This window comes from Pseudomonas lini (genome assembly GCF_964063345.1).
Classification (GTDB): Bacteria; Pseudomonadota; Gammaproteobacteria; order Pseudomonadales; family Pseudomonadaceae; genus Aquipseudomonas; species Aquipseudomonas lini_B.
The window spans coordinates 1,545,587-1,601,919 of sequence record NZ_OZ061318.1 but is presented as its reverse complement, the minus strand read 5'-3'; the positions used below and the strand labels follow the sequence as shown (position 1 = coordinate 1,601,919).

Annotated in this window: 58 protein-coding genes (2 of these 58 running past the window's edge); 48 read left to right on the top strand and 10 right to left on the bottom strand. The window is 59.6% G+C overall.

From position 1 onward, the window contains the following. Positions 1–402, top strand: the end of a protein-coding gene (locus tag AB3226_RS07265; protein WP_367372573.1) for an OprD family porin. The gene continues 840 nt to the left of window position 1, outside the view; only the last 402 of its 1,242 coding nucleotides appear in the window; its start codon lies off the left edge, out of view; it ends in the stop codon at positions 400–402. Between the two features lie 67 nt (positions 403–469). Here AB3226_RS07265 and AB3226_RS07260 read toward each other — a convergent pair whose 3' ends face one another. The 3 genes from AB3226_RS07260 to AB3226_RS07250 all read right to left on the bottom strand — a co-directional run bounded on the left by AB3226_RS07260 (position 470) and on the right by AB3226_RS07250 (position 2,599). Beyond that, a complete protein-coding gene (locus tag AB3226_RS07260; protein WP_052964877.1) occupies positions 470–1,108 on the bottom strand; it encodes a LysE family translocator in 639 nt (212 codons plus the stop codon). A gap of 1 nt (position 1,109) precedes the next feature. Then, entirely contained in the window at positions 1,110–1,880 is a 771-nt protein-coding gene (locus AB3226_RS07255) for a 2OG-Fe(II) oxygenase (protein WP_367372572.1), read from the bottom strand. Between the two features lie 92 nt (positions 1,881–1,972). Next, on the bottom strand, positions 1,973–2,599 hold the full coding sequence (locus tag AB3226_RS07250; RefSeq protein ID WP_367372571.1) for an alanyl-tRNA editing protein: 627 nt from the start codon (positions 2,597–2,599) through the stop codon (positions 1,973–1,975). Between the two features lie 90 nt (positions 2,600–2,689). Between AB3226_RS07250 and AB3226_RS07245 the strand changes: the two genes are divergently transcribed. Next, positions 2,690–3,688, top strand: coding sequence for a LysR substrate-binding domain-containing protein (locus AB3226_RS07245; protein WP_367372570.1), 999 nt, complete (start codon positions 2,690–2,692; stop codon positions 3,686–3,688). Between the two features lie 189 nt (positions 3,689–3,877). Here AB3226_RS07245 and AB3226_RS07240 read toward each other — a convergent pair whose 3' ends face one another. Both AB3226_RS07240 and AB3226_RS07235 read right to left on the bottom strand, forming a co-directional pair. Next, positions 3,878–4,285 (bottom strand): PA2817 family protein, encoded by a 408-nt coding sequence (locus tag AB3226_RS07240; protein WP_008012462.1) that lies wholly within the window; start codon positions 4,283–4,285, stop codon positions 3,878–3,880. 100 nt (positions 4,286–4,385) lie between these two features. Continuing rightward, entirely contained in the window at positions 4,386–6,833 is a 2,448-nt protein-coding gene (locus tag AB3226_RS07235; RefSeq protein ID WP_367372569.1) for an acyl-CoA dehydrogenase, read from the bottom strand. A gap of 248 nt (positions 6,834–7,081) precedes the next feature. Here AB3226_RS07235 and AB3226_RS07230 point away from each other — a divergent pair, with 248 nt between their 5' ends. From AB3226_RS07230 to AB3226_RS07215, 4 genes are all read left to right on the top strand, one after another. After that, positions 7,082–7,741 carry a transglutaminase family protein gene (locus AB3226_RS07230; protein WP_367372568.1) on the top strand — a complete coding sequence of 220 codons (660 nt, stop codon included), beginning with the start codon at positions 7,082–7,084 and terminating at the stop codon, positions 7,739–7,741. A 43-nt stretch (positions 7,742–7,784) separates the two neighbouring features. Then, positions 7,785–8,408 carry a glutathione S-transferase family protein gene (locus AB3226_RS07225; protein WP_367372567.1) on the top strand — a complete coding sequence of 208 codons (624 nt, stop codon included), beginning with the start codon at positions 7,785–7,787 and terminating at the stop codon, positions 8,406–8,408. 133 nt (positions 8,409–8,541) lie between these two features. Continuing rightward, the gene (locus AB3226_RS07220; protein ID WP_367372566.1) at positions 8,542–9,474 is read left to right on the top strand and encodes an ABC transporter ATP-binding protein; all 933 of its coding nucleotides are present in this window, start codon (positions 8,542–8,544) and stop codon (positions 9,472–9,474) included. Then, positions 9,471–10,250, top strand: a complete 780-nt coding sequence (locus tag AB3226_RS07215; protein ID WP_367372565.1) for an ABC transporter permease — start codon at positions 9,471–9,473, stop codon at positions 10,248–10,250. Before AB3226_RS07220 ends, AB3226_RS07215 begins: the two co-directional genes overlap by 4 nt. Before the next feature lie 170 nt (positions 10,251–10,420). Here AB3226_RS07215 and AB3226_RS07210 read toward each other — a convergent pair whose 3' ends face one another. Continuing rightward, entirely contained in the window at positions 10,421–10,936 is a 516-nt protein-coding gene (locus AB3226_RS07210; RefSeq protein WP_367372564.1) for a DUF2062 domain-containing protein, read from the bottom strand. Positions 10,937–11,072: 136 nt separating this feature from the next. On the opposite strand from AB3226_RS07210, the gene AB3226_RS07205 reads away from it, so the two are divergent. The 12 genes from AB3226_RS07205 (at position 11,073) to AB3226_RS07150 (ending at position 22,524) form a co-directional block, all read left to right on the top strand. Beyond that, positions 11,073–13,307 carry a DNA internalization-related competence protein ComEC/Rec2 gene (locus tag AB3226_RS07205; RefSeq protein WP_367372563.1) on the top strand — a complete coding sequence of 745 codons (2,235 nt, stop codon included), beginning with the start codon at positions 11,073–11,075 and terminating at the stop codon, positions 13,305–13,307. Positions 13,308–13,403: 96 nt separating this feature from the next. Continuing rightward, the gene (locus AB3226_RS07200) at positions 13,404–14,039 is read left to right on the top strand and encodes a MotA/TolQ/ExbB proton channel family protein (RefSeq protein WP_367372562.1); all 636 of its coding nucleotides are present in this window, start codon (positions 13,404–13,406) and stop codon (positions 14,037–14,039) included. Continuing rightward, entirely contained in the window at positions 14,036–14,464 is a 429-nt protein-coding gene (locus AB3226_RS07195) for an ExbD/TolR family protein (protein WP_367372561.1), read from the top strand. Before AB3226_RS07200 ends, AB3226_RS07195 begins: the two co-directional genes overlap by 4 nt. After that, positions 14,464–15,474 (top strand): tetraacyldisaccharide 4'-kinase, encoded by a 1,011-nt coding sequence (gene lpxK / locus AB3226_RS07190; RefSeq protein ID WP_367372560.1) that lies wholly within the window; start codon positions 14,464–14,466, stop codon positions 15,472–15,474. Before AB3226_RS07195 ends, lpxK begins: the two co-directional genes overlap by 1 nt. A 25-nt stretch (positions 15,475–15,499) precedes the next feature. Further along, entirely contained in the window at positions 15,500–15,685 is a 186-nt protein-coding gene (locus AB3226_RS07185) for a Trm112 family protein (protein WP_003174668.1), read from the top strand. Beyond that, entirely contained in the window at positions 15,682–16,446 is a 765-nt protein-coding gene (gene kdsB, locus AB3226_RS07180; protein ID WP_367372559.1) for a 3-deoxy-manno-octulosonate cytidylyltransferase, read from the top strand. The genes AB3226_RS07185 and kdsB overlap by 4 nt, the downstream gene beginning before the upstream one ends. Further along, positions 16,446–16,910 (top strand): low molecular weight protein-tyrosine-phosphatase, encoded by a 465-nt coding sequence (locus AB3226_RS07175; RefSeq protein ID WP_048395806.1) that lies wholly within the window; start codon positions 16,446–16,448, stop codon positions 16,908–16,910. Before kdsB ends, AB3226_RS07175 begins: the two co-directional genes overlap by 1 nt. Next, a complete protein-coding gene (gene murB / locus AB3226_RS07170) occupies positions 16,907–17,926 on the top strand; it encodes a UDP-N-acetylmuramate dehydrogenase (protein ID WP_367372558.1) in 1,020 nt (339 codons plus the stop codon). Before AB3226_RS07175 ends, murB begins: the two co-directional genes overlap by 4 nt. Before the next feature lie 236 nt (positions 17,927–18,162). Beyond that, the gene (locus AB3226_RS07165) at positions 18,163–18,633 is read left to right on the top strand and encodes a (2Fe-2S)-binding protein (protein WP_367372557.1); all 471 of its coding nucleotides are present in this window, start codon (positions 18,163–18,165) and stop codon (positions 18,631–18,633) included. After that, entirely contained in the window at positions 18,630–20,951 is a 2,322-nt protein-coding gene (locus tag AB3226_RS07160) for a molybdopterin cofactor-binding domain-containing protein (protein WP_367372556.1), read from the top strand. The genes AB3226_RS07165 and AB3226_RS07160 overlap by 4 nt, the downstream gene beginning before the upstream one ends. Then, a complete protein-coding gene (locus tag AB3226_RS07155) occupies positions 20,951–21,934 on the top strand; it encodes an XdhC family protein (protein ID WP_367372555.1) in 984 nt (327 codons plus the stop codon). Before AB3226_RS07160 ends, AB3226_RS07155 begins: the two co-directional genes overlap by 1 nt. Next, positions 21,931–22,524 (top strand): NTP transferase domain-containing protein, encoded by a 594-nt coding sequence (locus tag AB3226_RS07150; protein WP_367372554.1) that lies wholly within the window; start codon positions 21,931–21,933, stop codon positions 22,522–22,524. The genes AB3226_RS07155 and AB3226_RS07150 overlap by 4 nt, the downstream gene beginning before the upstream one ends. 190 nt (positions 22,525–22,714) lie before the next feature. On the opposite strand, the gene rne is transcribed toward AB3226_RS07150, so the two are convergent. Next, entirely contained in the window at positions 22,715–25,912 is a 3,198-nt protein-coding gene (gene rne / locus AB3226_RS07145; protein WP_367372553.1) for a ribonuclease E, read from the bottom strand. A gap of 701 nt (positions 25,913–26,613) precedes the next feature. On the opposite strand from rne, the gene rluC reads away from it, so the two are divergent. From rluC to sppA, 3 genes are read left to right on the top strand one after another with little or no spacing between them, the layout of a single operon-like run. After that, the gene (gene rluC / locus AB3226_RS07140) at positions 26,614–27,576 is read left to right on the top strand and encodes a 23S rRNA pseudouridine(955/2504/2580) synthase RluC (RefSeq protein WP_367372552.1); all 963 of its coding nucleotides are present in this window, start codon (positions 26,614–26,616) and stop codon (positions 27,574–27,576) included. After that, entirely contained in the window at positions 27,563–28,225 is a 663-nt protein-coding gene (locus tag AB3226_RS07135; RefSeq protein WP_367372551.1) for an HAD-IA family hydrolase, read from the top strand. The genes rluC and AB3226_RS07135 overlap by 14 nt, the downstream gene beginning before the upstream one ends. 26 nt (positions 28,226–28,251) lie before the next feature. Beyond that, positions 28,252–29,241, top strand: coding sequence for a signal peptide peptidase SppA (sppA, locus tag AB3226_RS07130; protein ID WP_367372550.1), 990 nt, complete (start codon positions 28,252–28,254; stop codon positions 29,239–29,241). Positions 29,242–29,289: 48 nt separating this feature from the next. On the opposite strand, the gene AB3226_RS07125 is transcribed toward sppA, so the two are convergent. After that, positions 29,290–29,868, bottom strand: coding sequence for a nucleoside triphosphate pyrophosphatase (locus tag AB3226_RS07125; RefSeq protein WP_367372549.1), 579 nt, complete (start codon positions 29,866–29,868; stop codon positions 29,290–29,292). A gap of 105 nt (positions 29,869–29,973) precedes the next feature. On the opposite strand from AB3226_RS07125, the gene AB3226_RS07120 reads away from it, so the two are divergent. From AB3226_RS07120 to AB3226_RS07040, 17 genes are all read left to right on the top strand, one after another. Then, positions 29,974–30,501, top strand: a complete 528-nt coding sequence (locus tag AB3226_RS07120; protein WP_004371317.1) for a YceD family protein — start codon at positions 29,974–29,976, stop codon at positions 30,499–30,501. Positions 30,502–30,514: 13 nt separating this feature from the next. Beyond that, positions 30,515–30,697 (top strand): 50S ribosomal protein L32, encoded by a 183-nt coding sequence (gene rpmF, locus AB3226_RS07115; protein WP_003179396.1) that lies wholly within the window; start codon positions 30,515–30,517, stop codon positions 30,695–30,697. A gap of 3 nt (positions 30,698–30,700) precedes the next feature. Further along, the gene (gene plsX, locus AB3226_RS07110) at positions 30,701–31,711 is read left to right on the top strand and encodes a phosphate acyltransferase PlsX (RefSeq protein ID WP_367372548.1); all 1,011 of its coding nucleotides are present in this window, start codon (positions 30,701–30,703) and stop codon (positions 31,709–31,711) included. Positions 31,712–31,835: 124 nt separating this feature from the next. Then, complete coding sequence (fabD, locus tag AB3226_RS07105) at positions 31,836–32,774, top strand: ACP S-malonyltransferase (RefSeq protein WP_367372547.1); 939 nt, start codon at positions 31,836–31,838, stop codon at positions 32,772–32,774. Positions 32,775–32,790: 16 nt separating this feature from the next. After that, positions 32,791–33,534, top strand: coding sequence for a 3-oxoacyl-ACP reductase FabG (fabG, locus tag AB3226_RS07100; protein ID WP_008014356.1), 744 nt, complete (start codon positions 32,791–32,793; stop codon positions 33,532–33,534). Between the two features lie 191 nt (positions 33,535–33,725). Then, positions 33,726–33,962 carry an acyl carrier protein gene (gene acpP, locus AB3226_RS07095; protein WP_003442511.1) on the top strand — a complete coding sequence of 79 codons (237 nt, stop codon included), beginning with the start codon at positions 33,726–33,728 and terminating at the stop codon, positions 33,960–33,962. Positions 33,963–34,070: 108 nt separating this feature from the next. Next, positions 34,071–35,315: a beta-ketoacyl-ACP synthase II gene (gene fabF, locus AB3226_RS07090; protein ID WP_052964851.1), complete on the top strand. Its 1,245-nt coding sequence runs from the start codon at positions 34,071–34,073 to the stop codon at positions 35,313–35,315. After that, a complete protein-coding gene (gene pabC, locus AB3226_RS07085) occupies positions 35,315–36,130 on the top strand; it encodes an aminodeoxychorismate lyase (protein WP_367372546.1) in 816 nt (271 codons plus the stop codon). Before fabF ends, pabC begins: the two co-directional genes overlap by 1 nt. 3 nt (positions 36,131–36,133) lie before the next feature. Then, positions 36,134–37,354 (top strand): endolytic transglycosylase MltG, encoded by a 1,221-nt coding sequence (mltG, locus tag AB3226_RS07080; protein ID WP_367372545.1) that lies wholly within the window; start codon positions 36,134–36,136, stop codon positions 37,352–37,354. A gap of 19 nt (positions 37,355–37,373) precedes the next feature. Continuing rightward, entirely contained in the window at positions 37,374–38,006 is a 633-nt protein-coding gene (gene tmk, locus AB3226_RS07075; RefSeq protein ID WP_367372544.1) for a dTMP kinase, read from the top strand. After that, positions 37,999–38,985, top strand: a complete 987-nt coding sequence (locus AB3226_RS07070; RefSeq protein WP_367372543.1) for a DNA polymerase III subunit delta' — start codon at positions 37,999–38,001, stop codon at positions 38,983–38,985. The genes tmk and AB3226_RS07070 overlap by 8 nt, the downstream gene beginning before the upstream one ends. A 32-nt stretch (positions 38,986–39,017) precedes the next feature. Further along, positions 39,018–39,374, top strand: coding sequence for a PilZ domain-containing protein (locus AB3226_RS07065; RefSeq protein WP_305502880.1), 357 nt, complete (start codon positions 39,018–39,020; stop codon positions 39,372–39,374). A gap of 14 nt (positions 39,375–39,388) precedes the next feature. Further along, the gene (locus AB3226_RS07060; RefSeq protein ID WP_367372542.1) at positions 39,389–40,180 is read left to right on the top strand and encodes a TatD family hydrolase; all 792 of its coding nucleotides are present in this window, start codon (positions 39,389–39,391) and stop codon (positions 40,178–40,180) included. 383 nt (positions 40,181–40,563) lie between these two features. After that, entirely contained in the window at positions 40,564–41,202 is a 639-nt protein-coding gene (locus AB3226_RS07055) for a TetR/AcrR family transcriptional regulator (protein WP_186611511.1), read from the top strand. 139 nt (positions 41,203–41,341) lie between these two features. Beyond that, complete coding sequence (locus AB3226_RS07050; RefSeq protein ID WP_123357798.1) at positions 41,342–42,310, top strand: GTP 3',8-cyclase MoaA; 969 nt, start codon at positions 41,342–41,344, stop codon at positions 42,308–42,310. Positions 42,311–42,529: 219 nt separating this feature from the next. Next, positions 42,530–43,135 carry a DUF4823 domain-containing protein gene (locus AB3226_RS07045; RefSeq protein ID WP_305425736.1) on the top strand — a complete coding sequence of 202 codons (606 nt, stop codon included), beginning with the start codon at positions 42,530–42,532 and terminating at the stop codon, positions 43,133–43,135. Between the two features lie 16 nt (positions 43,136–43,151). After that, positions 43,152–43,712 carry a DUF1285 domain-containing protein gene (locus tag AB3226_RS07040; RefSeq protein ID WP_367372541.1) on the top strand — a complete coding sequence of 187 codons (561 nt, stop codon included), beginning with the start codon at positions 43,152–43,154 and terminating at the stop codon, positions 43,710–43,712. 59 nt (positions 43,713–43,771) lie between these two features. Here AB3226_RS07040 and AB3226_RS07035 read toward each other — a convergent pair whose 3' ends face one another. Further along, positions 43,772–44,644, bottom strand: coding sequence for an esterase/lipase family protein (locus tag AB3226_RS07035; RefSeq protein WP_367375768.1), 873 nt, complete (start codon positions 44,642–44,644; stop codon positions 43,772–43,774). 249 nt (positions 44,645–44,893) lie between these two features. Here AB3226_RS07035 and AB3226_RS07030 point away from each other — a divergent pair, with 249 nt between their 5' ends. The 10 genes from AB3226_RS07030 (at position 44,894) to AB3226_RS06985 (ending at position 56,212) form a co-directional block, all read left to right on the top strand. Then, complete coding sequence (locus AB3226_RS07030) at positions 44,894–45,610, top strand: FadR/GntR family transcriptional regulator (RefSeq protein WP_367372540.1); 717 nt, start codon at positions 44,894–44,896, stop codon at positions 45,608–45,610. 221 nt (positions 45,611–45,831) lie between these two features. Further along, entirely contained in the window at positions 45,832–46,707 is an 876-nt protein-coding gene (locus tag AB3226_RS07025) for an SMP-30/gluconolactonase/LRE family protein (RefSeq protein ID WP_367372539.1), read from the top strand. 263 nt (positions 46,708–46,970) lie between these two features. Then, a complete protein-coding gene (locus tag AB3226_RS07020) occupies positions 46,971–47,789 on the top strand; it encodes an SDR family oxidoreductase (RefSeq protein ID WP_367372538.1) in 819 nt (272 codons plus the stop codon). A 130-nt stretch (positions 47,790–47,919) separates the two neighbouring features. Then, positions 47,920–48,924: a substrate-binding domain-containing protein gene (locus AB3226_RS07015; protein ID WP_367372537.1), complete on the top strand. Its 1,005-nt coding sequence runs from the start codon at positions 47,920–47,922 to the stop codon at positions 48,922–48,924. A 66-nt stretch (positions 48,925–48,990) separates the two neighbouring features. Next, complete coding sequence (araG, locus tag AB3226_RS07010) at positions 48,991–50,535, top strand: L-arabinose ABC transporter ATP-binding protein AraG (protein ID WP_367372536.1); 1,545 nt, start codon at positions 48,991–48,993, stop codon at positions 50,533–50,535. Between the two features lie 9 nt (positions 50,536–50,544). Then, a complete protein-coding gene (gene araH / locus AB3226_RS07005) occupies positions 50,545–51,513 on the top strand; it encodes an L-arabinose ABC transporter permease AraH (protein WP_095055320.1) in 969 nt (322 codons plus the stop codon). 221 nt (positions 51,514–51,734) lie between these two features. Further along, on the top strand, positions 51,735–52,448 hold the full coding sequence (locus AB3226_RS07000) for a GntR family transcriptional regulator (protein WP_367372535.1): 714 nt from the start codon (positions 51,735–51,737) through the stop codon (positions 52,446–52,448). Further along, the gene (locus tag AB3226_RS06995) at positions 52,445–53,443 is read left to right on the top strand and encodes an ADP-ribosylglycohydrolase family protein (RefSeq protein ID WP_367372534.1); all 999 of its coding nucleotides are present in this window, start codon (positions 52,445–52,447) and stop codon (positions 53,441–53,443) included. Before AB3226_RS07000 ends, AB3226_RS06995 begins: the two co-directional genes overlap by 4 nt. 220 nt (positions 53,444–53,663) lie before the next feature. Continuing rightward, positions 53,664–55,130 carry a cytosine permease gene (locus AB3226_RS06990; protein ID WP_367372533.1) on the top strand — a complete coding sequence of 489 codons (1,467 nt, stop codon included), beginning with the start codon at positions 53,664–53,666 and terminating at the stop codon, positions 55,128–55,130. A 182-nt stretch (positions 55,131–55,312) separates the two neighbouring features. Next, a complete protein-coding gene (locus AB3226_RS06985; protein WP_367375767.1) occupies positions 55,313–56,212 on the top strand; it encodes a PfkB family carbohydrate kinase in 900 nt (299 codons plus the stop codon). Positions 56,213–56,328: 116 nt separating this feature from the next. Here AB3226_RS06985 and AB3226_RS06980 read toward each other — a convergent pair whose 3' ends face one another. After that, positions 56,329–56,333, bottom strand: the 3' end of a protein-coding gene (locus AB3226_RS06980) for a Rho termination factor N-terminal domain-containing protein (RefSeq protein ID WP_367372532.1). The gene runs 376 nt beyond the window's last position; 5 of the gene's 381 nt are visible here — the last part of the coding sequence; its start codon lies off the right edge, out of view; its stop codon occupies positions 56,329–56,331.

Here is a 56,333-nt window from a genome sequence, read left to right as displayed (position 1 = left end):
GGCGGCCACGCGCTGGGCTTCGGCTACCAGCGCATGAGCGGCGACGATCCGTTTCCGTACATCGGACGCAGTGATCCGTACTTGGTCAACTTCGTGCAGATCAATGACTTCGCCAACGTTGACGAACACTCCTGGCAAACGCGCTATGACTATAACTTCGCCACATTGGGTGTGCCGGGGTTGAGCTTTATGACCCGCTACATCTCGGGGGATAACGTACAGCGCAGTGCTGCGGGTGAAGGCAAGGAATGGGAGCGCGACACCGATATCGCTTACGTGGTGCAGGACGGTACGTTGAAAGGCCTGGGCTTTAAATGGCGCAACGCGTCGGTACGTTCGAACTTTGGCAATGATCTGGACGAGAATCGCTTGATCGTCAGCTATACCCTGGCGCTTTGGTAAGTGTCTCGGTTATCGAACAGAAAATGATATCGACGGCCCGCCAGTCAAGCTGAGCGGGCCGTTTGTTTTACATCGACAGAATCAACCGGCCAGCGAACAGAATCAGGATCACCCCCATGGTTCGTTCGAACCAGTGCCCCATGCGCATGAACAGCAATCGCACCCGGGCGCTGGAAAAAAACAGCGCCACGATCACAAACCACAAGGCATTCACGAAACACATCCACAGCCCGTACAGCGCCTGAATCTGCAGCGGCGTCGTGGCGCTGATGATGGTCGTGAAGATCGCCAGGAAAAACAGCGTGGCCTTGGGGTTGGTGGCGTTGGTCAGAAACCCCGTGCTGAAGGCCTTGAACAAGGTCTGTCGTTCAGCTGACGCTTCTGCACCCTTGTCGCCTTCAATTGCCGATTTTGGTTTGCTGCGTATCAAGCTCACGCCGAGGTACAAAATGTAGGCGCCCCCCACAACCTTGGCCACCGTCAACAACCAGGGCGTGGTGTGCATCAGCGCGCCGACGCCGAGCAAGGTGTAAAGCACATGCACGGAAATGCCCGCGCCGATGCCCAGCGCCGTGCAAATCCCCACTAAGCGGCCGAAACGTACGCTTTGGCGGATGGTCACGGCGAAGTCCGGTCCGGGAGCAACCACGGCCAGAAAGTGGATCGTTGCCAGCGCCAGAAACTCGCCCAGGTAATTCGAAAACATCTCAGCTCCAGAAAGTCAGGGGTGAAGCATTGCCGCGATAGCCGACAAAGAAGGAAAGGCTCAATCGCGGGTCGTCCACACCCGGTGTCACCGAGTGCATGCAGCGCGAATTGAACATGATGAAATCACCTGGCTCAGGACGAATTTCCAGGGTCGGAGGGCCGAGCAAGGCCGGGTCGATGCCGTAACTGTCGCCACGCATTTCGTCGAACTGGTCCGGGGAAATGTCGTGATCCCACATCTGCAACGCGCCGCCCTCGGTCGGCATGTTCAAGTAAACATTGCAGGCGAACTGCGCTTCCAGGCTTTTGGCCTGGAAGCTGTCGGGGGCATCCTTGGCGAAAATGTCGTGATGGGCGAGGAAGCACACCCCGGGTTTAACGACCCGGGACAACCCCACATACATCTTGCGGCCGTAGAGATTTTCCAGATGCGCCCCCGCCGGCCAGGACTCGTCGAGCATGCAGCGCAACGTATCGACAGGAGAGGAGTAGGGCGCACAACGGCTGCGCAATTCGGCGATATTGCTGGTGGCGCGCTCGAAGTAATCCTCGATCAGCAGCGGCTGGTTTTCCGCTTCATAAAACGCCATGCCAATGCGACCGATGCTCGGCGCGTTGATGTAGCCTTCGAAGCCGGGGGCGAGGATCTTGTCGCCAATCTGGATCGCCAGCGGCCCAGACAACAAGCCTTTGACGCGAATGGCGAGGACTTCTTCGTTGGCCAGTTTTTGTATGCACGTCTCATCGAGACGCTCGACGTCAAGCATCATGTTTTTAGGTCCATCTATCGATAGTCAACAGAACCCGCGAATGCAGGTTCCCCCGGCGTCAGGCTATGACGGGGCCGACATCGCCCAAATGCTCAATCCACGCTGTAGTGGACTGACAGCGTTCCCTTTTTTTGTGAAAGGGAAGCGATCGTGACCGTGCCCAAATCCTTCAGGCTCCGTACATGGGTGCCGCCGCAGCCGTAGGCGGGCAGTTCACCGAAACCGATTTCCCGGGCGCCTTCGCGCAACGACGTCAGGCGCGGCAGGTCATGGGCGATCCATTGCTTGATGCCGTGTTGAATCGTCTGGGCATCGACCTCCTGCGCGCTTTCAGCCGGCTTGAACTGGACACGTCCTTCATCCGGCCAGTGATGAGCCTTGATCGGCATCCAGCCCATCGCCTGGACGAAGTGACCAATCAGGTGACCCGCCGAATGCATGCGCGTGTTGAACTGGCGTCGTTGCTCGTCGACCCGAATCTGGATCATGCCGAGTTTTACCGGGTGGTCGACGAAGTGGATGATCCGGTCCGGGTCCTGAACCACGCGCAGCACCTGGCTTTCGCCGATCCAGCCGGTATCCCAGGGTTGCCCGCCGCCTTGGGGATGAAACAATGTGGCGCGCAGTACCACAGCGAATTCGTTCTCCTGGGGTGTGCATTCCAGGACTTCCACGTTGGCCTTGAGCTCATCATTATGGAAGAAGAGGCGAAGCGTCATATTCCATGCTCTTATTAAAGTTTCTATTTTTATTATATGAACCGTGGAATTGCGTGATAATCCGTTCAATCATCAAAGGACTGTTGCGCTGTGAGCATAAATCTTCCCCTGCCGCTGCTCGGTGAAATGGCGATTTTCGTCAAGGTTGTCGAGACTGGCAGTTTCTCCGAAGCGGCGCGTCAATTGGGCTCTTCACCCTCGGCGGTGAGTCGCAGCATTTCGCGGCTGGAGAAGGCGCTCGCCACGCGGCTGCTGCAACGAACCACGCGTAAGCTGCGCCTGAGCGACGGTGGTGAAGAGGTGTTCAAGCGTTGCCAGGAGATGGTCAGCGCAGCGAAGTCAGTGATGGAAATCAGCGGTCAGTTCACCCATGAAGTGGAAGGGCTGGTGCGCGTCAGCGTGCCCAAAGCTGTCGGGCGATTCGTGATTCATCCGCACATGCCGGAATTTCTGCGACGCTATCCCAAAGTGAATGTGGAGTTGTTGCTCGAGGACCGTCAGGTGGATCTGATCGACGACAACGTCGATCTGGCGATCCGTATTACCGACCGACCGCCTGCAGGGCTGGTGGGGCGGCAGTTGCTGACCATCGATCATTTGCTCTGCGCAACGCCGCAGTACCTGGCCGAACACGGCACCCCGACTCATCCCCATGATTTGCTTAACCACAGCTGCATCTATCTGGGCGAAACTCCGAGCGATGCACGCTGGAAATTCAAGAAAGGCAGCAAAGCCGTGACCGTCGGCGTACGCGGACGTTATGCCGCCAATCACACGGGCGTGCGACTGGGCGCGGTATTGCAACACATCGGAATCGGCAGCTTGCCGTACTTCACCGCCCGTTATGCGCTGGAACAAGGGCTGATCGTGCAGGTACTGCCGGACTGGACTTTTCTGGCCTCCTACCACGGAGGCGCCTGGCTGCTGCATTCGCCAACCCGCTATCTACCGCCCAAGTTACGGGTGCTTATCGACTATCTGGTGGAATGTCTGGAGAAGGAGCCAACCTTGAGCAGGCCGGGCAAGCCAGGTGCATTGGGCAAGGTCGCGGCGGAGTATGAATTACCCGAGAGTGATGGGTTGCTCTGACGGGCCTCTTCGCGGGCAAGCCTCGCTCCTACAGGTTTATGTCGTTCGCGCCATAACGTATGACACCAACCTGTAGGAGCGAGGCTTGCCCGCGAAGACTAACTTCGAACCACCACATCACTCGGCAATGCCACAAAAAAAGGCCCGCATGTTCAACCATGCGGGCCTTTTGCATTACTGACTGTGGGATCAGTGCTTGCTGTCCTGGTTCGACATCGCCAGCAGCTGTTTTTCCTGATTCCAGTCGAACGGTTCGTCGTTCTGTTCGGCTTCGAAGCGGCGCTCTTCCAGCGCCTGGTACAAGTCGATTTCTTCGTCGGACAGGTAGTGCAGGCAGTCGCCGGCGAAGTACCACAGCAGATCCCGTGGAATCAGGTGGGCGATTTGCGGATAACGGGAAATGACCTGCGTCAGGATGTCCTGGCCCAGGTACTGGCTTTCGATCGGCTCGATCGGCAGTGACGCCAGCAGTTCGTCGAAGCGCTCCAGGAACAAGGCATGGCTTTCTTCGGGAACCTGTTCGGCCTCACCTACGGCGACCAGGATGCTGCGCAGGTGGTCGAGCAAGACGAGATGATCGGCAACGACATTGGACACGAGATAAGTCCTCAAGAGCAAAACGGGCGCGGGAGTATAAAGCTCCTGCGCCCCTTTTCACATATTAAAGAGCCCCATGCAAGACACACGGTCCGCCGGATCAGCGGACCTTGCCTTTGGCCAATACCAGCTCCTTTGGGTCGAAATCATCGACATCGATCACCTTGCGTCGCGCCACTTCCGCTTCACGCAAGCTTTGGGCCTCAACCGGTTGCAAGACGCCAGCCTCCAGGGCGGCATCGATGGCAGTTTCTCCGACAGTGGGTTTGACCTGGCGACTTTTCAGCGCCGTATTGAGTTTTTTCTGTAGCGGCTTGGCGGTGTTCAGCAAATCGCAAGCGTGCTGCAGGGCGCCGACCGAATCCTCTGGCGATTGCGGGCGATAGCAGCCCCCCAGTAACTCTTCAAGCGTTGGATCGCCCTTGGGACGGCCGATGACGGCTGCGACGTTGGACGCCAGTCTGTCCGACGGGCCCCTGTGGCGACGACCGAACGGGAACACCATCACCCGCAGCAGGCATCCGAGTACCTTGTTCGGGAAGTTGGTCAGCAGTTCGTCCAGCGCACGTTCGGACTGGCCGAGGCTCTCTTCCATGGCCCAGGCGAACAGCGGGTGCATATGCTCGGGCGAATCGAGATCGTGATAACGCTTGAGTGCGCCGGAGGCCAGATACAGGTAGCTGAGTACATCGCCCAGACGTGCGGACAGCCGTTCGCGACGTTTCAAATCACCGCCCAGCAGCATCATGCTCAGGTCTGCAAGCAGGGCAAATGCCGCGGCCTGACGGTTGAGGGCGCGGAAATAGCCTTGGCTGAGCTTGTCCCCGGGCATGTGTTCGAAATGCCCGAACCCGAGGTTCAGCACCAGGGTGCTGGCGGCGTTGCACACGGCAAAACCAATGTGGTCGAGCAGCAGTGCATCGAACTCGACCAGTGCCTGTTGTTTGTCTTCGCGATGGGCGAGGGCCATTTCCTTGAGCACGAACGGATGGCAGCGAATAGCGCCCTGGCCGAAGATCATCAAGTTGCGTGTCAGGATGTTCGCACCTTCGACCGTGACGGAAATGGGTGCACCTTGCCAGCTACGCGCCAGGTAGTTGTTCGGGCCCATGATGATGGCCCTGCCGCCGTGAACATCCATGGCGTGGCTGATGCATTCGCGGCCGCGTTCGGAGAGGTGGTATTTGATAATCGCCGAGGGTACCGACGGCTTTTCGCCGAGGTCGACCGCGTTCGCGGTGAGCATCCGTGCGCTGTCCATCAGCCAGGTGCTGCCGGCGATCCGCGCCAGTGCTTCCTGAATCCCTTCGAAGGCGGACAGCGGTGCGTTGAATTGTTCGCGAACCTGCGCGTATTGGCCCGTCACGAGGCTGGTGAACTTACCCGCAGCGGTACCGATGGCAGGCAGCGAAATGGAACGCCCGACTGACAGGCAATTCATCAGCATCATCCAGCCTTCACCGAGCATCTCCTGACCGCCGATGATGAATTCCAGTGGTACGAACACATCCTTGCCGGAGTTCGGGCCGTTCATGAATGAGGCGCCCAGCGGCAGGTGACGGCGACCGATTTCTACACCGGGGGTCTGGGTTGGAATCAAGGCGAGGCTGATCCCCAGGTCGACTTTGTCGCCTAGCAGATGGTCCGGGTCATAAGCCTTGAAGGCCAGGCCGATCAAGGTCGCCACCGGGCCGAGGGTGATGTAGCGTTTTTCCCAGTTAAGGCGCAGGCCGAGGGTTTCCTTGCCTTCCCATTCACCTTTGCAGATCACTCCGGTGTCGGTCATCCCGCCGACGTTGGAGCCCGCCATCGGACCCGTCAGGGCAAAGCAGGGAATATCGTCGCCGCGTGCCAGCCGTGGCAGGTAATGATTGCGTTGTTCGTCGGTGCCGTAATGCAGCAGCAGTTCCGCCGGGCCGAGGGAATTGGGCACCATGACGGTCGAGGCCAGGTCGCCGCTGCGGGTGGCCAGTTTCATCGCCACTTGGGAGTGGGCATAGGCCGAGAAGCCTTTACCGCCGTACTCTTTGGGGATGATCAGGGCAAAAAAGCCATGTTGTTTAATGTGATCCCAAGCCTTGGGCGGCAGATCCATCAACTGGCTGATCTGCCAATCGCTGACCATGGCACAGAGCTCTTCGGTCGGGCCATCGATGAAGGCTTGCTCCTCTTCGCTCAGCTGCGCTTTTGGATAGGCCAGCAGCTTGTTCCAGTCCGGGCGGCCGCTGAACAGCTCGCCGTCCCACCAGACCGTGCCGGCTTCAATGGCTTCACGTTCGGTTTGTGACATCGGTGGCAGGTTTTTTTGAAACCAGCCGAATATTGGCGCAGTGAAGAGTTTTCGGCGCAGATCCGGCAGCAACAGGAAAGCGGTCACGACCGCGAGCATCACCCAGAAAATCAGCAGGAGCCAGACGGGGGCATGGCTGAAGATGCCCATCGCCAGAAGATAGGCGGCAATGATGCCCAAGGCGGGCAGAGCCGCAGTGCGGCGATGTGCCAGGTAGGCAATCCCGACCACCAGAACCAGTATCCACAACAGCAACATATTCAATTCTCCATGAAGCCAGGGGCAAAACCACTTTCAGAGCTTAGACGGCATCCATAAAAGTGGGGGGTAGAGCATGAGTCTGAGTGTGTAGGAAGCAACGGCTGAAATTCGTCAGCTATTTCGAAGGTGGGGCGGTTGAACGCTTAGGTAAATAGGGCAGCAAGCGCTGACATTTGGCCGAAACGTCGTTATCTCTGTGCTGAAGCTGTCGCTAGACTCGTGTCTTCCCCCAGGAGATTGTTCCCATGCACGCATGTCTGAGCCCCGGCCGCTTCATCGATAGTGACCACCCCTCGGTGGTGGAGTTCGCCGAAAAACATCGTGGCGCCGGGCGCGATCCACTGGAACAGGCAATCAATCTCTATTACGCGGTGCGCGAGGCCGTGCGCTACAACCCTTACACCTTCAGTCGCGATCCAGAGACCTTGCGCGGCAGCTATGCGCTGGCGGCGGGGGAGAGTTATTGCGTGCCCAAGGCCACGCTGCTGGCAGGTGCAGCCCGGCATTGCGGGATCCCGGCGCGTATCGGTCTGGCGGATGTGCGTAATCACCTGTCGACGCCGCGTCTACTCGAGTTGCTCAAAAGCGATGTATTTGCCATGCACGGTTATACCGAGTTGTATCTGAACGATCGTTGGGTCAAAGCCACCCCAGCGTTCAATCAACAACTCTGCGAACTGTTCAATGTCGCGCCGCTGGAGTTCGATGGGATCAACGACAGCGTGTTCCACCCCTTCAATCGTGACGGTGAGCAGTTGATGGAGTACTTGATCGATCACGGCCAGTTCACCGATGTGCCTGAAGCGTTCTTTTTCGAACACCTGGAAAAGTGCTATCCGCACCTGTTCAGCGAGCAACTGCCGGTGCTGCTGGGTGACATGCAGAGCGATTTGAGTCGCGCCTGATCCGGCGTATGCTGCCTGCGCATTCATCCAAAAAGGGGCGGTCATGCTGAAGATCTGGGGTCGGAAAAATTCGTCGAATGTCAGGAAGCCGTTATGGGCCGCCGAAGAACTGGGCCTGACCTATGAAGCCATCGACGCCGGCGGGGCCTTTGGCGTGGTCGACACGCCTGAGTACCGCGCGATGAATCCCAACGGCCGTGTGCCGGTGATTGAAGACGACGGTTTTGTGCTGTGGGAATCCAACACCATCGTCCGTTATCTGATGGCCCGGCATGCCAGTGGTACTGCCTGGTACCCGACAGACCTGCAGGCCCGCGCCTCTGCCGAAAAGTGGATGGACTGGACCACCTCAAGTTTTGCCACCCCGTTCCGCACGGTGTTCTGGGGCGTATTGCGCACCCCGGAAGACCAGCAGGACTGGCCGGCCATCAAGGCTGCGATCAAGGAATGCGACGGTCTGCTGTCGATGGCCGATCAAGCGTTGGCGGCCAAACCGTACCTGTCCGGCGATGAAATCGGCATGGGCGACATTCCCCTGGGCAGTTTCATTTATGCCTGGTTCGAGATGCCGATCGAGCGTGCGCCGCAGCCTCATCTGCAGGCCTGGTACGAGCGCCTGAAACAGCGTCCGGCATATCGCAAAGCCGTCATGACCGCGTTGACTTAATACTCACTATCGACACGCTTGACTGTACTTGTGCGGCAGCGACAAGCACCATTGCGCTCGTGCGCCGCGGTTGCATTGCTCGCCGCCCGCCCTTATTTATTCCTTTCTTCCCTTCTTGGTGCGTAAATCCGATATGAGTTCCGCTCTGTCCATCCGGCAGCTAACCAAAACCTACGGCAACGGTTTCCAGGCCTTGAGTGGTATCGATCTGGACGTCGCCGAAGGTGACTTTTTCGCCTTGCTCGGCCCCAACGGCGCCGGCAAATCCACGACCATCGGCATTCTCTCGACCCTGGTAAACAAGACCAGCGGCACCGTGAACATCTTCGGTCACGACCTGGACAAGAATCCTGCGCAACTCAAGCGCTCCATCGGCGTGGTGCCTCAGGAATTCAACTTCAACCAGTTCGAAAAAACCTTCGACATTGTCGTGACCCAGGCCGGTTACTACGGCATTCCGCCGAAAATCGCCAAGGAACGTGCCGAGCAGTACCTGACCCAATTGGGCCTGTGGGACAAGCGCGATGTGCCGTCGCGCTCCCTGTCCGGCGGCATGAAGCGCCGACTGATGATCGCCCGTGCGCTGGTTCACGAACCGCGCCTGCTGATCCTCGACGAACCGACGGCGGGGGTAGACATCGAATTGCGTCGCTCGATGTGGACCTTCCTCACCGAACTGAACAAAAAAGGCATCACCATCATCCTCACCACCCACTATCTGGAAGAGGCTGAGCAGTTGTGCCGCAACATCGGCATCATCGACCACGGCACCATTGTCGAGAACACCAGCATGAAACAGTTGCTCAGCCAACTGCATGTCGAAACCTTCCTGCTGGATATGAAGAACACGTTGCAAGTAGCCCCACAGTTGCTCGGCTACCCAACCAAACTGATCGACAGCCATACCCTGGAAGTTCAGGTCGACAAGGCCATGGGCATTACCGCGCTGTTCACCCAATTGGCGCAGCAGAACATCGAAGTGTTGAGCCTGCGTAACAAAACCAATCGCCTCGAGGAGTTGTTCGTGTCCCTGGTGGAGAAGAATCTGTCGAAGGTGGCGGTATGAGTTCCGAGCTGCAACCTAACCTCGTTGCCCTCAATACCATCGTCTACCGTGAGGTCAAGCGCTTCACCCGGATCTGGCCGCAGACGCTGCTGCCGCCGGCCATCACCATGGTTCTGTACTTCGTGATCTTCGGCAATCTGATTGGCCGGCAGATCGGTGACATGGGTGGTTTCACCTACATGGAGTACATCGTGCCGGGGCTGATCATGATGTCGGTGATCACCAACTCCTACGGCAACGTGGTGTCGAGCTTTTTTGGCAGCAAGTTCCAGCGTTCCATCGAAGAATTGATGGTGTCGCCGGTGTCACCGCATACGATTCTGATCGGCTATACCCTGGGTGGCGTGCTGCGCGGGTTGATGGTCGGGATCATCGTGACCCTGCTGTCGCTGTTTTTCACTCATTTACAGGTGCATCACTTGGGCGTGACCGTTCTGGTGGTGGTGCTGACGGCGACGATCTTCTCGCTGCTGGGTTTCATCAACGCGGTATTTGCGCGCAACTTCGATGATATTTCGATCATCCCGACATTCGTGCTGACGCCGTTGACGTACCTGGGCGGGGTGTTCTACTCGATCAGTTTGTTGCCACCATTCTGGCAGACCGTGTCGCTGGCCAACCCGGTGTTGCACATGGTCAACGCTTTCCGTTACGGCATCCTCGGTGTGTCGGATATCAAGATCAGCGTGGCGATCGCCTTCATGCTCATTGCGACCGTTGTGCTGTATATCGGTTGTGCGCGGTTGCTGGTGAGTGGTCGCGGGATGCGTACCTAAGGAAGACCGAGTCGCCTGCTTCGCGAGCAAGCCCGCTCCCACAGTGAATTTGAGTTGGCCACATTATTTGTGAACGACACAGATCCCTGTGGGAGCGGGCTTGCCCGCGATGACGTCAGCCCAGACACCGCAAAAAAAACGGCCTCCGCATTGGAGGCCGTTTTGCTTACTCACATTCGACTTTGCTTACGCCGCTTCCACTGCCGCCCAACCCACCAGCGCCAGTACATCATGGTCAGGCAATAAGCGAGGGCGCCCAGCACCAGCCCCGTCACCACCGAACCAAGCAAAAACGGCTGCCACAGCGTCGAGAGTTCGCCGCTGATCCATTCCCAGGTCAACTCATCCGGCAGGCTGCGGGCGGGAACATCCATCAACCAGGCACCGGTCTGGTAAGTGCAGAAGAACACCGCCGGCATGGTGATCGGGTTGGTCAGCCAGACCAGGCTGACGGCAATCGGCATGTTGCCGCGCACCACAATCGCAAGGATGGCCGCCAACAGCATCTGCAACGGGATGGGCAGGAACGCCGCGAACAAACCGACCGCCATGGCCCGTGCGACGGAGTGGCGATTGAGGTGCCAGAGGTTCGGGTCATGCAGCAGGGTGCCGAGAAAGCGTAAGGATTTGTGTTCCCTGATGCTGGTCGGATCTGGCATGTAACGTTTGAATAAGCGCCGGGGCATAAGGCTTCTCGGTCGGTTCAGGCGGCAAGTATGTCTGGATTCTACGAACCGCCCATTCAGACTTTGTGACAATTGATAACGACAGACGTGCGGCGGACCGGCTAAGCCTAGGGAGGGGACTCTCAAGGACGGGCTTATGCGCACAGGGATGATGGCGCTGGCGTTGGGTCTGCTGGCCCTGCGCTTTTTACCGGTATTACCGCCGGCGGGGTGGTGGCTGTTGCTGCCGACAGTGGGATTGATGTTGCTGCCGTTTCGCACCTTTCCCCTGGCATTTTTGTTGTTCGGTTTGAGTTGGGCGGGCGCCAATGCACAGTGGGCGCTGAATGATCGCCTGGCGCTGAATCTTGATGGCGAGACTCGCTGGGTCGAAGGTCGTGTGACCGGGTTACCGCAACAGGCCGAGAATGTGGTGCGTTTTGAACTGACGGACAGTCAGTCGCGTCGCACCAGACTGCCTCGGCACCTGCGCCTGGCCTGGTATGGCGGGCCGCCCGTCAACGGCGGCGAGCGTTGGCGACTGGCCGTGAAATTGAAGCGTCCCGTCGGGTTGCTCAATCCGCATGCGTTCGATTACGACGCCTGGTTACTGGCCCGGCACATCGGCGCCACCGGCACCGTCAAAGATGGCCAGCGACTGATGGAAGCGCAGTGGGCCTGGCGTGACAGCATCCGTCAGCGTTTGCAGGCCGTGGATGCCCAAGGGCGAACGGGGGCGCTGACGGCGTTGGTGCTGGGGGATGGCGCCGGGTTGAGTCGTGAGGACTGGCAGGTGCTGCAAGACACCGGCACCGTGCATCTATTGGTGATTTCCGGGCAGCACATCGGTTTGCTGGCGGGAGTGGTGTATCTGTTGATTGCCGGGTTGGCGCGTTACGGCTTATGGCCCAAGCGTTTGCCGTGGCTGCCATGGGCGTGCGGACTGGCGTTCGCGGCGGCGCTCGGTTATGGGCTGCTGGCCGGCTTCGAAGTGCCGGTGCGGCGGGCCTGCCTGATGATCGGTCTGGTGCTGTTGTGGCGACTACGGTTTCGTCACCTCGGCGCATGGTGGCCGCTGTTGCTGGCGCTTGACGGTGTTTTGCTGCTGGACCCGTTGGCGAGCCTGCAACCGGGTTTCTGGTTGTCCTTTGCGGCGGTAGCGGTGCTGATTTTCACTTTTGGCGGACGATTGGGGGCGTGGCGCTGGTGGCAAACCTGGACTCGCGCCCAATGGCTGATCGCGATCGGTCTGTGCCCGCTGCTGTTGGTGCTGGGGTTGCCGATCAGTCTCAGCGGGCCGCTGGCCAATTTGCTGGCGGTGCCCTGGATCAGTCTGGTGGTCCTGCCGCCGGCCTTGCTCGGGACACTGTTGTTGCCCGTTCCTTATGTGGGCGAAGGATTGCTATGGTTGGCCGGCGGTCTGATCGACCTTCTGTTCAAGGGGTTGGCGTTGATAGCCGGGCAATTGCCTGCGTGGGTGCCGGTGGCGGTCCCGTTGTGGGTATGGGCGCTCGGCATGTTGGGAGCCTTTCTGCTGTTATTGCCGCAAGGCGTGCCGTTGCGCCCGTTGGGTTGGCCGATGTTGCTGTTACTGGTTTTTCCGCCCCGGCACACATTGCCTGAAGGCATGGCCGAGGTCTGGCAGTTGGATGTCGGTCAGGGTTTGGCAATCCTGGTGCGTACCCGCCATCACACCTTGCTGTATGACGCCGGGCCACGGTTCGGCGATATCGACCTGGGTGAGCGGGTGGTGCTGCCGTCATTGCGCAAACTGGGGGTGAACGGCCTCGATCTGATGCTGATCAGCCATGCCGATGCCGATCACGCCGGCGGTGCGCGTGCAATTGCCAATGGAATACCGGTGAAGCAAGTACTGAGTGGCGATCACTTGGGCTTGCCAGACGAATTGCACGCCGAGGGCTGCGAGAGCGGTCAGCAATGGACTTGGGACGGGGTGAAGTTTCAACTCTGGCAGTGGCCGTCTGCCAGCGACAGCAATCAGAAATCCTGCGTGTTGCAGATCGAGGCCAACGGCGAGCGATTGCTGCTGACCGGTGACATCGATGCCGCAGCCGAACGGGCGCTGCTCGACGGTCCATTGGCGGTGCCGACGGATTGGTTGCAGGCCCCGCACCATGGCAGTCGCAGTTCGTCTTCGATGGCATTGCTCAGCGCCTTGCAACCTAAAGCGGTGTTGATCTCCCGTGGTAACGGCAATTCTTTCGGTCATCCCCATCCCACAATCGTGGCGCGGTATCAAAAGCGCGGTGTGGTGATCTATGACAGCGCCGAACAAGGTGCCATTCGTCTGCAACTGGGACGCTTCAAGCCGCCGTGGACGATGCTTCAAGAACGGCGCTTCTGGCGCGGTCCGCCACCCTCCAGCCAGTAACCCGAACTATTGAAGCCCGACCGGATGCGACATCGCGGTCTTCGGTGCGTCCACCCCCTATGTTAGAGTGGCGCACTTTTCGAGGGGACTGTCACTGTGTGGGAATTGGTCAAATCCGGCGGCTGGATGATGCTGCCGATCATTCTGAGTTCCATCGCCGCCATGGCGATCGTCGCCGAGCGTCTGTGGACCCTGCGTGCCAGCCGCGTGACCCCGGAGCATTTGCTCGGGCAAGTCTGGGTCTGGATCAAGGACAAACAACTCAATAAAGAAAAACTCAAGGAACTGCGCGCCAACTCTCCGTTGGGCGAGATCCTGGCCGCCGGTCTGGCGAACTCCAGGCATGGTCGCGAGATCATGAAAGAGTGCATCGAAGAGGCCGCAGCGCGGGTGATTCATGAGCTCGAGCGCTACATCAACGCCCTCGGCACCATCGCCGCCATGGCCCCATTGTTGGGGCTGCTGGGTACGGTGCTGGGCATGATCGATATTTTCAGTGCGTTCATGGGCACGGGCATGGGCACCAATGCCGCCGTATTGGCCGGTGGTATTTCCAAAGCGCTGATCACCACCGCCGCCGGTCTGATGGTCGGTATCCCGGCCGTGTTCTTCCACCGTTTCCTGCAACGCCGGATCGATGAACTGGTGGTGGGCATGGAGCAGGAAGCGATCAAGCTGGTCGAGGTAGTGCAGGGTGACCGCGACGTGGATCTGGCTGAGGGTAAAGCGTGAAATTCCGTCGTAAACCACGGGAAACGATAGACATCAACCTCGCGTCGTTGATCGACGTGGTGTTTATCCTGCTGCTGTTTTTCGTTGTGACCACCACCTTCACCCGTGAAACCCAGTTGCGCGTCGACCTGCCGGAAGCGGTCAGCGGTTCCCCGGCCGAGGACCAGCAGGCCAAGCAACTGGACATCGCCATCAGCGCCGAAGGTGCGTTCTCCGTGAACAACCAGTTGTTGCCGAAGAATGACCTGACCAGCCTGATGGAAGCGCTGCAGAAAGAATCCAATGGCGACACCAACTTGCCATTGTCCATCAGCGCCGATGGCAAGACCCCCCATCAGTCCGTCATCACTGCGATGGACGCTGCCGGCAAGCTCGGCTTCAGTCACTTGCGCATGACCACTGTCGAGGCGGCGCCGGCGTCCTGATGGCCATGTCCGATCGATTGCTCGCTGCGTGGTACGAAGGCCATCCGGCGCTGAAGCTGTTGCAGCCTCTGGAATGGCTGTATCGGCGCGTGGTCACCGGCAAGCGCGAGCGCTTTTTGGCCGGCGAGGGCGAGATCTACCAACCGCCGGTGCCGTTGATTGTGGTCGGCAACATCACGGTCGGCGGTACCGGCAAGACGCCGCTGATTCTGTGGATGATCGAGCATTGCCAGCGCAGCGGGCTGCGGGTCGGCGTGGTCAGCCGTGGTTACGGCGCCAAACCTGCGCAATTGCCGTGGCGGGTCAAGGCGGATCAAAGCGCGGACGTGGCGGGTGATGAACCGTTATTGATCGTCCAGCGCACCGGCGTGCCGCTGATGATCGACCCGGACCGCAGCAGTGCAGTCAAAGCCTTGCTGGCGAGTGAGCCGCTGGACCTGATCCTCTCTGACGACGGCATGCAGCATTATCGGCTGGCCCGGCACCTGGAACTGGTGCTGATCGATGCCGCCCGGGGGCTGGGCAACCAGCGTTGCCTGCCGGCCGGGCCGTTGCGCGAACCGATCGAGCGTCTGCAAAGCGTCGATGCGGTGCTTTATAACGGCGCCGCGGCCGACCGCATCGACGGTTTTGCCTTCCAGCTGCAACCCACCGCGCTGGTCAATCTGCAAAGCGGCGAACGCCGGCCTCTCGACCACTTCCCCGCAGGCCAGGCCCTTCACGCCGTCGCCGGGATTGGCAATCCCCAGCGTTTCTTCACGACCCTCGAAACGCTACACTGGCGGCCAGTGCCGCATGCATTTGCCGACCACGCGGAGTACAGCGTGCAGGCCTTGAATTTCACACCGTCATTGCCAGTGGTGATGACGGAAAAGGACGCGGTGAAGTGCCGTGCCTTCGCCGCAGCCGATTGGTGGTACCTGGCGGTCGATGCTGCGCCATCGCCGGCCTTCGTGGCCTGGTTCGATACGCAGCTGATACGCCTGTTGCCGGCTCGTCTTTTGCCTTAACTCCGTTTCTATCCAGGGAATGTTCATGGACACCAAATTGCTCGATATTCTCGCTTGCCCGATCTGCAAAGGTCCGCTCAAGCTCAGCGCCGACAAAACCGAGCTGATCAGCAAGGGCGCTGGCCTCGCATACCCGATTCGCGACGGCATCCCGGTGATGCTCGAAAGTGAAGCGCGCACCCTGACCACTGACGAGCGTCTGGATAAATGACCACAGCCTTTACCGTTGTCATTCCATCGCGCTATGCCTCCACCCGTCTGCCGGGCAAACCTCTGCTGCTGATCGCCGGCAAGCCGATGATCCAGCACGTCTGGGAACAGGCGAGCAAAAGCAGCGCTCAGCGCGTAGTTGTGGCCACCGACGATGTGCGTATCATTGAGGCCTGCAAAAGCTTTGGCGCCGAAGTGGTGCTGACTCGCGAAGACCACAATTCCGGCACTGACCGTCTGGCCGAAGTCGCGGCGAAACTGGGCCTGGCCCCGGACGCTATCGTGGTCAACGTTCAGGGCGACGAGCCATTGATTCCACCGAGCGTGATCGATCAGGTCGCCGCTAACCTGGCTGCCCACACCGAAGCGCGCATGGCCACCCTGGCCGAGCCGATCGAAGACGTGGAAACCCTGTTCAATCCCAACGTGGTCAAGGTGGTCAGCGACCTCAATGGCCTGGCGCTGACGTTCAGTCGTGCCACCTTGCCGTGGGCTCGCGACGCGTTCGCCAAGAGCCGCGAGCAATTGCCGGAAGGGGTGCCGTATCGCCGCCACATCGGCATTTATGCCTATCGCGCCGGTTTTCTGCATGACTTCGTCACTTGGGGCCCGTGCTGGCTGGAAAACACCGAGTCTCTGGAGCAACTGCGGGCGCTCTGGCACGGTGTACGGATTCACGTTGCCGATGCGCTGATCGCGCCGCCCACCGGTGTCGATACCCTTGAAGACCTCGAGCGCGTTCGTCGCTTGCTGGAGGCCTGATGCGGGTTCTGTTCGTCTGCCTGGGCAATATCTGCCGTTCCCCCACGGCCGAAGGCGTGTTGCGGCACAAACTGCGTGAGGCGGGGCTGGCCGATCAAGTCGAGGTGGCTTCCGCTGGCACCGGTGACTGGCACGTCGGCAAGCCCCCGGACAAGCGCAGCCAGGCCGCGGCGAAACTGCGCGGCTACGACTTGTCCGCCCAGCGCGCTCAGCAAGTCAGCCGCGCCGATTTCGCCACCTACGACCTGATTCTGGCGATGGACAACAGCAACCTGCGTCACCTCAAGGCCCTGCAACCGGCCAAGGGCAAGGCCGAGCTGGACCTGTTCCTGCGTCGCTTCCAGTCGGAAATCGATGAAGTGCCGGATCCTTATCACGACAGCGACCAGGGTTTCGAACAGGTACTGGACCTGATCGAGCGCGCCAGCGATCTGCTGGTAATCGAATTGAAGGGCCGGTTATGAGTTTGCAGGTACATCCGCTGGTATCGCTCAAGCCGTTCAACAGCTTTGGCGTGGATGTTCAGGCCCGGCTGTTTGCCGAGGCCCATAGCGATGCCGACGTGCGCGAAGCCCTGACGTACGGGGTGGAGCATGATGTGCTCGTGCTGGTGATCGGTGGTGGCAGCAATTTGCTGCTGACCGCTGATGTCCAGGCACTGGTGCTGCGCATGGCCACGCGGGGGATTCGCCTACTGAGCGATGACGGCAACCAGGTGGTGATCGAAGCCGAGGCGGGCGAGCCGTGGCATCCGTTTGTGCAACACACCTTGGCGCAAGGGTTGTCGGGGCTGGAAAACCTCAGCCTGATTCCCGGCACTGTGGGCGCGGCACCGATGCAGAATATCGGCGCTTACGGCGTCGAGATAAAAGACGTTTTTGCCGGCCTGACGGCCCTTGATCGGCAAACCGGCGAGTTGCGGGACTTCACGCTGGCCGAGTGCAACTTTGCCTACCGTGACAGCCTGTTCAAACAGGAGCCGGGGCGTTGGTTGATCCTGCGGGTGCGTTTCACCCTCACGCGTACCGCGCACCTGCACCTGGAATACGGGCCGGTTCGCCAGCGCCTGACGTCGCTGGGCATTGATCACCCGACGCCTACCGATGTCAGCCAGGCCATATGCAGCATTCGCAACGAAAAACTCCCGGACCCGGCGGTGCTCGGCAATGCCGGCAGCTTCTTCAAGAACCCCTTGGTGCCAGCGGCATTGGTCGCACAGCTAAAAGTTGAATACCCGGACTTGGTGGCCTACGCGCAACCTGACGGGCAAATGAAACTGGCGGCGGGCTGGCTGATCGAACGGGCCGGCTGGAAAGGCTTTCGCGACGGTGATGCCGGTGTGCATAAATTACAGGCACTGGTGCTGGTCAACTACGGCACCGCAACGGGCCTGCAATTGTTGAATCTGGCGCAACGCATCCAGAAAGACATTTCAGAACGTTTCCACGTCGACCTGGAAATGGAGCCCAATCGGTATTGAGGCTACGCTTTCACGGCTGATTCCAAAGCCCTGCACATCTTCAGATGTGCAGGGCTTTTTTGTTAATGCTGAGTTAACTTAGCGACCTAACGATGCAAGCATTTGCTCCACCAAAGGCCCGGTGCAGACGTTGCCGTCCGCATAAGAGAGCCCATTAGCCTGAGTCGATCTGCGTGAAGGAACCCACGCGGCAGATTGCTCGACCCCATAACCTCTATAACTATGCGGGCGTGCCCATGATTACCCTGAAACTCAATGGACAAGATCATCAACTCGATGTCACCGAGGACATGCCGCTGCTCTGGGCGATCCGTGACGTGGCCGGTTACAACGGCACCAAATTCGGCTGCGGCATGGGCCTGTGTGGCGCCTGCACCATACATATCGACGGCGCGCCTGCGCGCAGTTGCATCACGCCAATCGGCTCGGTAGTTGGCCAGAACATCACCACCATCGATAACCTGCACGCTGACCCGGTTGGCAAAGTCGTCCAGCAAGCCTGGCTCGACAGCGCCGTGGCCCAGTGCGGTTACTGCCAGGGCGGGCAGATCATGTCGGCCACCGCATTGCTGAAAACCAACCCGAACCCCAGCGACGAGCAGATTGAAGAGGCGATGGTCGGCAACATTTGCCGTTGCGGCACCTACAACCGGATCAAGACCGCCATCCGCCAGGCATCCACTCACCTGAAGGAGGCCAAGGCATGAGCCAGCTACCCAATGACTTTGCGCTGAGCAACCTCAGCCGCCGCGGTTTCCTCAAAGGCGTGGGCGCCACCAGTGCGCTGGTGCTGGCAGCCAGTTGGGGCTGGCAGGACGCGCTTGCCGCCGAGAAAGACAAGAAGTTCGGCGCTGACGGCATGCCCAACGGCTGGATCGATGATCCTAAGGTTTACGTCAGCATTGCCGCCGATGGCAGCGTGACCGTGGTTTGCAACCGCTCGGAAATGGGCCAGGGCGTGCGCACCAGCCTGACCATGGTAGTGGCCGATGAACTGGAGGCCGATTGGGCGCTGGTCAAAGTGCAACAGGCGCCGGGCGACGAAGTGCGTTTCGGCAACCAGGACACCGACGGTTCGCGCAGCATGCGTCACTGGTACGAGCCGATGCGCCGTTGCGGTGCTGCCGCGCGGACCATGCTTGAGCAAGCCGCCGCCGCGCAGTGGAAAGTGCCGGTCAGCGAGTGCCGTGCGCAGCTGCATAAAGTCATTCACCAACCGACCGGTCGTGAACTGGGCTACGGCGCCTTGGCCGCTGCTGCCGGTGCACTGGCGGTGCCGGCCCGCGACAGTCTGCGGCTCAAGCAGCCCTCGGAATTTCGTTACATCGGCAAGGAAGGCACCAAGGCCATCGACGGTGCGGACATCGTCAATGGTCGCGCGGTCTACGGCGCCGATGTGCACTTCGAGGGCATGCTATTCGCTACCATCGCGCGTCCAGCGGTCTACGGCGGCAAGGTCAAATCCTTCGATGCCAGCGCCGCGATGAAAGTCCCGGGCGTGATCAAGGTTCTGCAAATCGAAAGCCGTCCATTGCCGTCAGAGTTTCAGCCTCTGGGCGGTGTGGCCGTGGTAGCCAGCAATACCTGGGCAGCGATCAAGGGCCGCGAGGCGCTGAAAATCGAGTGGGATGACGGCCCCAACGCCAGTTATGACTCGATCGCCTACCGCAAGGAACTCGAAGCCGCGTCCCTCAAGCCCGGCAAAGTGGTGCGCAATACCGGCGGCATCGACCAGGCCATGAGCAGCGCCGACAGCACCCTCGAAGCCTCTTACTACCTGCCGCACCTGGCGCAATCGCCAATGGAACCGATGGTCGCTATCGCCCGCTTCAAGGAAGGCGTATGCGAAGCGTGGGCCCCAAGCCAGGCCCCGCAAGTCACCCGTGAACGGATCGGTGAGCGCCTCGGCATTCCATTCGATAACGTCACGCTCAACGTCACCTTGCTCGGCGGCGGTTTCGGGCGCAAATCCAAACCGGACTTCGTCGTTGAAGCGGCGATCCTGGCCAAGGAGTTCCCGGACAAGGCAGTGCGGGTGCAATGGACCCGTGAAGATGACATCCACAACTCCTATTTCCACACCGTGTCGGCCGAATACCTGAAGGCCAGCCTGAACAAGGACGGCCTGCCGTCCGGCTGGCTGCACCGCACAGTGGCGCCAAGTATCACCGCGCTGTTCGCGCCGGGGATGAACCATGAGGCGGCTTTCGAGCTGGGCATGGGCTTTACCAACATGGCTTACGCGATCCCCAACGTGCGTCTGGAAAATCCTGAAGCGGCGGTCCATACCCGGGTCGGCTGGTATCGCTCGGTGTCTAACATTCCCCACGGTTTTGCGATTCAGAGCTTTGTCGATGAACTGGCCCACAAGGCTGGCCAGGATCCGCTCAAATACCAGATCAAACTGCTCGGCCCGGACAGATCGATCGATCCGCGCACCTTGAGTGAAGAGTGGAACTACGGCGAATCTCCCGAGCGTTATCCAATCGATACCGCACGGATGCGCACCGTGCTGGAAACCGCCGCCAAAGCGGCCGGTTGGGGGCGTGAGTTGCCCAAGGGACGAGGCTTGGGCCTGGCGGTGCACTATAGTTTTGTCACTTATGTGGCGGCGGTGATCGAGGTGGAAGTCAAAGACGATGGCACGTTGATCGTGCACAAAGCCGATATCGCCGTGGATTGCGGCCCGCAGATCAACCCCGAGCGTATTCGCTCGCAGTTCGAAGGCGCCTGCGTCATGGGCCTGGGCAACGCGGTGTTGGGGGAAATCAGCTTCAAGGACGGCAAGGTCCAGCAGGACAATTTCCACATGTACGAGGTGGCGCGCATGTCCCTGGCGCCGAAGGAAGTCGCCGTGCATCTGGTCACGCCACCGGGCGATGTGCCATTGGGCGGGGTCGGTGAGCCGGGCGTGCCGCCGATTGCGCCAGCGCTGTGCAACGCGATCTTCGCCGCCACCGGCAAGCGCATTCGTAACCTGCCCGTGCGTTATCAACTGCAAGGCTGGCAGAAGGCGCAAGCCTGATGGACAGCGTCGACCTGAATGTCCTGCGCAGCGTGCTGGAATGGCGTCGCGCCGGTCAGCGGGTGATGTTGTACAGCGTGGTCCAGACCTGGGGCACCGCGCCCCGGGCACCTGGTGCCATGCTGGCTTTGCGTGAAGACGGCGTGGTGATTGGCTCGGTGTCCGGTGGCTGCGTCGAGGATGACCTGATTGCCCGGCTGCACGATGGCCGTATCCCGGCCGATGGGCCGCCGGTGCAATTGATTACCTATGGCGTCACCCGGGAGGAGGCCGCACGGTTTGGTTTGCCGTGCGGCGGCACATTGCGCCTGACCGAAGAGCGCGTCGGCGATCCGGCGTGGGTTGCCGAATTGCTGACGCGCTGCGAGGCCCATGAAATCGTGGCGCGTGAGCTGAATCTGGCGACCGGTGAAGTGGTTTTGCAGTCGGCGAACAAGACGGATGCGTTGGTGTTCGACGGCCAGGCCTTGCGCGCCATTTATGGTCCGCGCTGGCGGCTGTTGCTGATCGGTGCTGGCCAATTGTCGCGGTACGTTGCCGAAATGGCCCGACTGCTGGATTTCGAAGTGCTGATCTGCGATCCGCGCACCGAGTTCGTCTACGGCTGGGAAGAGCAACACGGTCGCTTCGTCCCGGGCATGCCCGACGAAGCGGTGCTGAGCATCCAGACCGACGAGCGCACGGCCATTGTCGCGCTGACCCACGATCCACGGCTGGATGACATGGCGCTGCTCACGGCGCTCGACTCCAAGGCGTTTTATGTCGGTGCACTGGGTTCGCGAGTTAACAGCCAGAAGCGCCGGGACAATCTGGCTCAGCTAGGCTTGTCACAACAGGCCATCGAGCGGTTGCACGGCCCGATCGGTTTGCACATCGGCAGCCATACACCGGCGGAAATCGCCTTGTCGCTGCTGGCCGAAATTGTGGCGATCAAGAACGGCGTCGAGCTGAAACAGAAGAGGCCGTTGCAGGAGGGCGTATGAGCGACCCCATCGGCGTTATCGTAGTGGCCGCGGGGCAGGGCAGTCGGTTTCGACAGGTAGCGGGTGATGACAAGGACAAGCTGCTGGTGGACTGCACCGGTCGTGACGGCGTCACCGTGCATTCGATGATCGAGCAGGTGCTGGTGAATCTGCCGGCCGCGCTTGAGAAGCGCGTGCTGGTGACCACGGCGGATCGCCCGCAAGTGATTCGCATGGCTCAGGCCTATGGTTGCGAGATTGTGCGGATCGAGTCGACCGGTCTGGGCGACAGCATTGCGGCGGGTGTGGCGGCGTGCTCGCAACTCGGTGGCTGGCTGATCATGCTGGGGGATATGCCGTTTATCTTGCCGTCGAGCATTGAACAGGTTGTTGCGAATATTGCCGAGGATGCCATCAGCGTGCCGGTGCATGAGGGGCAATATGGGCATCCGGTGGGGTTCGGGCGAAGCTTTGGTCCAGGGTTGATGGCGTTGTCCGGTGATCACGGCGCCAAGTCGCTGTTCGCACAGGCGAGGGTGGTTGAGGTGGTGGTGCAGGATCCGGGTGTGTTGTGGGATGTGGATGTGCCTGATGCATTAGTATTTGCCTGACACACCGCCATCGCGGGCAAGCCACGCTCCCACAGGTTTTGCGTCTAGCATAATCTTTTCTGAACGACACAAAACCTGTGGGAGCGTGGCTTGCCCGCGATGAACGGTAACGCGGTTTTCCGGCGTTACAACGGACATAAAAAAAGCCCCGCCTGGATCACCAGGCGGGGCTTTTTAGTACCCGATGGAATCAGACGAGAGGTTTAGGCTCGTGCTCTTTTTCCTGGGCTTGCTCGTGTTGCTCTACCGCTTCCTGAACGGAGCGCGGTGCTTCGTCGATCACCGATTCAACTGGCTCGGCATCGACTTCAGCGACCGGGGCAGGGGCTGCCTCGACAACTTCAGCAACAACCGGTGCTGGCTCAACGGCGGCCGGAGCAGCAGTGGCAGCCAATTCGGCTTCCTTCTGCAGACGCTCTTCTTCACGCTTGCGACGACGTACTTCACGGGGGTCGTTCGGCGCACGGCCACTTGGGGTCAGAGCGCTGGCAGGGGCGGCTTCGGCCACCGGTGCAGCCTCTTCGGCAACAACCGACGCTTCAACAACTGCTGGAGCAGGCTCGGCAGCAGCAACCACTGGCTCGGAGACCATGGCTTCAGCAACCGGGGCTTCAGCGACTGGCGCTGGAGCTTCGACCGCTACAGGTGGCTCGGCGACCCAGTTGAACGCGGTTTGTTCTTCGCGAACTTCACGGGCCGGTTCAGCCGGCGCTTCAACCACAGGCTCTGCAGCAACTACCGGTTCAGCGACGACGGCCGGCTCAGCGGCAGCTTCAACTTCAGGCTGGGCCTCGCGAACCGGTGCCACTTCGATTTCCGGAGAAGCAGTGACTTCCACCGGCGTGGTCGCTTCAACCACTGGAGCTTCAACCGGAGCGGTTTCCTGCGTGGCGGCAGTGGCGCGTTCAGCTTGCTCGTTGGCTTGTGCTTCAGCAGGTGCGCTGATCACGGAGCTGGCAACGGCTGCGGTAACAGCCAGGCCGGCGGCCAGATCGGCAGCGCTTGGCACTTCGGCGTTTTCAGCCGATTCGGACTCTTCCGAACCTTCGATCACGTTGCCGTTGGCATCGCGTTGACGCTCACGACGGTTGCTGCGACGACGCTGGCCACGGGAGCGGCGGCGTGGACGATCGCCTTCGGCGCCTTCCTGACCGTCTTCCTGCAGTTGCTCTTCGTTGGTGGTCAACTCTTCTTCAGCAACGGCAGCAGCGGCTGGCTCGGTACGTGGCTGACGTTCTTCACGCGGTGGGCGTGGAGCACGTTCTTCACGCGGCTGACGGGCTGGACGCTCTTCAGCGTTGGCAGCGGCGGCCGGAGCGGCATCCAGAGGCTCGCGCAGTTCACGAACCGGACGTTCTTCACGCTCGCCACGTGGCTTGCGATCTTCACGCGGGGCGCGCGGTGCACGTTCTTCACGAGGGGCGCGTGGTGCGCGCTCTTCACGCGGAGCGCGTTCCTGGGCAACTACTGGAGCTTCTTCGCGGGCTTCGCGTGGCTCACGTGGTGCGCGTTCTTCACGCGGTGCACGTTCCTCACGAGGCTTGCGCTCTTCATCGCGGCGACCGTTACGGTTGCGGCTCTGCTGACGGCCGTTACGACGCTCTTCGTTGCGAGCAGGGCGTTCGGTGGCTGGCTTTTCAACCACAACCGGCGCAGCAGGCTCTTCCTTGGTTGCAAACAGGCTTACCAGAGACTTCACCAGGCCTTTGAACAGGCTTGGCTCTGGGGCTACGGCAACTGGTGCAGCCACCGGAGCAGCGGCGACTTCGGTCGGAACCGGCGCGTTGGCACGGGCCGGAGCGGTCTTGACCGCGGCTTCCTGGCGAACCAGGGTGCGGGTCGCGGCGGCTGGCTGGACTTCTTCGACTTCGGCAGCGGCAGCGGCGATTTCGTAGCTGGACTGGTTGATGCTGGCTTCCGGGCTGTCATCGCGCAGACGCTGAACTTCGAAGTGCGGCGTTTCGAGGTGATCGTTCGGCAGAATGACGATGCGGGCACGGGTGCGCAGTTCGATCTTGGTGATCGAGTTGCGTTTTTCGTTGAGCAGGAAAGCTGCAACCGGAATCGGCACTTGTGCGCGAACTTCGGCGGTGCGGTCTTTCAGGGCTTCTTCTTCGATCAGGCGCAGGATCGCCAGCGACAGCGATTCAACGTCACGGATGATGCCGGTGCCGTTGCAACGCGGGCAGACGATGCCGCTGCTTTCGCCCAGCGATGGACGCAGGCGCTGACGGGACATTTCCAGCAGGCCGAAGCGCGAGATGCGACCGACTTGCACGCGAGCGCGGTCGGCTTCCAGGCATTCGCGGACTTTCTCTTCCACGGCGCGCTGGTTCTTGGCAGGGGTCATGTCGATGAAGTCGATGACGATCAGGCCGCCGATGTCGCGCAAGCGCAACTGACGGGCGATTTCTTCGGCAGCTTCAAGGTTGGTCTGCAGGGCGGTTTCTTCGATGTCGCTGCCTTTGGTGGCGCGCGCCGAGTTGATGTCGATGGACACCAGGGCTTCGGTCGGATCGATAACGATGGAGCCGCCGGAAGGCAGTTCGACGACGCGCTGGAAAGCGGTTTCGATCTGGCTTTCGATCTGGAAACGGTTGAACAGCGGAACGCTGTCTTCGTACAGTTTGATTTTGCTGGCGTACTGCGGCATCACCTGGCGGATGAAGGTCAGGGCTTCGTCCTGGGCTTCAACGCTGTCGATCAGCACTTCGCCGATGTCCTGGCGCAGGTAATCGCGGATGGCGCGGATGATCACGTTGCTTTCCTGGTAGATCAGGAACGGCGCGGAACGATCCAGCGAAGCTTCTTTGATGGCGGTCCAGAGTTGCAGCAGGTAGTCGAGGTCCCACTGCATTTCTTCGCTGCTGCGGCCAAGGCCGGCAGTACGAACGATCAGACCCATGTCGGCCGGGGCAACCAGACCGTTCAGGGCTTCACGCAGTTCGTTGCGCTCTTCACCTTCGATGCGACGGGAGATACCGCCGGCACGCGGGTTGTTCGGCATCAGAACCAGGTAACGACCGGCCAGGCTGATGAAGGTGGTCAGGGCGGCGCCCTTGTTGCCACGTTCTTCTTTTTCGACCTGAACGATGACTTCCTGGCCTTCGCTCAGGACGTCCTTGATGTTGACGCGGCCTTCGGGGGCTTTCTTGAAGTATTCGCGGGAGATTTCTTTGAGGGGCAGGAAGCCATGGCGCTCAGAGCCGAAATCGACAAAGGCAGCCTCAAGGCTTGGTTCGATGCGAGTAATCCGGCCTTTATAGATGTTGGCCTTCTTCTGCTCGCGTGCACCGGATTCGATGTCCAGGTCGTAGAGGCGCTGGCCATCTACCAGTGCAACACGCAACTCTTCGGGTTGAGTTGCGTTAATCAGCATTCTTTTCATGTAGTACCGTCGGTTTCCGGGCTGCCGGAAACGGCGTTCGGCACACACGACTTCTCATGGTCGGTGTCAGGTGCGTCGGGAGTGGTTGGCCATTCCCGTGTCCAGCGAGGTCCGGCCAATGTGGGCCTTCATCGCGACGTACGCGTCCTGCTTGCTGTGGCTACTTAAGCACTCAGTCAGGAGGAGGAATCAACCGGCGGCTGTGGACGAGATGAAGCGTCTTGATAAAGCCTATTGCTACACAGTCCAGCGGTTGTGCATCTCCACCCTACACGTATCCCTGATAATTCGGGTGCTGCCGCGCGCAGAATCCGCAGCGGGTTGGCATTTACCGTGAGCTCCGAAAGGGGAAGTCACGCATCATGGCTAATTTAGGCGGTGTTTCCGAAGCGTTCGCTCGGGGTCGTTCGCAGCTGACTGCACTTTGTGAACTGGCCGTGAATATTTGCTCGGAAGGCGAGTGAAAACTCTGCTTTGCGGCATGATTCAGGCCTTATGTCACCTGCGCTCGTTACAACTGCAAACTCCACCGTTACGTAGCGAAAGCCCCGTAGGACGGCCTCGCGTCCTGGTGAATTGCGTTGGTCAGGGCCGGTTTTTGACCGTTGTTCCGCTGTCCAGGCCGCTTTTGGCGGCGTTCGCGACTATAGCAGCAATGATTAAGTGCTTCAATTCCATAAAAAATTGTTATCATCCACGCCATGACAACTACTGCCCCTTCGACCCCAGCCGTACAACTGCTGGAGGTCTCGCCGGAATATGCCGGCCAACGTATTGATAACTTCCTTCTCGCTCGGCTCAAAGGCGTGCCCAAGACCTTGATTTACCGCATTTTGCGCAAGGGCGAAGTGCGGGTGAACAAAGGTCGGATCAAGCCCGAATACAAGCTGCAGGCGGGCGATATCGTGCGCGTGCCGCCGGTTCGCGTGCCTGAGCGTGACGAGCCTGTGCCATTGGCCCAGGGTTTGTTGCAGCGGCTCGAGGCCTCGATTGTCTACGAAGACAAGGCGCTGATCGTGATCAACAAGCCTTGCGGCATTGCGGTTCATGGCGGCAGCGGCCTGACTTACGGGGTGATCGAAGCCTTTCGTCAGTTGCGTCCCGATTGCAAAGAGCTCGAACTGGTTCACCGTCTCGACCGTGATACGTCCGGCCTGTTGATGATCGCCAAGAAGCGCAGCATGTTGCGCCACTTGCACACGGCATTGCGCGGCGATGGCGTCGATAAGCGCTATATGGCGCTGGTCCGTGGCAACTGGGCGGCCTCGATCAAGCAAGTCCGGGCGTCGCTCGGCAAGAGCAATCTGCGCTCCGGCGAGCGCATGGTCGAGGTCGACGAGGAGGAGGGCAAGGAGTCTGTGACCGTGTTCAAGGTCCTGCGTCGTTTTGGCGACTTCGCGACCTTGATCGAAGCCAAGCCGATCACCGGCCGCACTCACCAGATTCGCGTCCATACTCTGCATGCGGGGCATTGCATCGCTGGTGATACCAAGTACGGCGATGAGGGCTTCAGCAAAGAGATTCGTGATCTGGGTGGCAAGCGCCTGTTCCTGCATGCCTACATGTTGACCGTGCCGCTGCCTGATGGTGGCGAGCTCAAGTTGCAGGCGCCGGTCGACGAGATGTGGGCCAAAACCGTGGAGCGATTGAGTGCGCCCTACTGATTACAAGCTGCTGATTTTCGATTGGGACGGCACGCTCGCTGACTCCATTGGTCGGATTGTCGAGGCGATGCATGTTGCATCCGAGCGGTCCGGTTTTCAGTTGCGTGATGATTTTGCTGTCAAAGGCATTATCGGTCTGGGCTTGCCGGAAGCGATTCGCACGCTGTATCCCGAGATTGGCGACGCCGAGCTAATGGCATTCCGTCAGCACTATGCGGATCACTACATTGCGGCGGAGGCCGTGCCTTCGCCACTGTTTGAGGGCGTTATCGAGTCTCTCGAAGCGTTTCGTGTCGAGGGGTATCATCTGGCAGTGGCGACCGGCAAGGCTCGTCGTGGGCTGGATCGGGTGCTTAAGTCTCACGGCTGGGAAGATTATTTCGATATCACTCGTGCTGCTGACGAAACCGCCAGTAAGCCGCATCCGCTGATGCTTGAGCAGATTCTCGCCCATTGCGAGGTTCGTCCGGAGCAGGCGCTGATGGTCGGCGATTCGTCGTTCGACCTGCAGATGGCGCGTAATGCGGGCATGGACTCAGTGGCGGTCAGCTATGGCGCTCAATCGATCGACGCCTTGAAGCTATTTGAGCCGAGACTGGCCATTGATTGTTTTTCAGAGTTGCACGCCTGGCTGAATCAGCGGGTCTAATTGGTTTTTTTGCTGGGGTACATGGCATGACCGACGAATGGAAGGCGCCCGCCAAGGCGAGTGCGGAAAGCGGTGACGAGAAAAGCTGGAAGCTGCTGGAAAAAACCCTGCTGGCTGGTGTGCAGGAGCAGCGCCGGTCCCGTCGCTGGGGAATATTCTTCAAGTCGCTGACTTTTTTGTACCTGCTCGGCGCGTTGATTCTGTTATCGCCGCTGATAGGCATGGAGAAAGGCGCGAGCCTCGGCTCTGGCTACACGGCGCTGATCGATGTGACGGGTATGATTGCCGACAAAGAGCCGGCCAGTGCCGACAATATCGTCGGCAGTCTGCGTGCAGCCTTCGAGGACAAGAAGGTCAAGGGTGTGATTCTGCGGATCAACAGCCCGGGCGGTAGTCCGGTGCAGTCGGGTTATGTCTACGACGAGATCCGTCGTTTGCGCGGCTTGAATCCGGATACCAAGGTTTATGCGGTGATCTCGGATCTGGGCGCTTCCGGTGCCTATTACATTGCTAGCGCGGCGGATCAGATCTACGCCGACAAGGCGAGCCTGGTGGGTTCCATTGGTGTGACGGCGGCCGGTTACGGTTTTGTCGGGACCATGGAGAAGTTGGGTGTCGAGCGTCGTACCTACACCTCTGGCGAGCACAAATCATTCCTTGATCCGTTCCAGCCGCAGAAGCCCGCGGAAACCCAGTTCTGGCAGAGCGTACTCGATACCACTCATCAGCAGTTCATCAGCAGCGTCAAGAAGGGCCGTGGTGATCGTCTGAAGGATAAAGATCATCCGGAGCTGTTCTCCGGGCTGGTCTGGTCCGGCGAGCAGGCGCTGTCGCTGGGCTTGATCGATGGTCTGGGCAATGCCAGTTCGGTTGCGCGTGATGTGATCGGCGAGAAAGAACTGGTGGATTTCACTGTTGAGGAATCGCCATTCGATCGCTTCTCGAAAAAGCTCGGCGCCAGTGTGGCTGAGCATTTGGCGATGTGGATGGGCTTTCAGGGTCCGTCGTTGCGCTGATTGCCTGGATGCATACAGAAACCGACCTGCGTGGTCGGTTTTTTGTCTTCAGGGTATTTGTACACCTTCAACCAACAGCATATCGATCAAGCGAATCAACGGCAGGCCGATCAGGCTGGTGGCGTCAGGGCCTTCGGTGCTTTGAAACAGGCTCACCCCCAAACCTTCGGCCTTGAAGCTGCCAGCGCAGTCATAGGGCTGTTCGGCGCGCAGGTAGCGTTCGATGCGCGCTGCGTCGAGTGTGCGCATGTGTACGGTAAAGGGCACGCAGTCGACCTGGCAGTGGCCGGTCTGGCTATTGAGCACTGCCAGGCCGGTCAGGAAGGTCACGCTGGCGCCGCTGGATGCCAGCAGTTGTTCGCGGGCCTTTTCGAAAGTGTGAGGTTTGCCGATAATCCGCTCGCCGAGTACGGCGACCTGATCCGAGCCGATGATCAGATGGGCTGGATGACTGCCGGCAAGTGCGCGGGCTTTTTCTTCGGCGAGGCGCTTTACCAGTTCGGCGGCTGACTCGTCGGGGCGATGGCTTTCGTCGATATCCGGCGAGCTGCAGGTGAACGGCAGCTGCAAGCGGGCCAGCAATTCCCGGCGATAGGTCGAGCTTGAAGCGAGTAATAAAGGCAGCATGCGCATCTCCAAAGAGCAGGCGCGAATTCTAGCGAGGCTTGCAAGTGACGGACAGGGCTGAATTTCCTTTGACATGGCTGGGGGCATCCCTATAATGCTGCGCCTATGTTGAATGACCCGATTCCACCTCACGTTGACCCGCGCAAATTGGCTGACCGTGGCACCACCCTTCAAGGTGAACTGCTGCTGGCCGATTTGGAGAGACTCTGCGACCCGCTTTCCGATACTGTCGGTACGGTGCAGGCTAAATTCGTTTTTGAACGAGATGAACGTAAATCTGTGGTAATTCACAGCTTTATCGACACCGAAGTCAAAATGGTTTGCCAGCGTTGTCTTGAGCTGGTCACCCTGCCGATCCATAGCGAATGCAGTTATGCTGTGGTGAAGGAGGGTGCGAATACCCAGTCGTTGCCGAAAGGTTATGACGTGCTGGAACTGGGCGAAGATCCTTTGGATCTGCAGTCACTGATCGAGGAGGAGCTTCTGCTCGCCTTGCCCATTGTGCCTGCTCATCATCCGGAAGAATGCCAGCAGCCGGCGGGTCTCGATGAGCCCGAACCGAGCGAGGACGAGGTAACGCGGTCCAACCCGTTCAGTGTATTGGCGCAGTTAAAGCGTGACCCAAACGTTTAGGAGTTAATCAATTATGGCTGTTCAGCAGAACAAAAAATCCCGCTCTGCCCGTGACATGCGTCGTTCGCACGACGCTCTCGAGGCTAGCACCCTGTCTGTAGAAAAAACCACCGGTGAAGTTCACCTGCGTCACCACGTATCGCCAGAAGGCGTATACCGTGGCCGTAAAGTGATCGACAAGGGCGCTGACGAGTAATCCTTGTCCGCTCAAGTCATCGCGATTGACGCAATGGGCGGGGACTTCGGTCCCCGCAGCATTGTTCAGGCCAGCCTTGCTTGTCTGTCTGCTACGCCCTCGCTGCACCTGACCCTCGTCGGTCAACCCTCCCTTCTTGAAGAACTGCTCGCCAGCCAATCGGCTGTGGATCGCGCGCGCCTGTCGATTGCGCCGGCGTCCGAAGTCATCACCATGGACGAAAAGCCTGCCCAGGCCTTGCGCGGCAAGCCCGATTCGTCGATGCGCGTGGCGCTGGAGTTGTTGCGAGACGGCAAGGTCCAGGCCTGCGTCAGTGCGGGTAATACCGGTGCGCTGATGGCGTTGTCACGGTTTGTGCTCAGGACCTTGCCGGGCATCGATCGGCCGGCAATGATCGCGGCCATTCCGACGCAGAAGGGCTATTGCCAGTTGCTCGATCTGGGTGCCAATGTCGATTGCAGCGCCGAGCACTTATTGCAGTTTGCCGTGATGGGCTCGGTCGCGGCAGAAACCCTGGGCATCGTTCGCCCAAGGGTCGCATTGCTGAACATCGGCACTGAAGACATCAAGGGCAATCAGCAGGTCAAGCTGGCGGCCACCTTGTTGCAGAGTGCTCGCGGCATCAACTACATCGGGTTTGTCGAAGGTGACGGTTTGTACCGTGGCGAAGCGGATGTGGTGGTGTGTGACGGCTTTGTCGGCAATATCCTGCTCAAGTCCAGCGAAGGTCTGGCGACCATGATTGCCGGGCGCATTGAGGCGTTGTTCAAGAAAAATCTCGCGTCGAAAGTGGTGGGCGCATTGGCGCTGCCGCTGATGAAACGCTTGCAGGCCGAACTGGCGCCGGCACGTCATAACGGCGCAAGTTTCCTCGGTTTGCAGGGAATTGTCGTGAAAAGCCACGGTTCGGCGGGGGTGCAGGGTTTTCAGAGTGCGATTCAGCGCGCGTTGATCGAGATCCAGGAAAACCTGCCGGAACGGCTTCACGGGCGCCTGGAAGATTTGTTGCCTTAGGCGTTTTCGTCGGACAATGCTTAAATGTGACCGCTCAGTTCAATGGGCCATCCAACTGTGAGTTTCTTGCGTTCCAGAAACGGGACGTCATTCTCCGACGACAAGATCATTAGGGGCTTGTTACATGTCTGCTTCCCTCGCATTCGTCTTTCCAGGACAGGGTTCGCAGTCCCTCGGCATGCTGGCCGAGTTGGGCGCGCAACATCCGGTGGTCCTCGAAACATTCAAAGAAGCTTCCGATGCTCTGGGTTACGACCTGTGGGCACTGACCCAGCAAGGGCCGGAAGAACAACTCAATCAAACCGATAAAACCCAGCCGGCCATTCTGACCGCCTCAATCGCCTTGTGGCGCCTGTGGCTGGCTGAAGGCGGTGCGCGTCCGGCTTACGTTGCCGGTCACAGCCTGGGCGAATACAGCGCCCTGGTGGCTGCAGGCAGTCTGAGCCTGGGCGACGCGGTGAAGCTGGTAGAGCGTCGCGGTCAGTTGATGCAAGAGGCTGTTCCGGCCGGGCAGGGCGGCATGGCCGCAATCCTTGGTCTGGAAGACGCCGATGTGCTGGCAGCCTGTGCCGAAGCGGCACAAGGCGAAGTGGTTAGCGCGGTGAACTTCAACTCCCCGGGCCAGGTAGTCATCGCTGGCGCCAAGGCTGCGGTCGAGCGCGCCATCGAAGGCTGCAAGGCACGTGGCGCCAAGCGCGCCATGCCATTGCCGGTCAGCGTGCCGTCCCATTGCGAATTGATGCGCCCAGCCGCCGAGCGGTTCGCCGAGTCGATCGCCGCGATCGACTGGCAGGCGCCGCAGATTCCTGTAGTACAGAACGTCAGCGCCAATGTGCCGGCGGATCTGGAAACCCTCAAGCGCGATCTGCTCGAACAGCTCTACAAGCCTGTACGCTGGGTCGAGTCGGTCAAGGCGCTGGCAGCCAAGGGCGCGACCGAACTGGTCGAATGCGGCCCTGGCAAAGTACTTGCCGGTTTGAACAAACGTTGCGCCGAAGGCGTGTCGACCTCTAACCTCAATACCCCAGACGCTTTCGCTGCCGCCCGTGCAGCGCTGGCCTGAACAAGGAGAAGCTTGCATGAGCCTGCAAGGTAAAGTTGCATTGGTCACCGGTGCCAGCCGTGGTATCGGCCAGGCTATCGCTCTGGAATTGGGTCGTCAGGGTGCCATTGTTATCGGCACCGCGACTTCCGCTTCGGGGGCTGAGCGTATCGCTGCGACCCTGAAAGAAAATGGTATTCAGGGCACTGGCCTGGAACTCAATGTCACCAGCGACGAGTCCGTGGCGGCCGTGTTGGCGAGCATTCAGGAGCAATTCGGTGCGCCGGCGATCCTGGTCAATAATGCCGGTATCACCCGCGATAACCTGATGATGCGCATGAAAGATGACGAATGGCATGACGTCGTCGATACCAATCTGAACAGTCTGTTCCGCCTGTCCAAGGGCGTTTTGCGCGGCATGACCAAAGCCCGTTGGGGACGAATTATCAGTATTGGTTCGGTTGTGGGTGCCATGGGCAACGCAGGCCAAGTAAACTATGCTGCCGCCAAGGCCGGTCTGGAAGGTTTCAGCCGTGCACTGGCGCGTGAAGTCGGTTCGCGTTCGATTACGGTAAACTCGGTGGCCCCTGGGTTCATCGACACCGATATGACCCGTGAACTGCCCGAGGCGCAGCGAGAAGCCTTGCAGACGCAGATTCCGCTGGGTCGTCTGGGGCAAGCTCAAGAGATCGCGTCTGTGGTCGCTTTTCTTGCATCCGACGGTGCGGCTTACGTTACTGGGGCTACAATCCCGGTGAACGGCGGGATGTACATGAGTTAAATGTGACGGATTGCTTCAAAAAAATGTCATACGAGCTGTCTAAAATCCGTTATAAAGCTGCAATCTATTTATAGACAGAGGGTCGCCGGGTTTGAGGAGTGAAGCTTTCAGTTGAAAAACTGAAAAGTCTTTCTATACACTTACCCACCGGCCAGCTGCCTGAATTTGTCCATTAGGAGTGAAAACAAGGTATGAGCACCATCGAAGAGCGCGTCAAGAAAATCGTTGCTGAGCAACTGGGCGTTAAAGAAGAAGAAGTGGTCAACACTGCGTCCTTCGTTGAAGACCTGGGTGCCGACTCCCTTGACACCGTTGAGCTGGTGATGGCTCTGGAAGAGGAATTCGAGACCGAAATCCCTGACGAAGAAGCTGAGAAGATCACTACTGTACAAGCCGCAATCGATTACGTTACTAACCATCAGGCTTAATAGCTTGTAATCGTTGCTCGCTGTCATGGAAAAACCGCACTGCCATCATGGCGTGCGGTTTTTTCTTTAGGCCTGATGCAAAGTCGTCATTTGAAAAAGGAGAGTGCTGTGTCGCGTAGACGCGTCGTAGTCACCGGTATGGGTATGTTGTCGCCACTGGGCACGGATGTGCCGAGCAGCTGGCAGGGCATTCTGGCTGGCCGCAGTGGCATTGGTCTGATCGAACACACCGACCTTTCTGCCTATTCCACCCGTTTTGGCGGTTCGGTAAAGGGCTTCAATGTCGAGGAATACCTGTCGGTCAAGGAAGCTCGCAAACTCGACCTGTTCATTCAGTACGGTCTGGCTGCAGGTTTTCAAGCCGTGCGTAACGCAGGTCTTGAGGTCACCGACGCTAACCGCGAGCGGATTGGCGTGGCCATGGGCTCGGGTATTGGCGGTCTGACCAATATCGAAGAAACCAGCCGTACGCTGCATGATTCCGGCCCGCGACGGATCTCTCCGTTTTTTGTGCCTGGTTCGATCATCAATATGATTTCCGGTTTCCTGTCCATCCATCTGGGGGCACAGGGACCTAACTACGCCATCGCCACGGCGTGTACCACCGGTACGCACTGCATTGGCATGGCGGCACGCAACATCATGTACGACGAAGCCGACGTGATGATCGCCGGTGGTGCCGAGATGGCCGCGTGTGGTCTGGGCATGGGTGGCTTCGGTGCCTCCCGCGCATTGTCGACCCGCAACGACGAGCCGACCCGTGCCAGCCGTCCATGGGACAAGGGCCGTGATGGCTTCGTGCTGTCCGACGGCGCCGGTGCACTGGTGCTCGAAGAACTGGAGCACGCCAAGGCCCGTGGCGCGACCATCTACGCCGAGCTGATCGGTTTCGGCACCAGTGGCGATGCTTACCACATGACCTCGCCACCGGCCGATGGCGCGGGTGCTGCGCGTTGCATCACCAATGCCTTGCGTGATGCGAAGATCAATGGCGATCAGGTTCAATACATCAACGCCCACGGCACTTCGACCTCGGCGGGCGACCTCGCCGAAGCCTGTGCGATCAAATCCGTGTTCGGCGATCACGCCTACAAGCTGGCGGTCAGTTCGACCAAATCCATGACCGGTCACCTGTTGGGTGCGGCGGGCGCGGTCGAGGCGATTTTCAGCGTACTGGCAATCAACAGCCAGGTAGCACCGCCGACCATCAACCTCGATGAGCCGGACGAAGGCTGCGACCTCGACTTCGTACCCCACACCGCGCGTGGCATGGATATCGACGTGGTGCTGTCCAACTCCTTCGGATTTGGCGGTACCAATGGCTCGCTGGTGTTCCGCCGGTTCGCTGACTGATGGACAGCTGGGTCGACGGTCAACCGGCTGACGCTTTGTCGCTGAAGGATCGCGGCCTGGCTTACGGTGATGGTCTGTTCGAGACCATCGCAGTCAAGAGCGGGCAGCCGCTGCTGCTGGATCGACATTTGTCGCGTCTGGCGCAGGGTTGTTCGCGCCTGGCGATTGCCGCTGATCATGAATTGATCCGCGCGGAGCTGCTGGCCTATGCCGCCGCGCTGGGCGAGGGCGTGCTCAAACTCATCCTCACTCGTGGCGATAGCCTGCGCGGTTATGCCGCCGATCCCTCGGCTCAGGCTCGACGTATTCTGCAAGGCAATCCTCCTGCTGCTTATCCGGCTGTTCATGCGGAGCAGGGCATTCGGCTGTTTCCTTGTGCGACACGGCTTTCACAACAGCCATTGCTCGCCGGCCTCAAACATCTGAATCGTCTGGAGCAGGTCATCGCCCGTTCCGAATGGCAGGACACCGAGCATGCCGAAGGTTTGATGCTGGATCAGGCCGGGCGGGTGATCGAAGGCGTGTTCAGCAATCTGTTCCTGGTGCGCGATGGCGTGCTGGTTACGGCCGATCTCAAACGCTGTGGCGTGGCGGGCGTGATGCGTGCCGAATTATTGTTTCAAGCCGAGTCATTGGGGATTCCCACGCAAATCACCGATATCACCCTTGAGCAGCTGCAATGGGCTGACGAGGTCTTTGTCTGCAACAGCGTGTATGGCGTTTGGCCGGTGCGTGCCTATGCGGCACTGAGCTGGCCGGTTGGGCCGCTCACCCGTAAACTCCAAACCATTGCTCGTGCGCTACTGGATGCTTGATTCGTGAGACGTAAATTCTTGCTGCTGCTGGAAACCGGATTGGTTCTGGCGGGGCTGTTGGCGGGCGCTTGCGCCTGGAAAATCGATTCGGCGCTGGAACAGCCGCTGAATATCGCCCAGGAAGAGCTGCTGGAAGTGCCCAAAGGCACTACGCCGAACCGCACCTTCCTTCGACTCGAAGCCGATGGCGTCATCAAAGACGCTTTCTGGCTGCGTGTGTATTGGCGCTTTAATCTGGCAGGGCAACCGTTGCACAGCGGCGAATACCGCATGGTGCCCGGTATGACAGTCAACGGGCTGATCGACCTGTGGAAGCGCGGAGAAATGGTGCAGTACAGCCTGACGCTGGTCGAAGGCTGGAATTTTCATCAGGTTCGCGCAGCCTTGGCCAAGGATGAAAAACTCGAGCAGACCCTCAATGGTCTGAGCGACAGCCAAGTGATGGATAAGCTCGGGCACAACGGGATTTTCCCCGAGGGGCGATTCTTCCCCGATACGTATCGTTTCGTGCGGGGCATGACCGACGCCGATCTGCTCAAGAAAGCTTACGACCGCCTCGACGAGGTTCTCGCCAAGGAATGGAACCAGCGCGCTGCCGACGTCCCCTACACCGAGCCCTATCAGGCGCTGATCATGGCCTCGCTGGTGGAAAAGGAAACCGGTGTGCCGCAGGAGCGTCGGCAGATCGCCGGCGTGTTCGTGCGGCGCATGGAAATGGGCATGCTGTTGCAGACTGATCCGACCGTGATTTACGGTCTGGGTGACCGTTACAATGGCAAGTTGACCCGCGCTCATCTCAAGGAGCCGACGCCGTATAACACTTACATGATTGCTGGCCTGCCGCCGACGCCGATTGCGATGGTGGGCCGCGAAGCGATCCATGCGGCATTGAATCCGGCGGACGGCAACAGCCTGTATTTTGTCGCGCGCGGTGATGGCAGCCACGTGTTCTCCGATGATCTGGACGCCCACAACAATGCGGTGCGCGAGTTCCAGATCAATCGACGTGCCGATTACCGTTCCAGCCCTGCGCCGACTGTTACGCCGCCGACTGAGGATGCTCAGGCGCCAATCCCGGCAGCTTCGCCCGACACGACGATCGAAGAAATGCCGCCAGTAGCGCCGCAAGATTCCGGGCAAGACTCTGTACAAGAACTAGAGCCTGCACAAGAACCTGCGCCAGCACCCGAAGCGGATGCGCCCGCGCCGCAAAGCCCGCAATGACTCTGATTAAGGACTGCCTGTGACTGGCTTGTTTATTACCCTGGAAGGCCCGGAAGGTGCCGGCAAGAGCACCAATCGCGAATACCTGGCCGAACGTCTGCGCGCCGCCGGGATCGAGGTGGTGTTGACCCGGGAGCCCGGCGGCACGCCCTTGGCCGAGCGGATCCGTGACGTGCTGTTGGCGCCGGTCGATGAGGTCATGAACCCCGACACCGAGCTGTTGTTGGTGTTCGCCGCGCGAGCCCAGCATCTGGCCGAAGTGATCCGCCCGGCGCTGGCCCGTGGCGCGGTAGTCCTGTGCGATCGCTTTACTGATTCGACCTATGCCTACCAGGGCGGTGGTCGTGGTTTGTCGCTGGAGCGCATCGCGACCCTCGAAACGTTCGTCCAGGGCGATCTGCGTCCGGACTTGACGCTGATCTTCGATCTGCCGGTAGAAGTGGGCCTGGCCCGCGCCAGTGCCCGCGGTCGGCTGGACCGCTTCGAGCTTGAAGGCCGAGCGTTTTTCGATGCGGTGCGCACTGCCTTCCTCGAGCGCGCCAAAGCGGATCCTGCGCGTTATGTCCTGGTGGATGCCGCTCAGCCGCTGGCGCAGGTTCAGCAGTCTCTGGATGCCTTGTTGCCACGTCTGCTGGAGCTGATCCGTGGCTGAAGCCTATCCATGGCAGGACAGTCTCTGGGAGCAATTGGCCGGGCGTGCCCAACACGCTCACGCCTATTTGCTGCATGGCCCGGCCGGCATCGGCAAGCGTGCGCTGGCCGAGCGTCTGATGGCCCGTTTGTTGTGCCAGCGTCCGAGCGCCGAGGGCGCTTGCGGTGAGTGCAAATCCTGCTTGTTGCTGAAGGCCGGCAGTCACCCCGACAACTACATCCTGGAGCCGGAAGAAGCAGACAAGGCGATCAAGGTCGATCAGGTGCGTGATCTGGTCAGCTTCGTGGTTCAGACCGCGCAGATGGGCGGGCGCAAAGTGGTGCTGATCGAACCGGTCGAATCGATGAACATCAACGCCGCCAACGCCTTGCTGAAAAGCCTTGAAGAACCATCCGGCGACACCGTTTTGCTGTTGGTCAGCCACCAGACCAGCCGTCTGCTGCCGACCATCAAGAGCCGCTGCGTGCAGCAGGCCTGTCCGTTGCCGAGTGAAGCGATGAGTCTGGCTTGGCTGGCCAGCGCGTTGCCGGACTGTTCGGAAGAAGAGCGCATTGAACTGCTGACCCTCGCCGCCGGTTCGCCATTGGCCTCGGTCAAATTGCAGGCGCAAGGCGTGCGCGAGCAGCGGGCTCTGGTGGTCGAGGGCGTGAAGAAGTTGCTCAAGCAACAGCAATCGCCGACCCAGTTGGCCGAGGAGTGGAAAACCATTCCCATGTTGCTGCTGTTCGACTGGTTCTGCGACTGGTCGAGCCTGATCCTGCGTTATCAATTGACTCAGGATGAAGCGGGGCTGGGGCTGGCGGACATGCGCAAGGTGATTCAATACCTGGCGCAGAAATCCGCACAGGACAAAGTCCTGAATATCCAGGACTGGATCCTCGCCCAGCGCCAGAAAGTGATGAGCAAAGCCAACCTCAATCCTGCGTTGTTGCTGGAGGCGCTGTTGGTGCAATGGGTATCCTTGCCTACCCAGAAGTGACTAGACTCTGATCATCCGAAATGGAGGTCAGTATGAATGAACCTGTCAGTCCGGGGCCGCGCAACGGCATCTTGTCCCTGACCATCAAGGACAGGGCCGTGCTCTACGCGGCCTACATGCCATTCATCAAGAATGGTGGCCTGTTTATCCCGACCAACAAAAGCTACAAGTTGGGCGATGAGGTCTTCATGTTGCTGCACCTGATGGATGAACCGGAAAAGATTCCGGTCGCCGGCAAGGTCACCTGGATCACCCCCAAAGGTGCCCAGGGCAACCGCGCCGCCGGGGTTGGCGTGCAATTCAACGAAGGCGACAACACCGCGCGCAGTCGAATCGAAACCCATCTGGCCGGAGCCCTGAAGTCCGACCGTCCCACTCATACGATGTAAGTTGCAGTCCTTTTATGCTCGTAGATTCCCATTGTCACCTTGATCGCCTCGACCTCACCGCCCACGACGGCTCTCTGGATGCTGCGCTCGATGCGGCCCGTGCGCGCGGGGTAGGGCACTTTCTGTGCATTGGCGTCAGCGCCGATAACGCCGCCGACGTCAAAGCCCTGGCCGAACGTTACGACGATGTCGACTGTTCGGTCGGCGTGCATCCACTCGATGTGCAGCCGGGTGCCGCACCGGCGCTGGATTGGCTGTTGCGCGAACTCAATCATCCGCGAGTGGTGGCGATTGGTGAAACCGGTCTGGATTATCACTACGAGCCGGAAGCGGCAGCGTTGCAGCAGGAATCGTTCCGCCTGCACCTGCAAGCGGCGCAACAGACCGGCAAACCGGTGATCATCCATACCCGTGGCGCGCGGGCCGATACCCTTGAGCTGCTGCGCGAAGCGGCACTGCCTCAGGCGGGCGTGCTGCATTGCTTCACCGAAGACTGGGAGATGGCCAGGGCTGCGCTGGACATGGGGTATTACATTTCCTTGTCCGGTATTGTCACTTTTCGCAATGCCGATGCCCTGCGGGATGTGGCCAGCAAGGTGCCAGCTGACCGGTTGCTGGTTGAAACCGACTCGCCGTACCTGGCGCCGATCCCTTATCGCGGCAAACCGAACCTGCCGCAATACGTGCGTGAGGTAGCGGAATTTCTGGCAATGTTGCGAGGCGAGTCCTACGAGCGATTTGCCGAGCAGACCACCGATAATTTCAAGCGTTTATTCCCGTTGGCGCACGTCAGGGCATCGGTGTAACGTTAGAAAAGATCGCAGCCTGTGGGGTTTTTGGTCGCTGAATCGCAGGCAAAAAAAACCCGGGTTCTGGGGGGTGAATCCGGGTTAAGACCATTAGGAGTAAAACAAAGGCACGCAATCCTTTGGTACCTTCATCGGCGCGACACTTGGGGGAGATGCCTCGCCGACAGTTGAAGTATTGATCAGTATTGCGCCGAGTCCAGTTTAGCTGGTCGGGTTTTTAAACAAATTTGGAATACGCGCGCTTCGGTTGAGTTCTCATCAACCGGCGAGGGTGTGCGAATTCATCAAGAAACACATATATGGTCGGATGATCCGTGCATTTTGGCGTAAGTTAGGCATAATACGCGGCTTCGAATTTTGACCCCTACAGACCTTTTCTTATGCATAAAGAACCTCGTAAGGTCCGTGAGTTTCGTCGCCGCGAGCAAGAAATTCTCGATACCGCGCTCAAGCTGTTCCTCGACCAAGGTGAAGACAGTGTCACCGTCGAGATGATTGCTGATGCCGTCGGTATCGGCAAAGGCACGATCTACAAGCACTTCAAATCCAAGGCGGAGATCTATCTGCGCCTGATGCTCGATTACGAGCGCGATTTGAACGAGCTGTTGCATTCGGCCGATGTCGATAAGGACAAGGAAGCCCTGTCCCGGGCCTACTTCGAATTCCGCATGCGCGATCCGCAACGCTATCGGTTGTTCGATCGCCTGGAAGAAAAGGTGGTCAAGGGCAACCAGGTGCCGGAGATGGTCGAGGAACTGCACAAGATCCGCGCCTCGAACTTCGAACGCCTGACCCTGCTGATCAAGGGTCGGATCAGCGAAGGCAAGCTTGAAGACGTGCCGCCTTACTTCCATTACTGCGCGGCCTGGGCGCTGGTGCACGGCGCCGTGGCGCTGTATCACTCGCCGTTCTGGAGCAACGTGCTGGAAGATCAGGAAGGTTTCTTCCAGTTCCTGATGGACATCGGCGTGCGCATGGGCAACAAGCGCAAGCGCGATACCGACACGCCGAGCAGCTGAACCATTCAGTTGCCTTATTGCGCCATGATTTAGCTACATGGCGCAGTACCGCAGGAATATACTCAGGCATAGGGCTTGCTAAAACTTGATTTGTGAGTCAAGTTTTGCGCGTTCGAATCTTCTTTCGCCGGAGTGATCCATGATCGTTGACCGTCAAGGCAGGCGTTTTCGCAATTTGCGGATCAGTCTGACCTCAGCCTGCAATTACGCTTGTACCTACTGCGTGCCCAACGGCAAGCGGCTGGTGGCTGCGCAGGATGAGTTGTCGGCGGAGGCCATGGCACGCGGCGTGGCCTATCTGATCGAGGCGGCGGGCATCGAGCGTTTGCGCATTACCGGTGGCGAGCCACTGGTCAGTCCCAAACTCGAAGCCTTCATGACCGCCGTCGGGCAGATGGGCCTGGCGGACATCAGCCTGACCACCAATGGTCAGTTGCTGGCGAAGAAGCTGCCGCTACTGGTGGACGCCGGCATTCGGCGCATCAACGTTTCCCTCGATACCCTGGATGCCAGCGCTTTTCGCAGCATTGCGCGCGGCGGCGATCTGGCGACCGTCCTCGACGGCATGGACCAGGCCGCCGCAGCCGGCATGAAGATCAAGGTCAATATGGTGCCGTTGCGTGGGCAGAACCTGGATCAGGTGATGCCGTTGCTCGACTACTGCCTGGAGCGCGGCTACGAGTTACGCTTCATCGAGTTGATGCGCATGGGCCACCTGGCCAGCGACTCCAACGCCTTCCTGCAGCAGTTCGTCAGCCTTCAGCAGTTGCTGAGCCTGATCGGTGAGCGCTACGAGTACCTTCAGGCCGATGCGCCGGTCGATGCCACGGCGGTGCGTTACCAGATTCCGGGGCTGGGCCACTTCGGCGTGATCGCCAACGAAAGCGTTCCGTTTTGCCGCACCTGTTCGCGTCTACGTTTGTCGTCCACTGGTTGGCTGCATGGCTGCCTGTCGTCGAGCAATCGCCACTATGTCGGCGACTTGCTGGACAAGCCTCGTCATCAGGCGCTGCCGGCGCTGCAGCGACTGTTGGTTAAGGCGTTGGGAGACAAGCAGGAAGTGGCGTTCTCCGGTGGCGCGACCATCATGAAAATCATCGGCGGCTGATCGGGCCTCATCGCGGGCAAGCCACGCTCCCACAGGTCATCTGTCAGCCGTAGTTTCCACATTCGACACATGACCTGTGGGAGCGTGGCTTGCCCGCGATAGCTATCCTCCATTCACCCCCAAAAACAACTGACACACCCCCCTGCACGTTGAGCTGGCGCAAAAGCTGCATCCCATGGCCATTCGCCGGTTTTCCGTCACCGGCCTCTGGAGGGTAGGATGCGTAGCCTGGTTTTGCTGCTGGCCGTTTTGGCGCTTGGTGGCTGCATGAATGTCAGCGATATGGCTGAAGGGACTCGCTACCACATGAGCGACGCGGGCCTGCTGGACCACAGCGACAGCCGTCGTGTGAATAACTTCCGCATTCAGCCGGACTCGTTCATCTACATCGCCCAGGGTGCCTTCGCGCCGCCGGGCAGTGCCTACCCGCGTCCTAACGTGGTGGCCGAAGAGGCCTTCAACGGCTTTATCGAATATTTCCCGATGGTCCGCCGCGCCCGCGCGCCGGAAGGCCTCGACGCTGCCATGGGCGAAGCCCGTGCCGCTGGTGCCCATTACCTGCTTTACACGCGTTTCGCCAAAGCCGACGACCGCATCGGCAACTCGGACGAATGGCTCGACCAGGAACACGTGGATCGCCTTGGCATCGACAACGGCGTGATTCAGATCATGTTGATCGAGACCAGCACCCAGTATTTGATTGATACTGCACGTATCAAGAGTCGTGGCGGTTTACTGACGTTCCACGACAACAAGCCAGAAGACTTGCTGGGCCCGCCGCTGGAGCAATACGCTCGTAGCCTGCTGGGGCTCAGCGACCAGTAATTCAAAGGAGAACGCCATGAGTGGCCCGCAAAAAGCCAACGACCTGTTGGGGCAAATCCCCAAAACCAAAGGCTTGCCGCCGGTCCACTTGTGGAATCCCGACTTCTGCGGCGATATCGACATGCGCATCGCCCGCGACGGCACCTGGTATTACTTGGGCACGCCGATCGGGCGCAAGCCGATGGTCAAGCTGTTCTCCACCATCATGCGCCGCGATGGCGATGATTACTTTCTGATTACCCCGGTCGAAAAGGTTGGCATCAAGGTCGACGATGCGCCGTTCGTGGCGATTGCCGTAGAGGTCGAAGGCGAGGGTGAAGCTCAGGTCTTGCGCTTTACCACCAACGTCGATGAAACGGCCGATGCCGGCGCCGAGCACCCTATGCGTGTAGTGATCGATCCGGTAACTCAGGAACCCGCGCCGTACGTGCATGTGCGCACCAACCTTGAAGCGCTGATTCACCGCAATGTGTTCTACCAATTGGTGGAGCTGGCGGTGACCCGTGAAATTGACGGGCAGCGTTGGCTGGGCGTGTGGAGCGGAGGCGAATTCTTCCCTATCGGGCTTGAGCCGTAAGGGGCTGAGCGCTGGAAACGAAACGGCCCGTTATTGCAACGGGCCGTTTTTTTATGGGCTTACAAACCTTTGCTCTTGAGTCGCGCGGCATGTTCAAGGTAGAGCATGACCGGGCTCACGTTCCAACTGTTGATCCCGGCCATCTGATTGACTGCGTCGAAATGGTCCATGGGGTAATCCGAGCGGATCACTTTGCCCAGATGCGAGCTGTATTGACCGACCAGTCCATCGTTGGCGTGCTTCTCTTTATAAAATAATTTCGACAGCACTTTACAGTTCAAATGGGTAGGGTCGAGGAGTTGCAGGCTTTGGAACTTCTGCACGATCCCGCTCCAGGAGTAGTAATACACGCCGTTTTCAACTTCGTTGCCTTCCCCGCCCCAAACCTTTGGCATCCCTTGCGGGTACTTGCGATTGAAGGCAGCCAATCCTGCGCTGGTCAGCGATTCGAACGCCGCTTGAGGGTCCACGGGATTTTCCGGGTGGCCACTGATCAACGAAATGAAGGTGCCGACTGCGCTTAACAAAGCTAATACGAACGCTTCGGGCAACTCTCCGGGCGTCAGTGCCTTATGCAATTGGTCGGCAATCTCGGAGCCATGATTGGGGCAACTGACAGACGTGACCGACGCAACCTTTTCCGGGTGCAGCGCTGCTACGTAACGTGCGGCCAAGGGGCCTTGGCTATGGCCGATCAGATTGACCTTGGCAGCTCCGGTTTCCAGCAAAATGCGGTTGACGTGTTCGAGCAGTTTTTCGCCGCGTTCCTCATTACCGTTGACGGTTGGAATATTCACGGCAAACACCTGGGCGCCGGCGCGTTCCAGGGCTTCCTCGATTTCGAAGAAGTAGGGATAACCGGCGATTTTATCGAAGCCGAAAAGACCGTGAACCAACACAATGGGGTATTTCGTAGACGCATCCATGTCCATGTTCATACCTATCAATAGCGGATTTGAAGGGGAGCAGATCGCTGACTGCCCGATCTGCTGCGGCTAACCGTAGTTTACAAAGTGGATGGGATCAAAGCGCTTCGGGCAGGATTCGGACGAACAGCCATGTCCATATTGGCGGGGCAGCTGATAATCCAATTGACACCCAATCATATGATGATTAGCGTAGACATCCATCGCGAACGGCTTTGTGTCGTTTGTTTTTTATCACTGGTCGACGAGGTGCCCATGTCCAGCAGTTTTCATGCGTCGACGGTCGACTGGCTGGGGTGCTGGATCGCTGCCGGCCAGGTAAAGCCCGGCGAAACCATCAAGGTCGAAGCCGATCTGGGCGAGCAGCTCGGTGTGAGTCGTACGGTCATCCGCGAAGCCATCAAAACCCTGGTGGCCAAAGGCATGCTCGAAGTCGGGCCAAAGGTCGGCACACGCGTATTGCCGGTGCGGCGCTGGAATCTCTTCGATCCGCAAGTCGTTGGCTGGCTATCGCGCAGCGGCTTACCGGAAAACTTCGTCGACGACTTGCTCGACCTGCGCCGCACCATCGAACCCATGGCGGTGCGCTGGGCCTGCGAGCGGGCGACGGTGGAACAAGTGCAAGCCGTACTCCAGGCCTATAACGCGCTGGAACGGGCAGTGCACAGCGGCATCGATTACAACCGTGCCGACCAGTTCTTCCACGAGTGCATCCTCGCCGCCAGCCACAATCAATTCATCGAACAAATGGTTCCGGCCCTTGGCGCGTTGCTGGCAGTGTCTTTCGAAGTGTCTGCCGCCGACCCGGACGAACTGCGCCGCACCTTGCCTATCCACAAAGACATGGCCGACGCCATCGCCGCCCGGGATGCCGCGCGGGGGGTATGGGCTTGCATGACCCTGATCGATAACGCGGACCTGGCGATCAAACGCTTCTACCCCCAGGTCATGGCCGACAAGAAGGCTAGCTGACAATAAAGAACCCTGTGGGAGCGGGCTGTGTGGCGCCGGTAAGTAAGAAATTTGAGCGACGAGAATCCTGTGGGAGCGTGGCTTGCCCGCGAAAAATGCACCGCGGTTTTTCAGGTATTACGCGTTATCGTTCTTCGCGGGCAAGCCACGCTCCCACAGGGTTCTGCGTTTTAACTTATACAGGCTCGCTTCCACATAAAAGCAAAAAGACAGGAGGTTTCATGACGTGGACTGCGGTTACCGGACACCGTGCGCAACTCGGCGAAGGCCCGTTCTGGGATGCACCGACCCAAGCGCTGTATTGGGTAGATATCGCCGGTAAACAAGCGCTCAGGCTGATCGGCGCCAATGTGCAAATCTGGCAGATGCCGGAGCCCGTGTCCGCGTTCATCCCCTGCGAAAGCGGCGATGCCCTGGTGACATTGAGCAGTGGGGTTTATCGGTTGGATCTGGATTCTCCAGGCCTGGAACCTCGGCTGACCTTGTTCTGCGTCGCCGATCCGCAACCCGGCAATCGCCCCAACGAAGCTCGCTGCGATGCCCAGGGCCGACTCTGGTTGGGCACCATGCAAAACAACATCGGTGAGCAGGGCGAAGATTTACCCGTCGTGCGCCGCTCCGGTGGCCTGTTTCGCATCGACCGCGATGCTCGGGTCACGCCGCTGCTTCGAGGATTAGGTATTCCCAACACGTTGCTGTGGAGCGATGACGGCACAACCCTGTATTTCGCCGACAGCCTCGACAGCACGCTTTACCGGCATTTCATCCATACCGACGGCAACCTGGACACCGCCTATGTCTGGCTTGGCCCCCATGAACGTGGCGGCCCCGATGGCTCGGCGATGGATGCCGAGGGCTATCTATGGAATGCCCGTTGGGATGGCAGTTGTCTGCTCAGGCTGAACCCGGACGGCTATGTGGATCGGGTGATCGAACTGCCGGTCAGCCGTCCCACCAGTTGCGTGTTCGGAGGCGAAGACTTCAAAACCCTGTACATCACCAGCGCCGCAAGCCCGCTCAATCATCCGTTGGACGGCGCGCTGTTATCGATTCGAGTGGATGTGCCCGGAAAAGCTTGTCAGCGGTTTGCTGGATAAATCCCAAAATATGGGACGTAAAATTATATATTGAGATTATCTGGTGGTCGGGTTTATAGTCGGCCCCATCAGTTACACGCACTCACACTTAAAAAAACAAAACAGGTGAAGTGATGCAGCGATATTCCACCGCACTCCATTACGGAGTCAGTGCTTCGGCGCCCGGGCGTTTTCACGCCTGCCTGCCTATTCCCAACAGCTTTTTGACCGGACATCGACAGATGCCCGGTTTTCGTCGTGCCTTCGAACAGGAGTGTTGATCCATGGCTGAACCTCTTTCCTTGCCACCGGTGCCCGAACCGCCCAAGGGTGAGCGCCTGAAAAACAAGGTCGTGCTGCTGACCGGCGCCGCTCAAGGTATCGGCGAAGCGATTGTTGCAACCTTCGCTTCTCAGCAGGCCAAGCTGATCATCAGCGATGTCCAAGCCGAGAAAGTCGAGAAAGTCGCGGCGCATTGGCGTGAACAAGGCGCGGATGTGGTGGCGATCAAGGCCGATGTGTCGCGTCAGCAAGATCTGCACGCCATGGCCAGATTGGCCATCGAACTTCACGGCCGGATTGACGTGTTGGTCAATTGCGCCGGGGTCAACGTGTTCCGCGATCCGCTGGAAATGACCGAAGAAGACTGGCGTCGCTGCTTCGCCATCGACCTGGACGGCGCCTGGTATGGCTGCAAAGCCGTGTTGCCGCAAATGATCGAGCAGGGCATCGGTAGCATCATCAACATCGCCTCGACCCACTCCACCCACATCATTCCGGGCTGCTTCCCGTACCCGGTGGCCAAACATGGCTTGCTCGGCCTGACCCGCGCCTTGGGCATCGAATACGCACCCAAAGGCATTCGCGTCAACGCCATCGCGCCGGGCTATATCGAAACCCAACTGAACGTCGATTACTGGAACGGTTTTGCCGACCCCCATGCCGAACGTCAACGGGCCTTCGACCTGCATCCACCGCGGCGTATCGGCCAGCCGATTGAAGTGGCGATGACTGCTGTGTTCCTGGCCAGCGATGAAGCGCCGTTCATTAACGCTTCATGCATCACCATCGATGGTGGGCGCTCGGTCATGTACCACGACTGAATAACCCGAGTTTCAAGCGCGAAGCTACGCCTGAAATCCAATCATCATACGATATGACTATTAGCTGCATGCTTCGACCGCTGTATTGGCTTTCAAATAACGCTCAAAAAAAATAACAAGGAGTCAGCTTATGAAACGTCGTCGTGGGATCCGTTCCCTGTGCTGTGCCGCTTTGGCGGTTACCGCGGTCAGCCTGAGCAGTACGTTGCTGGCGGCCGAGGAAGTGAAGATCGGTTTTCTGGTCAAGCAAGCGGAAGAGCCCTGGTTCCAGACCGAATGGGCCTTCGCCGAAAAGGCCGGCAAGGACAAGGGCTTCACCGTCATCAAAATCGCCGTGCCTGATGGCGAGAAAACCCTCTCGGCCATCGACAGCCTGGCGGCCAACGGCGCCAAGGGCTTCGTGATCTGCCCGCCGGACGTCTCCCTCGGCCCGGCCATCATGGCCAAGGCCAAGCTCAACGGTTTGAAAGTGATCGCCGTCGATGACCGTTTCGTCGATGCCAGTGGCAAATTCATGGAGCACGTGCCGTACCTCGGCATGGCAGCCTTCGAAGTCGGCCAGAAGCAGGGCGCCGCCATGGCCGCCGAAGCGAAGAAACGCGGCTGGGACTGGAAAGACACTTACGCTGTGATCAACACCTACAACGAACTCGACACCGGTAAGAAACGTACTGACGGTTCTGTCAAAGCGCTGGAAGAAGCCGGTATACCGAAAGACCACATCCTCTTCTCGGCGCTGAAAACCCTCGACGTACCGGGCAGCATGGACGCCACCAACTCGGCGTTGGTGAAGCTTCCGGGTGCGGCGAAAAACCTGATCATTGGCGGCATGAACGACAACACCGTGCTGGGCGGCGTGCGCGCCACCGAAAGCGCCGGTTTTGCCGCGGCCAACGTGATCGGCATCGGCATCAACGGCACCGATGCTATCGGCGAACTGAAGAAGCCCAACAGCGGCTTCTTCGGCTCGATGCTGCCGAGCCCGCACATCGAGGGCTACAACACCGCGAGCATGATGTATGAGTGGGTCACCACCGGCAAAGAACCGCCGAAATACACCGCGATGGACGACGTTACGCTGATCACGCGCGACAACTTCAAGCAGGAACTGGAAAAGATCGGCCTGTGGAACTGAGGCGCGGTTGATTTCATCGGCAGCCCTGGCGACGGGGTTGCCTGACCGGTGTGATGAGGTGGGTTTATGCACGCACAAGTACAGACAGATCAACAGAGCATTGGCGGCAGCCTGCGCTTCAACGCAATCGGCAAAACTTTTCCCGGGGTGAAGGCGCTGGACGGTATCAGCTTCGTCGCCCATCCGGGGCAGGTTCACGCCTTGATGGGCGAGAACGGCGCCGGTAAATCCACGCTGCTGAAAATCCTCGGCGGTGCTTACACGCCGAGCAGCGGCGATCTGCAGATCGGCGAGCAGAAGAGGGTGTTCAAGTCCACCGCCGACAGCATTGGCAGCGGGGTCGCGGTGATCCATCAGGAGCTGCACCTGGTGCCGGAAATGACCGTGGCCGAGAACCTGTTTCTCGGCCATCTGCCGGCGAGTTTCGGCCTGATCAATCGCGGCGTTTTGCGGCAACAGGCATTGGCCTGCCTTAAAGGCCTGGCCGATGAAATCGATCCGCAAGAGAAGGTCGGGCGCTTGTCCCTCGGCCAGCGGCAACTGGTGGAAATCGCCAAGGCGTTGTCCCGTGGCGCGCATGTGATCGCGTTCGACGAACCTACCAGCAGCCTGTCGGCACGGGAAATCGATCGCTTGATGGCGATCATCGGGCGCCTGCGCGACGAAGGCAAAGTGGTGCTTTACGTCTCCCATCGCATGGAAGAAGTGTTCCGCATCTGCAACGCGGTGACGGTGTTCAAGGACGGTCGCTTCGTGCGCACCTTCGAGGACATGAGCGCGCTGACCCATGATCAGTTAGTGACGTGCATGGTCGGTCGTGACATTCAGGATATCTACGATTACCGCAGCCGTCCCCGTGGCGCTGTGGCGCTCAAGGTCGATAGGTTGCTAGGGCCAGGCTTGCGCGAGCCGGTGAGTTTCGAGGCGCACAAGGGTGAAATACTCGGGCTGTTCGGCCTGGTCGGGGCCGGGCGCACCGAGCTGTTCCGGATGCTCAGCGGGCTGACGCGCAACACCGCCGGGCGCCTGGAACTGCGCGGTCGTGAACTGAAATTGCATTCGCCCCGCGATGCCATCGCAGCGGGGATTCTGTTGTGTCCCGAAGACCGCAAGAAGGAGGGCATCCTGCCACTGGCCAGCGTCGCCGAGAACATCAATATCAGCGCTCGCGGCGCCCATTCCACCTTCGGTTGCCTGTTGCGCGGCTTGTGGGAAAAGGACAATGCCGACAAGCAGATCAAGGCGCTGAAGGTGAAGACGCCCAACGCGGCGCAGAAAATCATGTACCTGTCTGGCGGCAATCAGCAGAAGGCGATTCTCGGTCGCTGGCTGTCGATGCCAATGAAAGTCCTGCTGCTCGACGAGCCCACCCGGGGCATCGACATCGGTGCAAAAGCCGAGATCTACCAGATCATCCATAACCTGGCGGCCAGCGGCATCGCGGTGATTGTGGTGTCCAGCGACCTGATGGAAGTCATGGGCATTTCCGACCGCATCCTGGTGCTCTGCGAAGGCGCGATGCGCGGCGAACTGACCCGCGAACAAGCCAATGAATCCAACCTGCTGCAACTGGCGTTGCCACGCCAACGCGCCGCCGACGTGGCGAACTGAGAGGTGACTATGACCGTCCAAAACAACGCTTTGCCAACCCCGCGAAAACCTCTGGACCTGCGGCGCTTTCTCGATGACTGGGTGATGTTGCTGGCGGCCGTCGGGATCTTCGTGCTCTGCACCTTGCTGATCGACAACTTCCTGTCGCCGCTGAACATGCGCGGCCTGGGCCTGGCGATTTCCACTACCGGGATTGCCGCGTGCACCATGTTGTATTGCCTGGCGTCCGGGCATTTCGACTTGTCGGTGGGCTCGGTGATTGCCTGCGCCGGCGTGGTTGCGGCAGTGGTAATGCGCGACACCGACAGCGTGTTCCTCGGCGTGAGTGCAGCGCTGGTGATGGGGCTGATTGTCGGGCTGATCAATGGGATCGTGATCGCCAAGCTGCGGGTCAATGCGTTGATCACCACGCTGGCGACGATGCAGATCGTGCGTGGCCTGGCTTACATTTTTGCCAACGGTAAAGCGGTGGGCGTTTCACAGGAACAGTTCTTCGTTTTCGGTAACGGTCAGTTGTTCGGCGTGCCGGTGCCGATTCTGATCACCATCGTTTGCTTCCTGTTTTTCGGTTGGTTGCTGAATTACACCACCTACGGGCGCAACACCATGGCCATCGGCGGTAACCAGGAGGCGGCGTTGCTGGCCGGGGTGAACGTTGATCGGACCAAGATCATTATCTTTGCCGTGCACGGTGTGATTGGGGCATTGGCCGGGGTGATTCTGGCGTCGCGCATGACGTCCGGTCAGCCGATGATTGGCCAGGGTTTTGAGCTGACGGTGATCTCGGCTTGCGTGCTCGGCGGGGTGTCGCTGAGTGGCGGGATCGGGATGATTCGGCATGTGATTGCCGGGGTGCTGATTCTGGCGATCATCGAGAATGCGATGAACCTGAAGAATATCGATACGTTTTATCAGTACGTGATCCGCGGTTCGATTTTGCTGCTGGCGGTGGTGATTGACCGGTTGAAACAACGCTGATTTTCCCTTGTGGGAATGGGCTGTAACCGATCGTTCCCACGCTCTGCGTGGGAATGCAGCCCGGGACGCTCCGCGTCCCAACAGCGGACGCAGAGCGTCCATTGAGGCATTCCTTTGCTGCGCATGGGAATGATCATTTGGAGGATCCTTCACCCACTTTCACAAAATATCCCTTGCTCACCCTGAACCGTTTCAGCTATGACGGTACACCCGAGGTGTACATGATTAGACCGGTACGAATTGACAAGAAACAACAGGTGGTCGACGAGCTTGTTCGGCGCATCGAAAACGGCCTCATGGAGGACGGCGTTCTATTGCCGGGCGAACATCAGTTGGCTCAAGAATTCAAGGTCAGCCGAGGCACGCTGCGTGAAGCCCTGGCCGAACTGAAACGGCGCCACTACATCGCTACGCAAAGCGGGGTGGGGTCCATCGTCACGTTCGACGGTGTGGTACTCGATCAGCGCAGCGGCTGGGCCCAGGCGCTGGCCGACAATGGGGCGCTGATCAATACCGAAGTGCTGCGGCTGGAGGCGGTCACCCGTCCTGACCTGCTACCACGTTTCGGCACCGATCAGTTCATCACCCTCGACCGTCGCCGTCGCGGCACCGATGGCACGCTCGTGTCCCTTGAACGTTCATTGATGCCCGCCACCGGAGGCCTGGAAGGCCTGCCGCGAGTCGGTCTGATCGATGACTCCCTGACCATCACGCTGGCCGCCTACGGCTACATCGGCGACCACGGCGATCAGTGGATCGGCGCCGAACCCTTGAATGCCGAAGACGCCGAATTGCTCGGACGTCCGGTGGGAACAGTGTTCCTCAAGGCCCTGCGCACCACTTACGACCGTCAGAACCGCTTCATGGAACAGGTCGAAAGCCTGCTCGATCCGGTGCATTTTCGTCTGCATCTGCAAATTGGAACTGCAAAATGACCGCACTCAACCGTGCCCTCGGCGCGTTCTATGGACTGGCCCTGGGCGACGCGTTGGGCATGCCGACTCAATCCCTGAGCCGCGCCGAGATCAAGGCGCGCTTCGGTGATATCACCGATCTGCAAGACGCTGGCCCGGATCAACCGATCGCCGCAAACATGCCCAAAGGCTCGATCACTGACGATACGGAGCAGGCGATCCTGGTCGGTCAGTTGTTGATTGAAGGCGAGGGCTGGATCGAACCGCAGGTGCTGGCCCAGCGCTTGATCGAATGGGAAGCAGGGATGCAAGCCAAGGGTTCGCAGGATTTGCTCGGCCCCTCGACCAAACGCGCGATCGAGATGATCCTCGCCGGCCACTCGCTGGAAGAGGCAGGGCGCTACGGCACCACCAATGGCGCGGCCATGCGCATCACGCCGGTGGGGATCGCGGCCGATGTTGCCGACCCCGAACGTTTCATCCGCGCCGTGGTGCAGGCCTGTCAGGTAACCCACAACACCACGTTGGGAATTGCCAGTGCGGCGGCGGTGGCGGCGGTGGTTTCTGCCGGGATCAACGGCATGGAGCTGGGCGAGGCATTGAACCTCGGCCAGCAGATCGCTCAGAAAGCCGAAAGCCATGGCCACTGGGTCGCTGGCGGACGTATCGCTGCACGCATCAGTTGGGCGTGGAGCATCAGCGTCGACAGTGACAAGGCGTTGCTGGCGGACTTGCTGTATGACGTGATCGGCACTTCGGTGGCCTCGCAGGAATCGGTGGTGGTGTCGTTTGTGCTGGCTCGGCAAGTGGCCATTGGTGAGATGAGTGCCTTCGAAGCGTTGTGCATGGCTGCCAGCCTGGGCGGCGATACTGACACCATCGCAGCGATTCTCGGCGCAATGCTTGGGGCTTGTCTGGGGCTTGAAAGTTGGCCGGTGGCGATGATCGAGCAGGTTAAATCGGTAAATGATCTACAGTTGGAACCGTTGGTGCAGGGGCTGTTGGCTTTGCGTTGACTGTACTGACGCCATCGCGGGCAAGCCCGCTCCCACACGAATAGTACAAATCTTGAGATGCACGCCGTACCTGTGGGAGCGGGCTTGCCCGCGATAGGCGCGCCGCATACTTGAATTTTTCACCCGCAATGGAGCGCAAAAACATGGCCAGGACCGCCGGAAAGTTATATCGACTTCCGAATTGCCCACAACCACAACAACGGCAACAGGAGCAGTTTTCATGAGTTCATCGAACACCGGGCAAAGCGCCGGGCAATTGGAAACCCGTGGCATCGAACCGGTGCCGGAAGGGGAGTGCAACGGTCACCCACTGCAACTGTTCTGGGTCTGGTTCGCAGCGAACATTTCCATTCTCGGCTTGCCGTTGGGCGCCACGCTGGTAGCCTTCCGTGGCCTGGCAATCTGGCAGGCGATCATCGTCGCCATCCTCGGTGCCGCCGGTTCGTTCGCGGTGGTCGGGATCATCTCCATTGCCGGTCGTCGTGGCCGCGCACCAAGCCTGACGCTGTCGCGAGCAATCTTCGGCGTACGCGGCAATATCGGTCCGACGCTGGTTTCGCTGATGTCGCGACTGGGTTGGGAAACCGTCAACACCACCACGGCCGCGTTCGTCTTGCTGTCGTTGTGCTCGATTCTGTTCGGCTCGCCGGTGGAAGCCAAAAGCGCACCGCTGCTGACCCTCGCGTTCATCGCGATTTTCGTGCTGCTGACATTGTCGGTGTCCGGTCTCGGTCACGCCACGTTGCTGGTGATCCAGAGATGGGCGACCTACGTGTTCGGTGCGTTGAACATCCTGGTCGGCGGTTTCCTCTGCGCGACTATCGACTGGAGCGCTGTATTCAACGCCACGCCAGCGCCCCTGAGCGCAATGATCATCGGCATCGGCACCATGGCCGCCGGCACCGGGATTGGCTGGGCCAACGCCGGTGCCGACATGTCGCGCTACCAGCACCGCAGCGTCAAAGCCGTGCGTCTGGTGGCATCGGCAGCGTTCGGTGCGGGGATTCCGCTGGTGCTGCTGATCACCCTCGGTGGTCTGCTGTCAGTGGGCAACAATGATCTGGCCTCGGCGACTGACCCGATCGTCGCGATCCGCGACATGCTGCCGACCTGGATGGCCGTGCCGTACCTGATCACCGCATTCGGCGGGCTGCTGCTGTCGAACAACCTGTCGGTGTACTCCGCCGGTTTGACTACCTTGACCCTCGGCCTGAAGGTCAAGCGCGTGTATGCAGTGGTGCTCGATATCATTGCGATCTTCGCCGGGTCGATCTACTTCATGCTGATCGCCGAAAGTTTCTACGGTCCGTTCATCACCTTCATTTCCTTGTTGGCCGTGCCGATCACGGCGTGGGTCGGGATCTTCGTGGTCGACCTGATTCACCGGCATTACTACAGCCCCAAAGACCTGTTGGACGTCAGCCCGAGCAGCGCCTACTGGTATCGCGGCGGCGTCGAGTGGCGCGCCTTCGGTGCATGGGCGCTGGCGATTGTGCTGGGCTTCAGTTTCACCACCATCGGTACTACTGAACAAGATGTCTGGTTCCGGGGCTTTTTGTCCGACTCCTGGCTGGGCCACAACGGCCTGGGCTGGATCGTGACGTTCATGGTGGCCGGTGGCATTTACTGGGTACTCGGCGGTGCCAAGGACCGTCGCACTGCATTGATCGAGCCGGCTCATGCGTAGTGTCCTGTCTCGTAAATACTGTTCCTTTTTGGCGGTGTTTGTCGCCGTCATGCTGCGTTGCCGCTCCTCGCCATAGCGAGCGATGACTTGTCGCGGCGCCTTGCCTGACGACAACAATCACTCGCCAAAAAAGGAACGTATTTGTGAGACAGGACACCAAACTGCTGCACACCGGCCAGGTCATGATCGACCTGGTCATGGCCGTGGATAAATTGCCTCAATCGGGCGGTGACGTGCTGGCGCAATCCGCCCGTTTCGAGGCTGGTGGTGGCTTCAATGTGATGGCTGCGGCCCGGCGAAACGGTTTGCCGGTGATTTACCTCGGTGGCCATGGCAAGGGCCGTTTCGGCGATATGGCCCGAGAGGCGATGACGGCTGAAGGCATTCGGATCGGCATCGATCAGAGCACCGAGCGCGACACCGGGCTGTGCGTCGCGCTGACCGAAGCCTCGGCCGAGCGCACGTTCATTTCCTGCATCGGTGCCGAAGGCGAATTGGCCGCCAAAGACCTGGCGAGTGTGCCAGCCGAGGCGGGCGATTTTGTCTATGTCAGCGGCTATAGCCTGCTGCATGGCGGCAAGGCTCAGGCGCTGGTGGATTGGGTGCTGGATTTGCCGGACGGGATCAAGGTGGTGTTCGATCCGGGTCCGTTGGTGGATTCGCCAGACGCATCGCTGATGAAGGCCTTGTTGTCGCGCATCGATCTGTGGACCAGCAACCGTGTCGAGGCGCTGCGGTTTACCGGGGCGACAGACATCCGCGAGGCATTGAATCGGTTGGCTGATCATCTGCCGACCGAGGTACTGATGGTGGTACGCGATGGGCCGCAAGGGTGCTGGATCAGCCAGCGCGGCGATCACCAGCACGTGCCGGGCTTCAAGGTCGAGGCAGTGGACAGCAACGGCGCGGGGGATGCTCACGCAGGCGTTTTTGTCGCCGGGTTGGCGCACGGATTATCGGCGGTCGAAGCGGCACTGCGGGCGAATGCGGCTGCGGCATTGGCGGTCACTTGCTGGGGGCCGGCGACTTCGCCGGGGGCGGTTGAGGTGGATGCGTTGATCCGCGAGACTTTCGGCGCTTGATCCACCGCTTTCGCGAGCAAGCCCGCTCCCACAGGGGATTTGTTAACGACACAAACCCATGTGGGAGCGGGCTTGCCCGCGATGAGGCCCTCAAACTCACCATCAAATCCGGACCCTTACC

What these genes read in the sequence shown, in the direction of transcription:
- AB3226_RS07260 (WP_052964877.1), bottom strand. Translation starts at nt 1,108, where the DNA reads ATGTTTTCGAATTACCTGGGCGAGTTTCTGGCGCTGGCAACGATCCAC.
- AB3226_RS07255 (WP_367372572.1), bottom strand. Translation starts at nt 1,880, where the DNA reads ATGATGCTTGACGTCGAGCGTCTCGATGAGACGTGCATACAAAAACTG.
- AB3226_RS07250 (WP_367372571.1), bottom strand. Translation starts at nt 2,599, where the DNA reads ATGACGCTTCGCCTCTTCTTCCATAATGATGAGCTCAAGGCCAACGTG.
- AB3226_RS07235 (WP_367372569.1), bottom strand. Translation starts at nt 6,833, where the DNA reads ATGTTGCTGTTGTGGATACTGGTTCTGGTGGTCGGGATTGCCTACCTG.
- AB3226_RS07230 (WP_367372568.1), top strand. Translation starts at nt 7,082, where the DNA reads ATGCACGCATGTCTGAGCCCCGGCCGCTTCATCGATAGTGACCACCCC.
- AB3226_RS07225 (WP_367372567.1), top strand. Translation starts at nt 7,785, where the DNA reads ATGCTGAAGATCTGGGGTCGGAAAAATTCGTCGAATGTCAGGAAGCCG.
- AB3226_RS07220 (WP_367372566.1), top strand. Translation starts at nt 8,542, where the DNA reads ATGAGTTCCGCTCTGTCCATCCGGCAGCTAACCAAAACCTACGGCAAC.
- AB3226_RS07215 (WP_367372565.1), top strand. Translation starts at nt 9,471, where the DNA reads ATGAGTTCCGAGCTGCAACCTAACCTCGTTGCCCTCAATACCATCGTC.
- AB3226_RS07210 (WP_367372564.1), bottom strand. Translation starts at nt 10,936, where the DNA reads ATGCCCCGGCGCTTATTCAAACGTTACATGCCAGATCCGACCAGCATC.
- AB3226_RS07205 (WP_367372563.1), top strand. Translation starts at nt 11,073, where the DNA reads ATGCGCACAGGGATGATGGCGCTGGCGTTGGGTCTGCTGGCCCTGCGC.
- lpxK (WP_367372560.1), top strand. Translation starts at nt 14,464, where the DNA reads ATGGCCATGTCCGATCGATTGCTCGCTGCGTGGTACGAAGGCCATCCG.
- AB3226_RS07185 (WP_003174668.1), top strand. Translation starts at nt 15,500, where the DNA reads ATGGACACCAAATTGCTCGATATTCTCGCTTGCCCGATCTGCAAAGGT.
- kdsB (WP_367372559.1), top strand. Translation starts at nt 15,682, where the DNA reads ATGACCACAGCCTTTACCGTTGTCATTCCATCGCGCTATGCCTCCACC.
- AB3226_RS07175 (WP_048395806.1), top strand. Translation starts at nt 16,446, where the DNA reads ATGCGGGTTCTGTTCGTCTGCCTGGGCAATATCTGCCGTTCCCCCACG.
- murB (WP_367372558.1), top strand. Translation starts at nt 16,907, where the DNA reads ATGAGTTTGCAGGTACATCCGCTGGTATCGCTCAAGCCGTTCAACAGC.
- AB3226_RS07165 (WP_367372557.1), top strand. Translation starts at nt 18,163, where the DNA reads ATGATTACCCTGAAACTCAATGGACAAGATCATCAACTCGATGTCACC.
- AB3226_RS07160 (WP_367372556.1), top strand. Translation starts at nt 18,630, where the DNA reads ATGAGCCAGCTACCCAATGACTTTGCGCTGAGCAACCTCAGCCGCCGC.
- AB3226_RS07155 (WP_367372555.1), top strand. Translation starts at nt 20,951, where the DNA reads ATGGACAGCGTCGACCTGAATGTCCTGCGCAGCGTGCTGGAATGGCGT.
- AB3226_RS07150 (WP_367372554.1), top strand. Translation starts at nt 21,931, where the DNA reads ATGAGCGACCCCATCGGCGTTATCGTAGTGGCCGCGGGGCAGGGCAGT.
- rne (WP_367372553.1), bottom strand. Translation starts at nt 25,912, where the DNA reads ATGAAAAGAATGCTGATTAACGCAACTCAACCCGAAGAGTTGCGTGTT.
- rluC (WP_367372552.1), top strand. Translation starts at nt 26,614, where the DNA reads ATGACAACTACTGCCCCTTCGACCCCAGCCGTACAACTGCTGGAGGTC.
- sppA (WP_367372550.1), top strand. Translation starts at nt 28,252, where the DNA reads ATGACCGACGAATGGAAGGCGCCCGCCAAGGCGAGTGCGGAAAGCGGT.
- AB3226_RS07125 (WP_367372549.1), bottom strand. Translation starts at nt 29,868, where the DNA reads ATGCTGCCTTTATTACTCGCTTCAAGCTCGACCTATCGCCGGGAATTG.
- AB3226_RS07120 (WP_004371317.1), top strand. Translation starts at nt 29,974, where the DNA reads ATGTTGAATGACCCGATTCCACCTCACGTTGACCCGCGCAAATTGGCT.
- rpmF (WP_003179396.1), top strand. Translation starts at nt 30,515, where the DNA reads ATGGCTGTTCAGCAGAACAAAAAATCCCGCTCTGCCCGTGACATGCGT.
- fabD (WP_367372547.1), top strand. Translation starts at nt 31,836, where the DNA reads ATGTCTGCTTCCCTCGCATTCGTCTTTCCAGGACAGGGTTCGCAGTCC.
- fabG (WP_008014356.1), top strand. Translation starts at nt 32,791, where the DNA reads ATGAGCCTGCAAGGTAAAGTTGCATTGGTCACCGGTGCCAGCCGTGGT.
- acpP (WP_003442511.1), top strand. Translation starts at nt 33,726, where the DNA reads ATGAGCACCATCGAAGAGCGCGTCAAGAAAATCGTTGCTGAGCAACTG.
- pabC (WP_367372546.1), top strand. Translation starts at nt 35,315, where the DNA reads ATGGACAGCTGGGTCGACGGTCAACCGGCTGACGCTTTGTCGCTGAAG.
- AB3226_RS07065 (WP_305502880.1), top strand. Translation starts at nt 39,018, where the DNA reads ATGAATGAACCTGTCAGTCCGGGGCCGCGCAACGGCATCTTGTCCCTG.
- AB3226_RS07060 (WP_367372542.1), top strand. Translation starts at nt 39,389, where the DNA reads ATGCTCGTAGATTCCCATTGTCACCTTGATCGCCTCGACCTCACCGCC.
- AB3226_RS07055 (WP_186611511.1), top strand. Translation starts at nt 40,564, where the DNA reads ATGCATAAAGAACCTCGTAAGGTCCGTGAGTTTCGTCGCCGCGAGCAA.
- AB3226_RS07050 (WP_123357798.1), top strand. Translation starts at nt 41,342, where the DNA reads ATGATCGTTGACCGTCAAGGCAGGCGTTTTCGCAATTTGCGGATCAGT.
- AB3226_RS07045 (WP_305425736.1), top strand. Translation starts at nt 42,530, where the DNA reads ATGCGTAGCCTGGTTTTGCTGCTGGCCGTTTTGGCGCTTGGTGGCTGC.
- AB3226_RS07040 (WP_367372541.1), top strand. Translation starts at nt 43,152, where the DNA reads ATGAGTGGCCCGCAAAAAGCCAACGACCTGTTGGGGCAAATCCCCAAA.
- AB3226_RS07035 (WP_367375768.1), bottom strand. Translation starts at nt 44,644, where the DNA reads ATGGACATGGATGCGTCTACGAAATACCCCATTGTGTTGGTTCACGGT.
- AB3226_RS07030 (WP_367372540.1), top strand. Translation starts at nt 44,894, where the DNA reads ATGTCCAGCAGTTTTCATGCGTCGACGGTCGACTGGCTGGGGTGCTGG.
- AB3226_RS07025 (WP_367372539.1), top strand. Translation starts at nt 45,832, where the DNA reads ATGACGTGGACTGCGGTTACCGGACACCGTGCGCAACTCGGCGAAGGC.
- AB3226_RS07020 (WP_367372538.1), top strand. Translation starts at nt 46,971, where the DNA reads ATGGCTGAACCTCTTTCCTTGCCACCGGTGCCCGAACCGCCCAAGGGT.
- AB3226_RS07015 (WP_367372537.1), top strand. Translation starts at nt 47,920, where the DNA reads ATGAAACGTCGTCGTGGGATCCGTTCCCTGTGCTGTGCCGCTTTGGCG.
- araG (WP_367372536.1), top strand. Translation starts at nt 48,991, where the DNA reads ATGCACGCACAAGTACAGACAGATCAACAGAGCATTGGCGGCAGCCTG.
- araH (WP_095055320.1), top strand. Translation starts at nt 50,545, where the DNA reads ATGACCGTCCAAAACAACGCTTTGCCAACCCCGCGAAAACCTCTGGAC.
- AB3226_RS07000 (WP_367372535.1), top strand. Translation starts at nt 51,735, where the DNA reads ATGATTAGACCGGTACGAATTGACAAGAAACAACAGGTGGTCGACGAG.
- AB3226_RS06995 (WP_367372534.1), top strand. Translation starts at nt 52,445, where the DNA reads ATGACCGCACTCAACCGTGCCCTCGGCGCGTTCTATGGACTGGCCCTG.
- AB3226_RS06990 (WP_367372533.1), top strand. Translation starts at nt 53,664, where the DNA reads ATGAGTTCATCGAACACCGGGCAAAGCGCCGGGCAATTGGAAACCCGT.
- AB3226_RS06985 (WP_367375767.1), top strand. Translation starts at nt 55,313, where the DNA reads ATGATCGACCTGGTCATGGCCGTGGATAAATTGCCTCAATCGGGCGGT.